This window comes from Streptomyces sp. NPDC014006, from assembly GCF_043088925.1.
In the GTDB taxonomy this organism is placed as follows: Bacteria; Actinomycetota; Actinomycetes; order Streptomycetales; family Streptomycetaceae; genus Streptomyces.
Map to the genome: position 1 here is coordinate 529,711 of NZ_JBICAJ010000005.1, position 46,100 is coordinate 575,810.

Here is a 46,100-nt window from a genome sequence, read left to right on the forward strand (position 1 = left end):
CTGCGCTCCGCGGAGACGGGCCGGCCGATGGTGCACGCCACGCTCACCGGCGTGTCGGCGGTGTACGGCCCGGGCGGCCGGCGCGTGGGCTCCTGGCTGGGTACGAGCGCGAGCGGGGCCGCGGTGTACGAGGTGCCGCTCGCCGACGGGGTCACGCCGTACGTCCGCTACGGCGACTGGCCGGTGGAGGTGGCGGTGCTGGTGCTGGCGGCACTGGGTCTGACGGAGGGCGTGCGCGCGGTCAGGCTGCGCCGGAGCGCTCCCGCACCGCACGTACCACCCGCTCGCACAGTTCGTGAGTCTCCAGTGCGTCACGGGCGTTGAGCGGCCGACCCGCGCGCACGGCGTCGAGGAAGGCGAGCACGGCCTGTTCGATGCCGCGCTGCCGCGCCACCGGTACCCAGTCGCCGCGCCGGCGCACGGTGGGCTGGCCCTTGTGGTCGATGGTCTCGGCGAGGTTGACGACCTGGCGCTTGGTGTCCTGCCCGGACACCTCCAGGATCTCCTCGTTGGACCCGCTGAGCCGGTTCATCACACCGAGCGCGGTGAAGCCGTCGCCGGCGAGCTGGAGCACGACGTGGTGCAGCAGCCCGTCCTCGACGCGGGCCCGCACGGTGACGTCGTCGACCTGCCCGGGCGCCAGGAAGCGCAGGGTGTCCACGACGTGGATGAAGTCGTCCAGGACCATGCTGCGCGGCTCCTCCGGCAACCCGATCCGGTTCTTCTGCATCAGGATCAGCTCGCGCGGGTGCTCCAGGCACTGCGCGTACCCGGGTGCGAAACGCCGGTTGAAGCCGACGGTGAGCGACACGCCGCGCCGCTCGGCCAGCTCCACCAGCCGCGTGGAGTCGGCGAGTTCGTAGGCGAGCGGCTTGTCGACGTACGTGGGGACGCCCGCCTGGAGCAGCCGGGTGACGATCTCGGGGTGCGCGGAGGTGGGTGCGTGCACGAACGCGGCGGCCAGGTCTTGGGCGAGCAGGGCGTCCAGGTCGCGGTGGCGCTGCGCCGCGGGCAGGTGCAGGCTGTCGGCGACCCGGTCCAGCGTCGCCGGGGTGCGGGTCTGCAGGTGCAGCTCCACACCGGGCTGGAAGGCGAGCACGGGCAGGTACGCCTTCTGCGCGATGTCGCCGAGTCCGATGACGCCGACCTTCACTTAGGGCTCCCTCACCTCGCGTCCGCTGCTGACTTCACGGCAGCATACGGGTCCTGCGGCGGCCGCCAGTCGGCGATCCCGTCGAAACTCCGCAGGAGCAGCGCGGGTCCCACCTTCGAAAGGGAGGCGATCACCGTGTTCCGTACGGCGATCAGGGCCCTGCCGGTGGTGAGGTTGAGGCGCGCGACCTTCACCGCCTGCCGGGCGATCGCCGTCGTACGCGGCAGCCGGGCGGCCGTGTAGGCGGCGAGGTCGTCACAGTGGTGGGCGAGCACGATGGCGTCCTCGACAGCCTGGTTGCCGCCCTGGCCCAGGGTGGGCGGCATGGCGTGCGCGGCGTCGCCGAGGAGGGCGACGCGGCCGTGGTGGTAGGCCGGGAGGGGTTCGGCGATGTGGTGGACGTCGTGGCGCAGCACGTCCTCGGGGCGGACGGCGGCGAGGACGGCGGGGATCGGGTCGTGCCAGTCGCCGAAGCGGCGCAGGAGTTCGGCCCGCTCGCCGTCGGGGGCGCGTCCGCCGGCCGGGGTCGTGGCGGCGGCGTAGGCGTAGACGCGGCCGTCCTTGAGCGGGTGGGTGCCCCAGATACGGCCCCGGCCCCAGGTCTCGTGCGAGGCGAAGGCGACGCCGGGCAGCGGGATGACGACCCGCCAGGTGGTGAACCCGGAGTACACGGTTCCGGGGTGGTCGGGGAAGAGCGTGCGGCGTACGGCGGAGTGGATGCCGTCTGCGGCCACCACCAGGTCGGCCTCCAGGTCGCCGGCGGCGGTGCGCACGACGGCCGGGCGGTGCGCGTCGCCGGGGTCGGTGACGGCGGCCTCGGCGGCGGTGCGCACGGTGCCGGGCGGGAGCAGCGCGGCAAGACGGTCGACGAGGGTGGCGCGGTGCAGCAGCACCAGAGGGCCGCCGAAGCGCGTGGCGGTGGCGTCCGCGTCGGAGCGTGACAGCCAGCGGCCGCTCGGCGTGCGCAGCCCGCCGTCTCCCTGCCAGGCGGCGAGGTCACGGATCTCGTCGCCGAGGCCGATGACGTCCAGCGCGCGCAGGGAGTTGGGTGCCAGCGAGATGGCCGCACCGACCGGTTCCAGGGAGCGGGCCCGTTCCAGGACGGTGACGCGGACGCCCCGCTGGTGCAGGGCGACGGCCGCGGTCAGCCCGCCGATGCCGCCGCCGACGACGACTGCGCGTGGTGCGTGGTTCATGACTCCTCCTGACGCAACTACATCTGTAGTGTGCGTCGACTGTACTACAGCCGTAGTGGCCCGGGTAGCGTGATCTACATGTCCGTAAGCACCTCCGGCGCCTCCCGCGCCGACCTTGTCGCCGACACCGCCCTGGCCCTGCTCGCCGAGCGGGGGATGCGCGGGCTGACCCACCGGGCGGTCGACGAGAGGGCCGGCCTGCCGCAGGGCTCGACGTCCAACGTGGCGCGGACCCGGCAGGCACTGCTGGAGCTGGCGGTGCGCCGTCTCGCCGAGCGCGAGGCCCGGGTGCTGGCGCTGCACGAGATGCCCGAGGCGAGCGGGGGCACCGACCCGGTCGTGGACGCCCTTGCCCTGGCCCTGCACCGCGCCCTGACCCGCAACCGCGACCTGACGCTCGCCCGCTACGAACTGGCCCTGGAGGCCACCCGCCGCCCCGAGCTGCGCACGTCCTACGACACCACCGGCGCCCGCTTCCGCGACCAGCTGACCGCCCTGGTCACCGCCCTGGGCTCGTCGGACCCGGACCGTCATGCGCTCTCGCTGGTGGCCTGGGCGGACGGGCTGATGTTCTCCTGCGTGGCCGGCGCCTACGAGACCCCACCCCTCGCGGCCGTACGGCAAAGCCTGCGGGAGCTGCTGGCGGGCATGCTCGGCAGCTGAAAATCCGCTGGTCCGCCCCCGCCCGCCTGCACGAGGATGCGGGCATGACAACGCAGCGCAACATCCCCGCAGCCGACGCCGACGAACGCACCATGCTGGAGGGCTGGCTGGAGTACCACCGCCGCACGCTCGCAGTGAAGTGTGAGGACCTGACGGACGCCCAGCTCAGGACCGCGGCCGTGGAGCCGTCCGAGCTCTCCCTCATGGGGCTGGTGCGGCACATGGCGGAGGTCGAGCGGATCTGGTTCCGCAAGGTGCTCGCCGACGACGGCTCCGGACCGATCTGGTTCAGCGACGAGGACCCGGACGGCGAGTTCCATCTGACCGAGGCCGACACCTGGCAGGAGGCGTACGCCACCTGGCAGTCGGAGATCGAGGCCGCCCGGCGCCACGCAGCGGGATTCGCCCTGGACGACCTGTCGAAGGGCACCACCAAACACGGCGGCGGGGGGTCCGTCAGCCTGCGCTGGATCTACACCCACATGATCGAGGAGTACGCCCGCCACAACGGCCACGCCGACCTGATCCGGGAACGGATCGACGGCGCCACGGGTCACTGACGTCAGCCGCGACACGGGCGCAACCCCCGTACGGGGCGGGAGATCACCCGTGCGGGGCATCCTGCCCTTGTCCGCCGCCCTTCCGCGGCGCGAAGCCAGCAGAGTGACGCGGGTGCATCGAACGACGGCCACCGCAGCGCTCCTGGTCACCGTGGCCGCCTCGGCCCTCTCCGGCTGTGTGACGGTCCAGCGTCCACCGGCGTCGGGGCCGCCGGTCTCCTCGACTCGCTCCCCGTCGCCGTCCGTCCCACGGCCGGACGGCGACGGGGAGCAGCGGATCGTGCAGGCGCCGGCCCGCGAGGCGCTGGAGAGCGTCGGCCCTTCCCGCCGCCCGGTGCACGCCGAACCCCCGGCACCGCGGCCCCGACACCGCCACCAGCAGACGCCGCGCCACGCCTCCCCGCCCGGACACCGGCGGCCGCAGGCCCGTCGCGCGAAGATCCCCGACGTCCCCGACGTCGCACGCCGGAACGCCGACGTGTGCGCCCTGGGCGAGCAGTACGGCGGCTGGCGCCCGGACAGCCCGGAGGCACGGATCTGCAAGCAGACGTACGGCCGCTGAGCCCTGGCCCCGCCTCCAGGAGACCGCCGGCGCCCGCCTCACTCCCCCAGCCGCAGCTCCATCCGCCGGATCGCTGCCCGCACCCCGTCGCCGTAGCCGTCGTCGGCGAGGGCGTCGGAGGCGAGACGGGCACGGGCGAGGTGGCTGCGGGCGTCGTCGGGCCGGCCGAGGCGGACGTAGTCGGCCGCGAGGTTCAGATGGAGCGAGGGATACAGCGCCCGGGCCGCGGGCGCCCCCTCGAGCCGGTCGAGCCGGTCGCTGGTCAGTTCCTCGGCGGCCGTCAACGCCCTGAGGTCCCAGGCGAGTTCGTCGAAGGGGTCGTCCTGGGTGTCGGCCAGGTAGTGGGCGAGGGTGCAGCGGTGCAGCGGGTCACCGTCCTCCCCGAGCTCCGCCCACAGGCCGAGGAAACGGTGCCGTGCCTCCTCGCGGTCTCCGCCGTGGAGCAGCATCACCACCTGCCCGATCCGCGTCAGCACGGCGTCCGACGCCGTCTGCTCCTGTCGCTCCGCCACCGCGTCGCCCTCCGTCGGCCCGTCCTGCTGCTATGCCCCGACGCTAACGGCAGACACTGACAATCCCGCTCAGGCGGCACCGGGACGAGCACGCTCCGGCGGCACCTGGACGAGAGCACGCTCCGGCGGCCCCCGGACGATCACTGCCAGGCGGTACCGGAACGATCACACTCGCGCGGCACCCGGGCCCTCCAGCCCCCCGGGGCGCCGGGCCGGCCGGCCCTCCTGGAACCGGCCCGGCGGGTGACTCAGCCCAGGTTCGGCACGGTCCAGTCCAACGGCGCGTGGCCCTGGCTGGCCACCGCCTCATTGATCTGGGTGAACGGGCGGGAGCCGAAGAACTTCTTCGCCGACAGCGGGGAGGGGTGCGCGCCCTTGACCACCGCGTGCCGGCTCTCGTCGATCAGCGGGAGCTTCTTCTGCGCGTAGTTGCCCCACAGGACGAACACCGCCGGGTCGGGACGATCGGCCACCGCGCGGATCACCGCGTCGGTGAACTTCTCCCAGCCGCGTCCCTTGTGGGAGTTGGCCTCGCCGCCGCGCACCGTCAGCACCGCGTTGAGCAGCAGCACACCCTGCTGGGCCCACGGCATCAGATAGCCGTTGTCCGGGACGGGCGTGCCCAGTTCGGCGTTCATCTCCTTGTAGATGTTGCGCAGGGAGGGCGGGATCTTCACCCCCGGCCGCACCGAGAAGCACAGGCCGTGCCCCTGGCCCTCGCCGTGGTAGGGGTCCTGACCCAGGATCAGGACCTTCACCTGGTCGTACGGTGTGGCCTCCAGCGCGGCGAAGACCTGCTCGCGCGGCGGGTACACGGGACCGTTCGCCCGCTCCTCCTCGACGAACTCCATCAGCTCCTTGAAGTAGGGCTGCTGCAGTTCCTCACCCAGAACCCCGCGCCAGGACTCGGGCAGCATGGCGGTGTCGGTCACGTCAACGTCCTCAAGATTCGTGCGGTCGCTTCCTGACTTCAGAACCTACCGGCACCCACTGACAACACCGCCCGCGCGGTCCCTACCAGCTGGTCTTGCGGGACAGCTCCCACATCATCATGATCGTCGACGGGTCCAGCGCCCGCTCCGGGCCGGCGATGTCCTCGCTGGCGGCCAGGTACTGCTTGCCCTGCCACAGCGGCAGCAGCCGGGCGTCCTCGACCATGATCCGCTGGGCCTCCTCGAAGTCCTTGACCACGTTGGCCCGGTCGCTCTCGCGGCGGGAGCGGGGCAGCAGGATGCCGGTGATCTCGGGCTGCGGGTAAGGCGTACCGAGGGCGTTCTGGTCGCCGACGAACGGGGCGATGAAGTTCTCCGGGTCCGGGAAGTCCGGGAACCAGCCGCGCCCGAAGACCGGGTACTCGCCCTTCTGGTACCCCTCGACGTAGGTCTTCCAGGGCCGGCTCTTCAGCGTGATGGTGAACAGGCCGGACTCGTCGAGCTGCCGCTTGAGCTCCTGGAACTCCAGGGCGGTCTCGGAGCCGTAGCGGTCGGTGGTGTACCAGAGGGTGAGCGGGACGGGCGCGGAGATGTTCGCCTCGGAGAGGATCTTGCGGGCCTTGGCGGTGTCGGGCTCGCCGAAGTCGTCGAAGAAACCGGTGGTGTGACCGGTGAGGCCCTTGGGGACCATGGAGTAGAGCGGGTCGACCGTGTCCTTGTAGATCTTGTGCGCGATGGCCCCGCGGTCGACGACCTGGGCGACGGCCCGGCGCACGGCCGCCTTGCCGGCCCACTTGTCCTTGGGGTTGAACACCAGGTAGTTGATGTCCGCGCCGGTGCTCTCGACCAGCTGCAGGCCCGGCGCGCTCTCCTTGCGCTGCAGGGCGACGATGTCGTCGGCGGCGAGACCACGGTAGGTGACGTCGATCTGCTTGTCGCGCAGCGCCTTGACCATGACGGCGGAGTCCTGGAAGTAACGGATCGTCACCGCGTTGTTCTTGCGCTGGGCGTACCCCTGGTAGTTCTCGTTGCGCTCGAGCCGGGCCTCCTTGTCCTCCTCGTAGGAGGCGAGGGTGTAGGGGCCGGAACCGAAGACCTTGCCGTCCTCGCGCAGCTTGTCGGCCGGGTAGTCGTCCGGGTCGACGATCGACATCGCCGGGGTGGCCAGCACGAACGGGAAGGTGGCGTCGGACTTGTTGAGGTGGAAGACCACCTCGTCCGCGCCGGTGGCCTCGACGCTCTGCAGACTGCCGAGGAGTCCCGCGGGTCCGCCGGGGACGTTGATCCGGCGGATGCGCTCGATGGAGTAGGCGACCGCCTTGGCGTCCAGGGTGTCGCCGTCGGCGAACTTCATCCCGGACCGCAGCCGGCACCGGTAGGTGCGGTTGGAGCTGTCGGTGAACGAGCACTCCTCGGCGGCGTCCGGCTGGGGCGTGGTCGCGCCGTTCGGGTAGGCGAGCAGCGTCTGGTAGATGTTCCGGAACAGCTCCCACGAGCCGTCCCAGGACGCGGCCGGGTCGAGGGTGCTGGGGGCGCTCGTGGTGCCTACGACGATGGGTCCCGCGTCCTTGGAATCGTCCCCGGACAGCAGGCCGCAGCCGGACATCAGGGACGTTATGGAAGCGATCGCCGCCACTTGCCGCAGGCATCGGTTCCGGTTGAACACGCGCACGCTCCTCGATCTGCCATGCCAAGGGTCGGCAGACCATACCGCAGTGCGACGGGTGTTGAACCTGGTTCGTTCGCCATGTGAACACACTGTTGATGACAGCGTTGTCAAAGGCCCTAGAACACGCCCCTTTGGGTACACGGGCGCCGTTTCCGTCAAGAGTGCGGCGGTAACGGCGCCCGAATCGTCATACGGGCGTGCCGGGCGTCAGGCGACGCCGGCGTTCAGGAACAGGCCGCCGTCGACCACGAGGGTCTGGCCGGTGATCCAGTCGGACTGCGCGGAGGTGAGGAACTCGGCCGCCCCACCGATGTCGGAGGGCACGCCCAGCCGCTTGAGCGGGTAGGCGGCCGCGGCCTCCTCCTCGCGGCCCTCGTACAGGGCCTGGGCGAACTTGGTCTTCACCACGGCCGGGGCGATCGCGTTGACCCGTACCTTCGGCGCGAACTCGTGCGCGAGCTGGATGGTCAGGTTGACCATCGCGGCCTTGCTGATGCCGTACGCGCCGATGAACGGCGAGGGGGCGAGGCCCGCGACGGAGGCGATGTTGACGATCGCGCCGCCGTTGTCCTTCTGCCAGGCGTGCCAGGTGCGCTGGGCGAAGCCGAGCGCCGAGACCACGTTGGTCTCGAAGACCTTGCGGGCCACGTTCAGGTCGAGGTCGGCGATCGGGCCGAAGACCGGGTTGGTGCCGGCGTTGTTGATCAGGTGGTCGACGCGGCCGAAGGCCTCCATCGTGCGCTCGACGGCCTCGGCCTGGTGGGCCTCGTCGTGGGCCTTGCCGGCGACGCCGATGGCCCGGTCGGCGCCGAGCCGCTCGACGGCCTCCTTCAGGGCCTCCTCGTTGCGGCCGGTGATGCAGACCCGGTCACCGCGGGCGACGAGCGCCTCGGCGATGCCGTAGCCGATGCCGCGGCTGGCGCCGGTGACGAGGGCGACCTTGCCCGAGGGCTCGGGGAGTTCCACGGAAGTCATGTGCACTGCCCCTTAGTTGAGCGGTCCGCCAGCGACGTACAGAACCTGGCCGGAGACGAAGCCGGCCGCTTCGCCCGTGAAGAAGGCGACGGCGTTGGCGATGTCCTCGGGCTCACCGACGCGCGCCACCGGGATCTGGGTGGCGGCGGCTGCCTTGAAGTCCTCGAAGCCCATGCCGACGCGGTCGGCGGTGGCCTTGGTCATCTCGGTGGCGATGAATCCGGGGGCGACGGCGTTGGCGGTGATGCCGAACTTGCCGAGCTCCTTGGCGAGGGTCTTGGTGAAGCCCTGCAGGCCGGCCTTGGCGGCGGAGTAGTTGACCTGGCCGCGGTTGCCGAGGGCGGAGGACGACGACAGGTTCACGATCCGGCCGAAGCCGGCGTCGACCATGTGCTTCTGCACCGCGCGGGACATCAGGAAGGAACCGCGCAGGTGCACGTTCATGACGGTGTCCCAGTCGGCGACGCTCATCTTGAACAGCAGGTTGTCGCGCAGCACGCCCGCGTTGTTGACCAGGATCGTCGGCGCGCCGAGCTCCTCGACGACGCGCGCGATCGCCGCCTCGACCTGCGCCTCGTCCGAGACGTCCGCGCCGACGGCGATGGCCTTGCCGCCCGCCGCGGTGATCTTCTCGACGGTGTCCTTGCAGGCGGCCTCGTCGAGGTCGATCACCGCGACGGCACGGCCTTCCGCGGCCAGTCGTACGGCGGTGGCGGCGCCGATGCCGCGCGCGGCACCGGTGACTACGGCGACCCGCTGCTCAGTGGTGGACATTGCTGTTCTCCTCGCCCTCGAGAAAACCTGAACGCCTGCAGGCTCAGTGTTGCTCCTACGGTACGCCCGTCAGGTGAGCGACCGCTTAGTACCTTGTCAGGGCCTGACGCTAGAAGTGTTGGCACCCGGTGTCAACGGCACACCGGCGGTGTGTGATCCATTACCTGATCCGCTGCCTGTGCCGGCGTGCCGGAACACCCGATCGGCCGACGGCCGCGCGCCGTCGGCGCGCGGCGCCCCTAGCGTCGAAGCGCGAGCCAACCGTGCCCGGAAAGGAGGCGCTTCATGCGCCGCAGCACCGGAGCCGTCGGTACCCTGATCGCGATAGCCGCGCTCGTACCGCTGGCCGACCCCGCTCATGCGCAGGACCTGGACTGCCGCGACTTCAGCTTCCAGGAGGATGCCCAGGCCGTCTTAGACGCCGACCGCAGCGATCCGAACCGGCTCGACGAGGACCAGGGCCCGGACGACGGCATCGCCTGCGAGGCGCTGCCGCGGCGGTCCGGTGGCTTCACGTCCTCCACCTCGCGGCCGGTCACACCCGTGCCGGTCACACCTGCTCCCCTCGTCCCGACGCGGGGCGTGCAGGGCGGCGTGGGCGGTGGCTCCACCGCCGGGCCCACGGACTGGGACATCGCGATCGGCCTGGCCTTCGTCACCGGCGCGGTCCTGGCCACCGGCTACGTGGTGAAGCGGCGCCGCGGCTGAGGCGGCGCGCAGGACCCGGTGGCGTGGGCGGGCGCGCGGTCGTCCGAGCCGGTACGGCCAGGGCGGCGCTCAGGTCACCGGCGGTAGCGCGCGACTGCCTCGTACCAGGCGGGCCGAGCCCGGCCCGCCGGCCCGGGGACACCCCGCCGGGTCAGCGCACCAGCAGGTCCAGCAGTCGGTCCGTCTCCGCCGCCGGGTCCATGGTGAGGCCGGTGTGCACCGGGCCCGGCTGGACCACCGTGGAGCGCGGCGCGATCAGCCAGCGGAAGCGGCGCCCGGCGTCGTCACCGGCGGCCTGGCCCGCGCCGGTTCCGCCGACGCAGACCTCCTCCACGGCCCGCAGCGCCGCCCGCACGCCGGTCACGTCCGCCTCGGGGTCCAGGGCGAGCAGCCGAGCCTCGTCGAGGTGGGTGCGGGCACCGACATAGCCCCGGGCGCGGCAGTAGACCAGGACGCCGGCGTTGATGCACTCCCCGCGCTCGACCCGCGGCACGACCCGCAGCAGGGCGTACTCGTAGACGTCCCGCCCGCCGCCCTGCCCGGCCCGGGTGATGTGGCGCTCGGCGAGCCCGCCGGCCACCTGGATGTGCTGCTCGCTCACTTGTCCCCCTCGATCCCTGTGATGCGCTCGTGGATGACGGCGGCCCGGTCCAGCAGCGGGCGGACGTAGGCCCGGCGCAGGTCGTCGGGGTGGTCGAAGCCGGGTTCGCCGGTCAGCCAGGCGTCGGGCACCTCGGCGGTGACCTCGGTGAGCAGGTCCTCGGTGATGAGCGGTGCCAGCTCGGCGGCGGCGCCCGCGAGGTCGGGGGCGAAGCTGCGCAGGGCGTGGTCGCCGGCGTCGTAGGAGCGCGCGACGGAGATCTCGGCGCCGGGCCAGTTGTGGTGCCAGATCATGGTGGCGCCGTGGTCGATGAGCCACAGTTCGCCCCGCCGCACGAGCAGGTTGGGGTTGCGCCAGGACCGGTCGACGTTGTTGATCAGCGCGTCGAACCAGACGATCCGCCCCGCCTCCTCGGGCGTGACCGCGAAGGCGAGGGGGTCGAAGCCGAGCGCGCCGGAGAGGAAGTCCATGCCGAGGTTGGTGCCGCCGCTGGAGCGCAGCAACCCCTGGACCTCGGCGTCCGGTTCGCCGAGGCCCAGCACCGGATCGAGGTGGAGGGCGACCAGGCGCGGCACGCGGAAGCCCAGCCGGCGGGCGAGTTCCCCGCACACGACCTCGGCGACGAGCGTCTTGCGCCCTTGCCCGGCCCCGGTGAACTTCAGGACGTACGTCCCGAAGTCGTCGGCCTCGACGAGTCCCGGCAGCGAGCCGCCCTCCCGCAGAGGCGTGATGTAGCGGGTCGCGGTGACTTCCTTGAGCATCGCCCCAGGTTACTTGGGGCCCCGCGGTGAACCGCCGGTCCCCCGGCGCCGTACTGGGTGGCAGATCTTCAGGCTTTCGGTGAAGGGATGTCGGCATGACCAGCGAATCGCTCCAGGCCCCCTCGGGCCCCACCCGCCGTACCGTCGTCGCCGCGGTGGGCGTGACCGGGGCCTCGGTCGCGCTGAGCGCGTGCGGCTCGGGCGACGGCGGCACCAAGGCCGCCGCGTCGGGGACCGTGCTGGCGAAGACCTCGGACATTCCCGAGGGCGGCGGGAAGATCCTTCCCGAGCACCAGGTGGTGGTGACCCAGCCGACGGCGGGGTCGTTCAAGGCGTTCTCGTCGAAGTGCACGCACCAGGGCTGCGCGGTGAGCGGTGTGCGGGACGGCGTCATCAGCTGCCCCTGCCACCACAGCGAGTTCTCCATCGCCGACGGCAGTGTGAAGAAGTCCCCGGCGACCCGGCCGCTGCCTGAGGTGCGGATCGCCGTCAGCGGCACCGACATCACCCTCGCGTGACGCTCGGCCTCGGTGGAGGGAGCCGTTGCGCGGGGCGGGAGGACGACCCATGATTCCGGACGTCACGTCGGACAGCGGAGGGGGCCGGATGACCGCCGCACAGCGCCGGGGCCGGAAGATCATGATGACGCCCGGCGAGCTGGACGCGTTCCTCGCCGGGCAGCGCACCTGCCGGGTCGCCACGGTCTCGGCCGGTGGCGCCCCGCATGTGAGCGCCCTGTGGTTCCTGTGGGACGGCACGGCACTGTGGCTGTACTCGGTGGTGCGCAGCAGGCGCTGGGCCGACCTGCGCCGCGATCCGCGCGTGGCGGTCGCGGTCGACACCGGAGAGGAGTACGGCGAGCTGCGCGGCGTCGAGCTGTCCGGCGCCGTGGAGACGGTGGGCGAGGTGCCGCGCACCGGGGAACTGTGCGCCGAACTCGACGCCGTGGAGACACGGTTCGCACGCAAGTACTTCGACCTGGACACGCTGCCGCACGACGGCCGCCACGCCTGGCTCAGGCTCCTCCCGGAGAAGGTCGTCTCCTGGGATTTCCGCAAGCTCGGCCCGCAGTAGCCGCCCCCGCCTCTCAGCCGCCCGTCGCCGCGCCCTCCATGTGCTCGGCCGCCGCACGCAGGGCCGCGACGGCCGCGCGGATCGAGGGGCGGCGGTCGGCGTCCGCGCGCCAGACGACGTACACATGGCGGCGGACGCGTTGCTTGAGCGGCACCGTCACGACGCCCTCGGGCACGGGGTGCCGTCCGAGCAGCGGCGCGATGCACACGCCGAGGCCGGCGGCTACCAGGCCGAGCTGGGTGTGCGTCTCGCCGGCGCGGTGGCCGACGATCGGCTCGACGCCGCGCGAGCGCAGCGTGTACATCAGCCACTCGTGGCAGAACTCGCCCTCGGCCCAGGTGATCCACTCGTCCTCGGCGAACTCCGCGAGGTCGACCTCGGCGCGGTCGGCCAGCGGATGCCCGGCGGGCATGGCCACGTCGGCGGGGTCGTCCAGGATGGACGCCTTGACCAGCCCGTCGGGCAGCGGCATCGGCTTGTTGTACCAGTCGAGGACGACGGCGAGATCGAGGTCGCCGCGCACCACGGCCCGGATGCCGGCCTCGGGTTCCAGCTCGCAGGAGCGGATCCGCAGCGCGGGATGCTCGGCGCGCAGCGCGGCGAGGGCGGCGGGGAACAGACCACGCGCGGCCGTCGGGAACGCCGACAGCCGCAGCTCGCCGGCGACCTGGCCGCGCTGCGCCTCCAGGTCGGACTGGGCGAGCTGCACCTGGGAGAGGATGCGCGCGGCGTGCTCCGCGAGCAGCCGTCCGGCGTCGGTGAGCCGGACGCCGCGCCCGTGCTTGGCGAGCAGTTTCTGGCCGACCTCGCGCTCCAGCTTGGCCAGCTGCTGGGACACGGCCGAGGTGGTGATGTGCAGGCCCTCGGCGGCGCCGCTGACCGAGCCGTGCCGGGCGACGGCGTCGAGGGTGCGCAGGCGCTCGAGGTTCAGCAAGACGGGGCTCCTTCGGCGACGGACAACGGCTTAGCAATGCTACGAGGTACCGGGTGACAATTCTCGATTGTGCTACGAGATTGCCGTGCCGCATGGTTACCTGCATGAGCACCGCCTCCGTCACCCGCCCCCGGTCGCGCACCGGCACCCCCGAGCCCCGCTCCCCCCGCCTCGGCTGGCGGCTGCGCTTCGCCGCGCTGTCGCTGATCTGGGGCTTCAGCTTTCTGCTCATCAAGGTCGGCACGCAGGGCTACGCCCCCTTCCAGGTCACCCTGGGCCGGCTGGTGTTCGGTACGGCGGTGCTGGCCGTTGCGATGGCGGTGAGGCGGGAGCGCCTCCCGCGCGGGCCGCGCACCTGGGCGCATCTGACGGTCGCCGCGTTCCTGCTGAACGCGCTGCCCTTCTCCCTCTTCGCCTACGCGGAGCTGACGATCCCGTCCACACTGGCCGGCATCTGCAACGCCACGTCACCGCTGTGGGGCATGGCGCTGTCGCTGGTCGCGCTGTCCGAGGACCGCCCGACGCGGCTGCGGGTGGCGGGTCTCGGCATCGGCTTCCTCGGCGTGCTGACCGTCCTCGGCGCCTGGCAGGGCTTCAGCGGCCTGGACGCCAAGGGGACGGCGCTGGCCCTGCTGGCGTCCTTCAGCTACCCGGTCGGCTGGATCTACGTCCGCCGCACCCTGGCCGGCAGCAGTCACTCCAACCTCTCCCTGACCGGCGCCCAGTTGCTGCTGGCCACGGTGCAACTGGCCGTCGTCACCCCGCTGTTCACCACCCTGCCGACCCACGTCGTCGCGCTCCCCCTGCTCGCGGTCGCGGCCCTGGGAGCCCTCGGTACGGGCTTGGCGGTCCTGATCCAGTACGGCCTGGTCGCCGAGGTCGGCCCGACGACCGCCCAGATGGTCACGTACTTCATCCCGGTCATCGCCACGGCGGCGGGCGTCGCCCTGCTGGACGAGTCCCTGCGCTGGTCCACCCCGGTGGGTGCCGCGATCGTGCTGGCGGGAGCGGCGCTGACGCAGGCACGCTCCAAGCGTTGAAGCGGAATCACAGCGCCCTGACAGTTCCCGTCCGCCCTACACCGGCCGCCCCACTCCGCCCGCCCCCAGAGCCGTGGCGATCGCCGTCGCCAGTGCGGCGGCCTCCCCTTCGGGCAGCGTGGAGACCGTGACGCGGATGCCCGGCGCCGCGCCCATCCGGAACCGCGCGCCGGGTGCGACGGCCCAGCCGTCCTGAAGGAGCCGGGCGACGGCGCCGGTCTCGTCGGGGACGGGGATCCACACGTTCAGCCCGCTGCGCCCGTGCGCGCGCACGCCCCGCTCGGCGAGCGCGCCGATCAGCGCGTCCCGGCGGCGGCCGTACGCGCCCGCCACGGCCGGCACGTCCACCGCGCCCTCGGCCCACAGCCGGGCCACCGCCCGTTGCGTGATCCGGCTGACCCAGCCGGGTCCCAGCCGCTGCCGCCCGCGCACCCGGTCGAGGGTGATGTCGTCGCCGGTGAGCACGGCGAGTCGCAGGTCGGGGCCGTAGGCCTTGGCGGCCGAGCGGACGAAGGCCCAGTGCCGGGTGATCCCGGCGAGCGGATGCAGGGGCAGGTCGACGATCGCGTGCCCGTGGTCGTCCTCGATGAGCAGCGTCTGCGGATGTTCGCGCAGCACCGCCCGCAGGGCACGCGCGCGTGCGGCGCTCACCGCGGCGCCCGTGGGGTTCTGCGCGCGGTCGGTGACGATCACCGCGCGGGCGCCGGCCGCCAGGGCACCGCGCACGTCGTCGGGCAGCGGCCCCTCGTCGTCGACGCGGACCGGCGCGGTGCGCAGTCCCAGCGCGGGGACGAGGTCGAGGAGGCTGCCCCACCCGGGGTCCTCGACGGCGACGGTGTCCCCCGGCTTGAGATGGGCCGCGAGGACCCGCTCGACGGCGTCCAGCGAGCCGGAGCAGACGGCCAGCGGCCCGTCCGGGACCCCGTCGGCGCGCAGCGCGTCCCGCGCCGGCGACTCCAGCTCCGGCTCGACGGGCGCGGCGCCGTAGAGCACCGGCTCCCGGTCGCCCTGGGCGGCGGCCGCGGCGAAGGCGGGGCCGAGCGGAGGCAGCAGCGCCGGATCCGGGTTGCCGTTGGTCAGGTCCCGCACCCCCTCGGGGATGTCCACGCCGATGTACTCGCGCCCCGTCGTGGCCGGCCGGGGCCGCACCCGGCTGCCGCGCCGACCGGCGGTCTCGATGACTCCGCGCTCACGCAGGGTGCGGTAGGCGGCCGCGACCGTGTTCGGGTTCACGCCGAGCCGCACCGCCAACTCCCGCATAGGAGGCAGGAGTTCGCCCGGCGTCAGCGCCCCGGCGGCCACCGCGCGTTCGACATCGGCGGCGATCTCTGCTGCACGCCGCCCTCTGATCGGATATTCTCCTAGCACAAACCTAATTATGCACTAGTGCAATACGAATCGCCAGTACGACGACGCCACCTCAGGGAGAGCGCCATGCAGGGGACCCCCACCACACCGGCCACCGCCTACACCCCGACCGACCGCACCGTCCCCACCCGCTCCGCCGAACGCGCCCGCTACGACGCGGAACTGGTGCACGCGATACTCGACGAGGGCTACGTCTGCCACCTCGGCTTCGTCCGCGACGGCGCGCCCGTGGTCCTGCCGACGCTCTACGGCCGGGTCGGCGACCGGCTCTATGTGCACGGCTCGACCGGCTCGCGCCCGCTGCGGATGGCCGGCCAGGCCGACCCGGGGCTCGCGGTGTGCCTGACCGTCACCCACGTCGACGGGCTGGTGCTGGCCCGCTCCGCCTTCCACCACTCGATCAACTACCGCTCCGTCGTGGTGCACGGCGTCGCCCACGACGTCACCGACCCGGAGGAGAAGCGGCTCGCCCTCGACGCGCTGGTCGACCATGTCGTGCCGGGCCGCGCCGCCGACTCCCGGCCGGCCAACAAGAAGGAACTGGCCGCCACCGCCGTGATCCGCCTCGACCTGAACGAGGTCTCCGCCAAGCTGCGCACCGGCGGCGTCAGCGACGAGCCGGAGGACCTGTCCCTCCCGCACTGGGCCGGCGTGGTCCCGGTGCGCAAGGTCTACGACACCCCGGTCGCCGACCCGCAGCTCGCCCCCGGTACCGGACTGCCGGACTACCTGGCGGTGCTGTGATGCTGATCCACCCCTGGGACGCACCGCACGACGACGCGGAGTGGCAGACCTGGCTCGCCGCCCACGACTTCGGCCAGCTCGCCGTCAACGGCCCGCCCGGCGAACCCCCGTTCGTACAGCCGCTGCACTTCGCGTACGACGCCGACCGCGGCGAGGCGATCACGCACCTGGCCCGCCCCAACCCGCTGTGGGCGGCCCTGGAGGCCGACCCGGAAGTGGTGCTGAGCGACGTGGACGACTACGTGTTCGTCCCCGGCCCCTGGCAGGCGCCGGCCGACACCCCGCCCGAGCACTCCACGCCGACCAGCTTCTACGCGGCCGTCCAGCTGCGCTGCCGCGCCCACGTCGTGGACGACCCGGCCGCGAAGGCGGAGCTGCTCAACCGGCAGGTCGGCCACTTCCAGCCGGAGGGCGGCTCGGCGCGGGCGGCGGTCGGCGAGGCGCCGTACGGGCGGCTGCTGTCCGGGATCCGCGGCATCCGGCTGGAGGTGACGGGCGTACGCGCGAAGTTCAAGTACGCCGGTCACCGCCCGGCCGCGACGCAGGAGCGGATCGCAGCCGGGCTCGCCGACCGCGGCGGTCCGCGGGACGCGGCGGCGCGGGAGCACCTGCTGCGCAGGCGGAGCGCCTGAGCAGCCCGCCCTACGCCGGCGCCGGCGTCCGTGCCTCCGTCAGCGCCAGCCCGGTGACCGAGGCCAGCATCAGGACCGTACCAGCGCACGTCGCCGCCGTGAGCCGTTCGCCGAGGAGGGCCACGGCGAGCACCGCCGCGCTCACCGGCTCCAGCAGCATGATCACGGACACCGTCGCCGACCGGACCACCGCGGCGCCCGCGAAGTACAGGGCGTACGCCAGTGCGGTCGGCACAGCGGCGATGTACGCCAGCAGCCACACCGTCCGCACGGGGTCGGCGGAGTGCGGGATCAGGCCGTCCGCCGCAGCGAACGGCAGCAGGCACAGGCTGGTCACCGTGAACGCCCCGACGGACGTACTGGCCGCGTCGGCACCCCCGTCACGCCCCCACCGGCGGGTCAGCACCGTCATCACGCTGTAGCCCGCGGCGGACAGCAGCGCCAGGCCGACACCGTACGGCCGTACCGTCGCCGCTCCCCCGCCGAGGACCAGGACGCCGAGCCCGGCGAGCGCGCCCGCCACCGCGGCCAGTCCGCCACCCCCGAGCCGCTCGCCCAGGGTCAGCCGGGCGCCGAGCGCGATGAGGACGGGGCCGGCGCCGAGCGTGACGACGGTCGCCACGGCGAGGCCGGTGGCGGAGACGGCGGCGAAGTACGCCGTCTGGAACACCGCGAGCCCGACGCCCGTGGCCCCGGCCCGCAGCAGCCGACGGCGCAGCGGTCCGGGGGTCGCTTCGGCCGCCGGGCGGGGGCCGAAGCGGCGGGCGGCGAGCAGCAGGACGAGTCCGGCGGCGCAGCGCCAGAAGGACAGGGTGACGGCGCTCATGTCGCTGGTCCGGTAGACCAGCGAGGCGGCCGCGCCGGCGGTGCCCCAGGCGGCACCGGCGACGATCAGGCAGAGCAGGCCTCGCCCGACGGGCAGGCCGGAAGCAGGAGTGGACACGTGTTCTCTCCGCAGAAGGCAGAAGGTCGTGGAAGGACCCCGTCCGTGCGGGGTCCGCTGACGTCTTCTGCGGGCAGCACCGTTCGGCCCGGCGACGCGCGCCGGGCGTACTTCACCGGATGGCCCGCCTCAGGCGGCCGGGGGCGGAAGAACGAGTGCGTCCGAAGGCATGACCGGCACCCTATGCAGCCGTTCCGCGGGCCGACAACTCCCTTTCCGCGCCGTCGGCCGCCACCGGCTCCCCCGGGCCCTTCGCGGGCGTCGAGGACTGGGCGATGAACGCGCCGACCAGGACCACCGCGCCGCCGACGATCTGCGGGGCGGACAGGTGCTCGCCGAGCAGCACCCAGGCCAGTACGGTCGCGATGACCGCCTCCAGGCAGGCCACCACTCCGGCCACCTGCGGGGAGAGCCGGCGCACGGAGAGGACGCCGGTGACGTAGGCGACGACCGTGGCGAGCAGGACGATCCACGCGAGCAGCAGCCAGGCCGCGACAGGTGTGCCGTCCATCCGGGCGGTGTGCGCGAGCACGGACCAGTCCATGCCCCACGGGCGGGCCACGACGGTGAGCATGGCGGCGCCGACGAGCAGGCCGTAGGCGATGACGCCGAGCGGGTCGGGGGTGTCGGCGCCGGAGTCGCTGCCCTGGTCGGACAGGACGAAGTAGCCGACCTGGCAGCAGGCGGCGCCGAGCGCGAGCAGCAGGCCGAGGGCGTCGAAACTCAGCCCCGACCACACCTCGACGACGCAGGCGAGACCGCCGACGGCCAGGACCACGCCGAGCGCCGCCGCCCGCGTCACCGGCCGCCGCTGGACGAACCGCACCCAGCCCAGCACCAGAGCCGGGGCGAGGTACTCGATGAGCAGCGCCACGCCGACCGGGATCCGGGACAGCGCGGCGAAGTAGAACGCCTGGACGCCGGCGACGGCGAGCAGTCCGAAACCGGCGAGCAGCACCGGGCGGCGGCGCAGCAGCGCACGGTGCCGGACGGCGAGCGGCAGCATCACCAGGGCCGCGCCGGTCACCCGCAGCCACACCACGTGCAGCGGGTCGAGACCCGCCTCGATCAGCGGTTTGGCCGCGACTCCGGACCCGCCGAAGGCGAGGGCCGACACGAGCGCGAGTGACAGCCCGGCACCCTTGCCGCGGCCGCCCTGAATGCTTCCGGACGTATGCACCGGCACATGATGACAGGGCGCGACAGGAGCGTCACCCCCTATGGCACCTGTCTCACCGGCTGGACGATCCGACGTCGTTGGACGACTCCCGGGCGGGGTCCGAAACAAGGCGCGGCTCAGAGGAAAGCGGCGGCTCAGGGGCAAGCAGCGACTCGGAGGCAAGCGGCGGCTCAGAGGAAAGACGCGCGGACAGCTCCCGCGCGTCGATCCCCGCGTGGTCGAGCACCTGGACGGCGCGCGCCTCGGGGTCCGCGACGAGAGCGGCGAGCAGGTCGACGCCCCGGGCCGGGCGCCCCTGCCGCGCGGCGCGCTCCTCGGTCCGCCTCACGGCGAGTGCCGCCAGTGGGGAGTAGCCCTCGGCCGGGCCCGCCGCGGGCAGCGCACCGGAGTCCTCCACGGCGGTCTGCCAGCGCAGGCCGTAGCCGATGCTGCGCTGGACGAGATAGCCGAGCAACCGGGCGACCTGTGCCGCCTCGAACTCGGCGCGCACGTCGGGGTCGGACTCGAGCAGGGAGTGCAGGAGGTGAGCGGTGTCGACGTGCCGGTCCCCGTCCCGTAGCGCCCGGCGCCGGGCACCGGCGACCACCGCGGCCTGCTCGGCGCCCAGCGGGACATCGTTGTCGGCGCGTCGGACGCCCTGGTCACGGATGGCTTGCTGCGGCATACGGGGGTGCACTCCCCCACCCCATCAGTCCCGAGGGGCGCCCGCATCCACGGCGCGAAGCATTTCCGCGTCCCACGAGGAGTGGACCGACGCGGCCGGCATCTCCTCCTTACGGATGAGATCACGCGAAGGCGCCCCGCGCAGGACCGCGCGGGGCGCCTTCACCGCCGTATCGCTCAGTCCTCGTCGGCGAGGATGAGATACAGCTTCTTGCGGGCGTCGTTGAGGACGGCCAGCGCCTTGTCGCGCTGCTCCTTCGTGCCGGTCTTCCAGACCTGGCCGAAGGCCTCCATCAGGCCGACACCCGCCTGGCGGATCTCGCCGAGCGCCTCGAAGTCGATCCCCCGGGATGCCTCCTCCCAAGGGGCGTCCGGGCCCTCTTCGGCCGCCGTACGGCCCTCCTCGGTGAGCGAGAAGAGCTTCTTGCCGCCCTCGGACTCGCTGCTGATCAGCCCCTCGTCCTCCAGCAACTGGAGGGTGGGGTACACCGAGCCGGGGCTCGGCTTCCAGGCGCCGCCGCTGCGTGCGGCGATCTCCTGGATCATCTCGTAGCCGTGCATCGGCCGGTCCTTCAGCAGGGCCAGGATCGAGGCCCGTACGTCACCGCGCCGCGCCCGTCCGCGCGGTCCGCCGCGCCCTCGCCCGCCCCAGGGGCCGTGCCCGCCGAAGCCGGGACCACCGGGACCGAAGCCGGGCCCACCCGGCCCGAAGGGACCGAAGGCCGCACGCCGCCCCTCGTCACCGAAGCCGCCGAAGCCGCGCCCGGGGCCGCCGTGCCGATGTCCGTGCTCGAAACCGTGGGTACGCATCGCGATCACTCTCCATTCCGTCGTTATACAATCGTCGATCTTTCACGATGCTTCAACGATATATCGGAACCGCTCGCAAGACAAGACCCTGGGCACGCCTACGCCCCGGCCCCTGCACGGACTCCTCACCCCGACCGGTCCAGCACCGCCGAATTGGCCTTGGTCTGCGGCTTCCTGGCGCCACTACCGTCGGGCCATGCGCATTCGAATCGTCGACGCCTTCACCGACCGCCCCTTCGCCGGCAATCCGGCGGGGGTGCTCCTGCTCGACTCGTTCCCGGCCGACGACTGGCTGCAGAACGTGGCCCTGGAGGTCAACCACGCCGAGACCGCTTTCGCCCACCGCCTGCCCGCGGGTGGCGAGGCCGACTGGGCGCTGCGCTGGTTCACCCCGGCCACCGAGGTCGCGATGTGCGGCCACGCCACCCTCGCCACCGCCCACGTCCTGCACACCACCGGCGCCCACGAGGGCCCGGTACGGTTCGCCACCCGCAGCGGCGTACTGATCGCCACGCCCCGCGAGGACGGCTCGATCACGCTGGACTTCCCCACCGCACCGCTCACCCCCGTCGAGGTCCCGGCCGGGGTAGCCGGAGCCCTCGGCGCCGAGCCGCGCGCCGCCTTCGACACCGGCCCGAACATCGGCGACCTGTTGCTGGAGCTGGCCGACGAGAAGACCGTGCACGGCCTGGCTCCGGACCACAAGGCGCTGGCCGCCTTCTCGGAGCGGGGCATCATCGCCACCGCCCGCGCCGAGGACCCGGCACGCGGCTACGACTTCGTCTCGCGCTGCTTCTTCCCCAACGTCGGCATCGACGAGGACCCGGTCACGGGCAGCGCCCACACCGCCCTGGCTCCGTTCTGGGCCGAGCGCCTCGGCCGCCCGGACCTCACGGGGCTGCAGGCCTCACCGCGCTCGGGCCGCGTGCGCACCGAGGTGCGTGGTGAGCGGACGCTGCTGAGCGGCCGGGCGGTCACCGTGATCGAGGGCGACCTGCTCACCCAGCCGTGACGGTGCGCTGCCGGCGGTTCAGGCCGTCGGCAGCCAGCCCACCTTGCCGGCCAGCAGCGCGTAGCCCACGAACGCCCCGATGTCGAGCAGGGAGTGCGCCACCACCAGGGGACCGACCCGTCCCCAGCGGCGGTAGAGCCACACGAAGACGACGCCCATCGCCATGTTCCCGAGGAAACCGCCGATGCCCTGGTAGAGGTGGTAGGAGCCGCGCAGTACGGAGCTGGCGACCAGCGCGGTGCCCGGCGTCCAGCCCAGCTGGCGCAGCCGGCGCAGCAGATAGCCGACGACGATGACCTCTTCCAGGACCGCGTTCTGCACTGCCGACAGGATCAGCACGGGGTACTTCCACCACACGGCGGGCAGCGCCTCGGGCACCACGGTCAGGTTGAAGCCGAGGCCACGGGCGGCCAGGTAGAAGGCGATACCGGTGCTGCCGATCAGCGCGGCGATCGCGGCGCCCCGGCCGAGGTCGGGCCACGGGCGGGTGCGGTCGAAGCCGAGGGTGCGCAGGCTCCCGCCCTCCCGCAGCAGCAGGTGTGCGACGAGCGCGACCGGCACCAGCGCGGTGGCGATGCCGAACAGCTGCCAGGCGAGGTCGAGCCAGGGCCGGCCCGGCGCGGCGGAGGCGTTGAGCGTGGCCGCCTGGTCCTTGAGGCCGCCCGGCTTGGTCACCGAGCCGACGAAGCTGATCAGCGCGGACACTCCGCTCGCACCGAGCGAGAGCCCCAGGACGAGCAGCGTCTCGTCACGGAAGATCCGTCCTGAGAGCCGCTGTTCGGGAAAAGTCTCGGTCACCTGGCCCGCCTCCGCCTGCACACCGTGGGAGGTCACAGCATGCCCGATCAGCGCAGGGCGGAGTCCGTCGGCCCCCGTTGCAGGGCGCGTCCCGGGCGAGGCACCCCGCGAAGCGCCACTCGCCCCGCAGGGGCGCCGCTCACCCCAGCGGCGCCGGCTCCGGCAGCCCCACCGGCCAGCTGTGGACCGGGTCGCCCTTGCGCATCAGCTCGCAGTAGCGCCGGGTCGTCGCGGCCAGGGCCGCCTCGCGGGACAGGCCTTTCTCCTGCGCGCGATGGAAGGTGGCCGCCTGCCAGGTCGCCCCGTTCGCGCGCCGCCGGCACCGCTCGTCGATCACGCCGAGGTACAGGTCGCGGTCGGCGGGCTCGATGCCCCACGCGTCCAGCCCCGCCTCCGCCAGCGGCAGCAGCTCGTCCCGGACGAGGCTGACCGCGTCGACGGTGGTCGTGCCGCCGAGCCGGCCGCGCCGCGGCCACTCCAGGCGGGCGTCGATGCCGTAGCGGCAGGCGGTGTCGAAGTTGGCGGCGGCGGCCTCGAACGGCAGCCGGTTCCACACCGGCCGCGTGTCCTCGGCGAGGGCGCGGACGACGCCGTAGTAGAAGGCCGCGTTCGCGACCACGTCCGTGACGGTCGGGCCGGCCGGCAGCACGCGGTTCTCCACGCGCAGGTGCGGGACGCCGTCGGCGACGTCGTAGACGGGCCGGTTCCAGCGGTAGACCGTGCCGTTGTGCAGGACCAGCTCGGCGAGCCTGGGGGTGCCGCCGGCGTCGAGCACCGCGAGCGGGTCCTCCTCGTCGCAGATCGGCAGCAGCGCCGGGAAGTAGCGCAGGTTCTCCTCGAACAGGTCGTACGCCGAGGTGATCCACCGCTCGCCGAACCAGGTGCGCGGCCGCACACCCTGGGCCTTGAGCTCGGGCGGTCGGGTGTCGGTGGACTGCTGGAACAGCGGCGGCCGCGACTCGCGCCACAGCTCGCGGCCGAACAGGAACGGCGAGTTGGCACCGAGGGCCACCTGCACGGCGGCGACGGCCTGAGCGGCGTTCCACACGTCGGCGAAGCGGCCCGGGGTGACCTGGAGGTGCAGCTGCACGGAGGTGCAGGCCGCCTCCGGGGTGATCGACCTGGACGTGCAGCGCAGATGTTCCACGCCCTCGATGTCGAGCGTGAAGTCCTCACCGCGGGCGGCGACGATCTGGTCGTTGAGCAGGGTGTAGCGGTCCACGTCGGAAAGATTGGACGAGACCAGGTCGTCCCGGTCCAGCGTGGGCAGAATCCCGATCATCGCGATTCCGGAGTCGACCTCGGCCGCCTTGCGGTCCGCGTAGGCGAGCGCGATGCGGAGTTCCTCGGCGAGCCGGTCGAATACCCGGTCTCCGAGCCGGTGGGGGGCTATGTTCACTTCCAGGTTGAACATGGCGAGTTCGGTCTGGAAGTCCCGGCTCGCGATCCGTTCCAGCACTTCGGCGTTCAGCATTTTCGGCAGGCCGTCGGCGCCCACCAGATTCAGCTCGATCTCCAGCCCCATCAGGTTCTTCGGACGATCGAACCGCTGCTGTGCCAGAAGCCGCTCCAGTCCCGTCAGGCACTGTTGCAGCTTGTCGCGGTAGCGCTGGCGATCGGACAGGTCGAACGAGCCTGCCACGACCTTCTCGCCCATCGAAGCATCCCTTCCTCAGGTGGGGCGGGTGCCCGGTCATCGGGCCTCCGGTGTCCGGTGCACGGGGGATGATGCCCAGCCGAAGCGATCCATAACGCATGCGCGCACGAGCGTGAGCGGCTAGGCTTGCCGGGTTGTCCGGCGGGTTGTCCAGTGGCACATTCGCAAGGCATACGGCTCCGGGCATTTTCCCCGGGAATGGATCTCGTAAAAAACGCCGACGAGAATTGGCCGACCGCTGGAACTGCACTTCCCGAGGTCACCGCCGTTCAGCCCCTGTGGAATCGGGATGATTCCCGCGAATCGCCGACCGAATAGTCTCTTGTCGTGTGCTCCGGAAGCGGCTAGATGAAACACAGGCTGAACATGTGTCGTATAAACTCGCCCGACAGGGCAGCAGGTTGGCGCCCGCGGTCGAAGGCTTGTCGTCGAAGGTGACGGACGACGGGCCGCTGCGCACCTCTTTCACACTCCGACCCAGGACCCCGCCTTGCCGACCCCTGATCTCGAGAGCTGACAGCGTCGTCCGCCCACGCCCCGCCCTCACGCCACCGTGCCTGCCGAATGAGAGGCGACCCACCATGCCGCTGCATGTACCCCCGGCTCCCGCGCCCGCACTTCGCTCCGTCCTCACGGCACTCGGTTCCCCGACCGCGGTCCGCCAAGCACCCACTCCCTCCCTCCGCAACGCCGAGGGGCCCGCGACGCCCGATCTGCCGCTGCCCGTGCACGTGCTGGACGCGATCACCCCCGAGGGGGTGCGGGCCACGCGGCTGGCCGGCTGGCGCTTCCTGATCCGCTGCGGCGACCGCGCGGTGGCGGCGGCCGAGACCCGGCTGACACCCGACGGCTGGGCCTTCTCGCACTTCTTCGAAGGGCCCTACGTCGCCTCCACCGAGCGGGCGTTGCGCCAGGCCGAGTCGGTGGCGCAGCCGTATCAGGCGCGGCTGCTGTCCGTGCCCGGGCTGTACATGCTCACCCTGTGGCTGCACGGGGACTGCGCGGCGGACGGGGCAGCGGGACATCCGCAGGCCACGGACCTGCTGGTGCCGCTGGCGCCCGCGCCGCCGGGGATCGCCGCCCACCGCCCGCACCCGGTCTCCGACCTGCTGCCCGTCCTCACCCTGCGGGCCACCCCGGCCCCGCTGCTCGGCCAGCCCGCCTGACCTCCGCCACACCGGGCCCCGCCTCCGCATTGGAAGCGGGGCCCGCGCACGTGGTAACTCCGCTGTCAATTCGCTCGTACGAGCAATTCTTCGCTCGGACGAGTTCGAATGTCGCCCCACCCGTCCGGACTAGTCACCCACGGCCATCGGAAACCACCTGAATGTGCACGTCAGTCGGCTGAACCGGCCGCGCAGGTGATGCGTCATCATTCTGTGAAGAAGCGGTGCTGCGAAATCCCTGCGGATTGACGCCCGTGGGGCAACACTGGGTTCCGACCGACTTTCCAACGGGGGCGGACATGACCACAACAGAGCGAGAGATCCCACCCACCATGTGCCAGCACCAGCCGCCGTGCCCTTCAGCCGACTCAGCCGACCGGGAGTCCGCCCGTCTCGTGGCGCACCACCCGGAGCAGGGCTGGAGTCTGCTGTGCAACGGCGTACTCCTCTTCGAGGACACCGGCGAGCTCCTGCCGAACGGCAAGATCATCGCGCCGCACCGCCCGCTGGACACCGGCCGGGTGATGACGGCCGCCTGATCCACCACCTCCCCGGGGCCGGCCCGCAGCCACCGCTGCGCACCGGCCCCGCACACTGCGCGCCCCCGCCGGCTCACGCGCCCCGGGAAGGATCAGCGCCGCTCGGGCCTGACGGGCCGGCCGACGGCCGAGTGCCCTGTCGCCCCTCTCGCGTCCTGCGTCGACGCTTCCCTGAGCCACCCGACCCGCCGTTGAGGGCGTTCGCACGTCCGACGGCGGCGGCCGAGCCCCCGTCCACGTCAGGACCCCGTAAGAGAACCTTCCCGGGGGGTTGTCCACGCCCCCGCCGCCCGCTTCGATGAGCGGCGGGCACAGCGCCCGGCACCTCGACCGACCGACGTCGCGGTCCGGCCCGGCCGTGGCGCTCGCGGGTACGCCGGCCTCCCCGCCGACGCGCGTTCCGTGCCCGAGGGGGCGCCGCGGACCCGTCCCGGCGCCCCTCCCGGACCTGCCCGGGAGTCTGCCGGCCCCTCGGGCCGGCCACCGCGCACTCTCCGTCGGCGCAATAGCCGTCCCCCCGCCCCGAGCCCACCGCCACCGGCACTCGAACCACACCGGCACCGGCACTCTTAACGCAAGATTGACGCCCCCCGGCCCGTGATCCGAAGGCCCGCACGTCACGCTCCGCATACGCTGGTGCCGCCGACCAGCGTGATGGCCGAATCCACACGCCGAGCCGCACTTCAGGAGCACCCCGATGGCCACCACCGAGCACCCCCCTCCCAGTCGCCTGCGCACCTGGATGCTGGAAGGGCTGTCCGACATGGGCAAGGACGGCGGCCACACCGGGCCGCACGCCGTGCCGGAGTCCCCGCACAAGGGACAGCGCTGGTACCGGGTGATGTGCCTGACCGGTGTCGACTACTTCTCCACCCTCGGCTACCAGCCCGGCATCGCCGCGCTCGCGGCCGGCCTGCTCTCCCCCGTGGCGACCCTCGTGCTGGTGATCGTCACCTTGGCGGGCGCACTGCCCGTCTACCGCCGCGTGGCGAAGGAGAGCCCGCACGGCGAGGGGTCGATCGCGATGCTGGAGCGGCTGCTGTCGTTCTGGCAGGGCAAGCTGTTCGTGCTCACCCTGCTCGGCTTCGCCGCCACCGACTTCCTGATCACCATCACCCTTTCGGCGGCCGATGCCTCGACGCACCTGGTGGAGAACCCGCATCTGACCGGTGTCCTGCACGACAAGCAGATGCTGATCACGCTGCTGCTGGTGGCCCTGCTCGGTGCGGTGTTCCTCAAGGGCTTCCTGGAGGCGGTCGGCGTCGCCGTCGTCCTGGTCGGCGTCTACCTGCTGCTGAACGTGGTCGTCGTGATCGTCGGTTTCTACCACGTGGTCACCGCCGGGCATCTCGTCACCGACTGGTCCAGCGCTCTGACCGCAGAGCACGGAAACGTTTTTGCAATGGTCGGTGTGGCCCTGCTCGTCTTCCCCAAGCTGGCGCTCGGGCTCTCCGGCTTCGAGACCGGCGTCGCGGTGATGCCGCACGTGAAGGGCGATCCGGGTGACACGGAGGCCGATCCGGCGGGCCGTATCCGGGACACCAAGAAGCTGCTGACCACCGCCGCCCTGATCATGAGCTGCTTCCTGATCGCGACCAGCTTCATCACCACGCTGCTGATCCCGGAGCGGGAGTTCGAGCCGGGCGGCGCCGCCAACGGCCGCGCGCTGGCCTACCTCGCCCACCACTACCTCGGCGGCGCCTTCGGCACGGTCTACGACATCTCCACCATCGCCATCCTCTGGTTCGCCGGAGCCTCCGCGATGGCCGGGCTGCTCAATCTGATGCCCCGGTACCTGCCCCGCTACGGCATGGCCCCGCACTGGGCCCGCGCGGTGCGCCCGATGGTCCTCGTCTTCATCCTGGTCGCGTTCCTGGTCACCTGGATCTTCGACGCCAACGTCGACAAGCAGGGCGGCGCCTACGCCACCGGCGTGCTGGTGCTCATCAGCTCCGCCGCGATCGCGGTGACCATCGCCGCCCGCAAGGCCGGCCAGCGCGGCTGGACCATCGGCTTCGCGGTGATCTCGGCGGTGTTCCTCTACACCACGGTCGTCAACGTCATCGAGCGCCCGGACGGCGTGAAGATCGGTGCCTGCTTCATCGCCGGCATCATCCTCATCTCCCTGCTGTCGCGCCTGCTGCGCGCCTTCGAGCTGCGGGTGACCAGCGTGACGCTCGACCCGATGGCCGAGCGGTTCATACGGGACATGGCCAGCCGGAAGATGCGCTTCATCGCCAACGAGCCCGACCGGCGCGACAAGGCGGAGTACCGCGACAAGATCGAGCAGATCCGCGAGGACAACGACATGCCGGAGCGGGACGACTTCGTCTTCGCCGAGGTGACCGTCACCGACCCCTCCGAGTTCGAGGGAGGCCTCACCGTGCGCGGCGAGGTCCTGCACGGCCGCTACCGGGTCCTCACCCTGGAGTCCCCCTCCGTGCCCAACGCCCTGGCGGCGCTGCTGCTGCACGTCCGGGACACCACGGCCTGCACCCCGCACATCTATTTCGAGTGGACCGAGGGCAATCCGTTCACCAACTTCCTGCGCTTCTTCCTGTTCGGCTCGGGCGAGGTCGCCCCGGTGACGCGCGAGGTGCTGCGGGAGGCCGAACCGGACCGTGAGCGGCGCCCCCGCGTCCACACGGGCTGACACACCGGCCGCCCCGCATCGGGTGCGCGCCGCCGGCGCCCTTATCGTGACCGGCATGCAGTCCTACACAATCGGCCAGGCAGCACGGCTCCTCGGCGTGAGCCCCGACACCGCGCGCCGCTGGGCGGACGCCGGCCGCGTGACCACCCACCGCGACGAGAGCGGACGGCGGCTGATCGAGGGACGGGACCTGGCGGCGTTCTCCGTGGAACTCGCCAAGGCGGGCACCGACGGGGAGGAGACGCCGTACACCTCCGCGCGCAACGCCTTCCCCGGCATCGTCACCGCCATCAAGCTCGGTGACGTGGCCGCCCAAGTGGAGATCCAGGCCGGGCCGCACCGGCTGGTCTCCCTGCTGACCCGGGAGGCCGTGGAGGAGCTGGGTCTGGAGGTCGGCATGGAGGCCACCGCCCGCGTGAAGTCGACAAACGTACACATCGACCGCGCCTGAGCCGGCACCGCAGCGGAACGGACCACCGGCACCGTACGAACGCACATGCCACCCGTGGCCTCATCGACCTTGGCTCATGCGATGCGACAGCAGACTTCTCCCTGGCAGATGCGCCAGTATGATCGGGCATGGGAGGGGGTCCACCGGGCTGCCTCCACCGTGAGCACTGAGGGAGTCGCCCCGTGATGACCCGCCCCGCCCGCCGGACCCTGTCGATCGCCGGCGCGTCGGCCGCCGCGCTGCTGGTGCTGAGCGCCTGCTCCTCGTCCTCCGACTCGTCCGGTCCGGCCGGCACCTCCGACGGCTCGGGCAGGTCGAGCGCCTCGTCGCCGAAGGTGTCCGGCACGGTCACCGTCTTCGCGGCCGCCTCCCTCAAGGAGAGCTTCACGGCCCTCGGCCAGGCATTCGAGAAGCAGCACCCGGGCACCGAGGTCAGCTTCAACTTCGGCGGCAGCGACTCCCTGGCGGCGAGCATCACCGGGGGCGCCCCCGCCGACGTGTTCGCCGCCGCCAGCCCGAAGACCATGAAGATCGTCTCGGACGCCCAGGACACGGCCGCGGCGCCGACCACCTTCGTGCGCAACCAGCTGGAGATCGCCACCCTGCCGGGCAGCCCCGGCAAGGTCGCCTCCCTGAAGGACCTCACCAAGTCCGGCCTGAAGGTCGTGCTGTGCGACAAGACGGTGCCGTGCGGCGCCGCCGCCCAGAAGGCCCTCGATGCGAGCGGTCTGACGCTCACCCCGGTCTCCTACGAGCAGGACGTCAAGAGCGCCCTGACGAAGGTCGAGCTGAAGGAGGCCGACGCCGCCGTGGTGTACAAGACGGATGTGAAGGCGGCCGGTGACAAGGTGCAGGGCGTGGAGTTCCCCGAGTCGGCCAAGGCCGTCAACGACTACCCGATCGCCCTGCTGAAGGACGCCCCCAACGCCACCGCGGCCCGGGCCTTCATCGACCTGGTCAAGTCCGCCGAGGGCCAGAAGGTGCTGACCGAGGCCGGGTTCCTGAAGCCATGACGTCCCTGGGCGAGACCGGCGCCGCGGACACCGTTCAGGGCGGTCCGCGGCGCCGCCGCGCCCGCTCGGGCGTCCCCCTGCCCCTGCTGCTGCCGGCGCTGCTGGGGCTGGCGTTCCTGGTGCTGCCCCTGGTCGCCCTGCTGATCCGGGCCCCCTGGCGCAGCCTGCCGGACCAGCTGACCAGCACCGAGGTGTGGCAGGCGCTCCAGCTGTCCCTGGTCTGCGCCACCGCGGCCACCGCGCTGAGCATTCTCGTCGGCGTCCCGCTGGCGTGGCTGCTGGCCCGCACCGAGTTCCCCGGCCGCGGTCTCGTGCGCGCCCTGGTGACCCTGCCGCTCGTCCTGCCGCCCGTGGTCGGCGGTGTCGCCCTGCTGCTCGCCCTCGGCCGCAACGGCGTGATCGGGCAGTGGCTGGACTCCTGGTTCGGCGTCACCCTGCCGTTCACCACGACCGGCGTCGTCCTCGCGGAGACGTTCGTGGCGATGCCCTTCCTCGTCATCAGCGTCGAGGGCACCCTTCGCGCTGCCGACCGCCGCTACGAGGAGGCAGCGCAGACCCTGGGCGCCTCCCGCTTCACCGCCTTCCGCCGGGTCACCCTGCCGCTGATCGCGCCGGGTGTCGCGGCGGGCGCGGTGCTCGCCTGGGCGCGGGCACTCGGCGAGTTCGGCGCCACGATCACGTTCGCCGGCAACTTCCCCGGCCGTACCCGGACCATGCCCCTCGCGGTCTACCTCGCGCTGCAGAACGACCCGGCGGCGGCCATCGCGCTCAGCCTGGTGCTGCTCGCGGTGTCCGTGGCCGTGCTGGCGGGGCTGCGGGACCGATGGATGACCACCTCATGACCGACACCGAGAAGCCGACGACCACCGCCCCCGCCCGAGGCGCCGAGGGCCTGGACGCCCATCTCGTCGTCGACCGCGGAACCTTCCGGCTCGACGTGACCCTGGCCGCCGCGCCCGGCGACGTCGTCGCCCTGCTCGGTCCGAACGGCGCCGGCAAGACCACCGCCCTGCGCGCCCTGGCCGGGCTCACCCCGCTGAGTGGTGGCCGGCTGTGCCTCGACGGCACCAGCCTGGACCGTACGCCGCCGGAATCGCGCCCGGTCGGTGTCGTCTTCCAGGACTATCTCCTCTTCCCGCATCTGACGGCCCTGGACAACGTGGCGTTCGGGCCGCGCTGCCGGGGCGCGAGCAAGGCCGAGGCCCGCACCGAGGCCGCCGCGTGGCTGAAGCGCATGGGCCTCGCCGAGTACGCCGGCGCCAAGCCGCGCCGCCTGTCCGGCGGCCAGGCCCAGCGCGTCGCCCTGGCCCGCGCGCTCGCCACCCGTCCCCGGCTGCTGCTCCTCGACGAGCCGCTGGCCGCCCTGGACGCCCGCACCCGGCTCGAGGTGCGCGCCCAGTTGCGCCGTCATCTCGCCGAGTTCGAGGCCGTGGCCGTCCTGGTCACCCACGACCCGCTGGACGCCATGGTGCTCGCCGACCGCCTGGTGGTGATCGAGCACGGCCGGGTGGTCCAGGAGGGCACCCCCGCCGACATCGCCCGCCACCCGCGCACCGACTACATCGCCCAGCTGGTCGGCCTGAACCTCTACCGCGGCCGGGCCGACGGCCACACCGTGACGCTGGAGGCGGGCCCCGGGATCACCACGACCGAGCACCTCACCGGCGCGGTCTTCGTCGCGTTCCCGCCGGGCGCGGTCACCCTGCACCGGGATCGCCCCACCGGTTCCAGCGCCCGCAACCTGTGGCGCTGCGAGGTGGCCGGCCTGGAGACCCACGGCGACCAGATCCGCGCCGACCTCACCGGGGAACTGCCGCTGGCCGCCGACCTCACCACGGTCGCCGCGGCGGAACTCGACCTGCACCCGGGCGCGCCGGTCTGGGCGACGGTCAAGGCGGCGCAGACTCACGCGTACCCGGCCTGACCCGCGGCTTCTCCGTCCGGGCCCTGATCAACAGAACCGACCGCTGCCATCGACAAGAGGTTGTCCCGGCGACGGCCTGAAACGGACGAGGGCCCCCAGCCGGGGGCCCTCGACTCATCTCAGCGTGTCTCAGTCCTCGTACGCGTCCAGCGGCGGGCACGAGCAGACCAGGTTCCGGTCACCGAAGGCCTGGTCGATACGGCGCACCGGCGGCCAGTACTTGTCCGCGGCCGACACACCGGCCGGGAAGACGGCCTCCTCGCGGCTGTAGGCGTGCTCCCACTTCCCGCCGAGCGCATTGGCCGTGTGCGGGGCGTTCCGCAGCGGGTTGTCCTCCGCGGGCCACTCGCCGGAGCCGACCTTCTCGATCTCCGCACGGATGGCGATCATCGCGTCGCAGAACCGGTCCAGCTCGGCCAGGTCCTCGGACTCGGTCGGCTCGATCATCAGCGTGCCGGCCACCGGGAAGGACATCGTCGGCGCGTGGAAGCCGTAGTCGATGAGCCGCTTGGCCACATCGTCCACGCTCACGCCGGTCGCCTTGGTGATCGGGCGCAGGTCGATGATGCACTCGTGCGCGACCAGGCCGCCGGGGCCGGTGTAGAGCACCGGGTAGTGCGGCTCGAGGCGCTTGGCGATGTAGTTCGCCGACAGCACGGCGACCTGCGTCGCCCGCTTCAGGCCCTCACCGCCCATGAGCCGGACGTACGCCCAGGAGATGGGCAGGATGCCCGCGGAGCCCCACGGCGCGGCCGAGACCGGGCCGACGCCCGTCTCCGGACCCGCGGTGGGCTGCAGCGGGTGGTTCGGCAGATACGGCGCGAGGTGCTCGCGCACCGCGACCGGGCCGACGCCGGGACCGCCGCCGCCGTGCGGGATGCAGAACGTCTTGTGCAGGTTCAGGTGGGAGACGTCACCGCCGAAGTGGCCCGGCTTGGCGAGGCCGACCAGCGCGTTCAGGTTGGCGCCGTCGACGTACACCTGACCGCCGGCCTCGTGCACCTGGGCGCAGATGTCGGCGACGTGTTCCTCGAACACGCCGTGCGTCGACGGGTAGGTGATCATGAGTACCGCCAGCTGGTCGCGGTACTGCTCGATCTTCGCCCGCAGGTCCTCGACGTCGATCTCGCCGTCCTCGGCGGTCTTGACGACGACGACCTTCATGCCGGCCATCACGGCGCTGGCGGCGTTGGTGCCGTGCGCGGAGGACGGGATGAGGCAGACGGTGCGCTGCTCGTCGCCGTTGGCGCGGTGGTAGCCGCGCACGGCCAGCAGACCGGCCAGCTCGCCCTGCGAACCGGCGTTCGGCTGCAGCGAGACCTTGTCGTAGCCGGTGACCTCGGCGAGACGGTCCTCCAGCTCATGGATGAGCGTGAGGTAACCCTCGGCCTGCTCGGCGGGCGCGAAGGGGTGCAGCTGACCGAACTCCGGCCAGGTCACCGGCTCCATCTCGGTGGTCGCGTTGAGCTTCATGGTGCAGGAGCCCAGCGGGATCATGCCGCGGTCCAGCGCGTAGTCGCGGTCGGACAGCTTGCGCAGGTAGCGCAGCATGGCGGTCTCGGAACGGTGCTGGTGGAAGACCGGGTGGGTCAGGTAGGCGTCGCTGCGCAGCAGGTCCTGCGGCAGCGCGTCACCGGCGGCGGCGTCCAGCGCCTCGATGTCGCCCTCGATGCCGAAGGCACCGAACACGCTCGCCAGCTGGTCGCGGGTCGTGGTCTCGTCACAGGCGAGGGAGACGTGGTCGGCGTCGACCGGGTACAGGTTGACCCCGTTGTCCCGCGCGGCGGCGACGACCTCGGCGGCCCGGCCCGGCACCCGCACGGTGACGGTGTCGAAGAAGGCGCCGTGCACGACCTCAACACCGCCGGCCTTCAGCCCCTCGGCGAGGATCGTCGCGTACCGGTGCGTGCGCTGCGCGATGCCCTTGAGGCCGTCAGGCCCGTGGTAGACGGCGTACATTCCGGCCATCACGGCCAGCAGCACCTGCGCGGTGCAGATGTTGCTGGTCGCCTTCTCCCGGCGGATGTGCTGCTCACGCGTCTGCAGCGCCAGCCGGTAGGCCTTGTTCCCGTCCGCGTCCACGGACACGCCCACGAGCCGCCCCGGCAGGCTGCGCGCGAACTTCTCGCGGACGGCCATGTAACCGGCGTGCGGGCCGCCGAAGCCCATCGGCACGCCGAACCGCTGGGTGGTGCCGACCGCGATGTCCGCGCCCAGCTCACCCGGCGACTTCAGCAGCGTCAGCGCCAGCAGGTCGGCGGCGACGGTGACGAGCGCGCCCAGCTCGTGCGCCTGGTCGATGACCGGCTTGATGTCGCGTACGGCACCGGAGGCGCCCGGGTACTGGATCAGCACGCCGTTGATCTCACGGGCGGCGATGTCGGCCGGGATGCCGTCGCCGAGGTCGGCGACGACGACCTCGACGCCGGTCGGCTCGGCACGGGTCTCGATGACGGCGATGGTCTGCGGCAGTGCGTCCGCGTCGACCAGGAAGAGACCCTTCTTGTTCTTGCCCATGCGCAGGGACAGCGCCATCGCCTCGGCGGCGGCCGTGCCCTCGTCCAGGAGGGAGGCGCCGGAGGTGGGCAGACCGGTCAGGTCGGCGACCATGGTCTGGAAGTTCAGCAGCGCCTCGAGACGGCCCTGCGAGATCTCCGGCTGGTAGGGCGTGTACGCCGTGTACCAGGCCGGGTTCTCCATGACGTTCCGCAGGATGACCGGCGGCGTGAAGGTGCCGTGGTAACCGAGGCCGATCATCGAACCGAGGACCTGGTTGCGGTCGGCGAGGGAGCGCAGCTCGGCGAGCACCTCGGCCTCGCTGCGGGCACCCGGCAGGTCGAGGGCGTCGGCGTTCTTGATCACATCCGGCACCGCGGCGGCGGTGAGCTCGTCCAGAGAGCCGTACCCGACCTGGGCGAGCATCTTGGCCCGAGCCTCGTGGTCGGGCCCGATGTGGCGCTGTTCGAAGGGAATCCCCTTCTCGAGCTCGGAGAGCGGAATGCGATGGGCGGTCATTGCGGAGGCCTCCTGGTCTGACGCGACCTTCGAGGGGCACCACGGCACGGGTACCCGAACGGCCTCCCCCTCTGTCATCTCGACCTGAGAGCTTCACCGGAGCGCCCGAGAGCACCCGGCTTTCACCGTCGGTGAGAGCGGAAGCCGTCGACACCCGCTCTGCTTTCCAGAGTGACCTCGTCCGTGCGGTACGTGAGCCTGAGAGATTCCGGGGAGGATTTGCTCCTTCGGCGCCTCCGATGAAGTCTGGAGGACTCTCCCGCACGGGGTCAGCAGCCGTTGTCAGCCTACCAGCGAGGTCAACGCCGGGGCCTTCGAGTGGCCACCGTCACGATTGTGCTCTTTCGTAGTGCTTACAACAGTCTTGCGACCAAGTGGAGGGCCCGTGCAGACCGAGATCGATCCGCGCAACCTGATCGGCCGCAAGGCGTTCGACCGCAGCGGCGTCAAGATCGGCACCGTCGACGAGGTCTACCTCGACGACGCCACGGGCGTGCCGGAGTGGGCCGCCATACGAACGGGCCTGTTCAGCCGGGACGCCTTCGTCCCGCTGGAGCCGAGCGAACTGATCGAGGGCGCACTGCACGTCCCCTTCGAGCGCGCCCTGATCAAGGACGCCCCCGACTTCGGCGTGGGCCGCCACCTCTCCCCGGAGCAGGAACTCCAGCTCTACCACCACTACGGCCTCGACATCGCCGCCCCTGCCCCGCTCCAGGACCACGACTTCGGCAAACTGGCCGGAACGGAGGAGTCCTGACGGGTCCGGCGGATCTGTCGGAGGGGGCGGAGCCGCCGACGCCCCCTCCACCGCCGGCGCCTCCGCGCTAAGCACCACGCTCCGCCACTCGCCCGTCGGCTCCGGCCCCCAGGCCGACGACCCCCGAAGCCGAGCCGTCGGGACTTGTCAGCGAGTCGTCCTGGGCTGTCCCCGAGGCGTCCTGGCGTGTCACCGAGGCGTCCTGGCCTGCCGTCGCAGCGTCCGGTCTTCGCCGCACCAGCGGCAGCGGTTCCGCCGGCTCCAGCGCAGGGTCGTCCGTCCGGAACGTCCTGACCCGGCCCGGCTCCGAGTCCGGTGTCTCGAAGCGGACCGTGACCCGGCCCAGGCCGCTGCCCTGGACCCACCCGTGCCCGTACTCGGTGTGCCGTACGTCGTGCCCCGGCAGCCAGTGCCGCTCCACCTGCTCAGGTTCCTCGGGAAGGGGCTGCGGCGCGTGATCGGCGTCGTCCTCCTGAGGCCCTTCCGCCCGCGCCCGCTCCCCCGCCGCCTGCGCGAACAGATCCTCCTGCGTGTAGTCGGCGAGTCCGGTGACGCCGACGCCCAGCAGGCGCACCCCGCCCGTCGTGTCCACCGCGTCCAGCAGCCGCAGCGCCGCCTCCCGGACCACCGCGAGGTCGTCCGTGGGCCCGCGCAGCGTCTCCGACCGGGTCAGCGTCGAGAAGTCGTACCGCCGTACCTTCAGCACGATGGTCCGCCCGGACAGCCCGGCGGAGCGCAGCCGCCGCACGCACCGGTCGGCCAGCCGCTGGACCTCGAGCCCGATCCGCAGCCGGTCGTGGATGTCCACGTCGTAGGTGTCCTCGACCGAGACGGACTTGGCCTCGCGCTCCGCCACCACCGGCCGCTCGTCGTGCGCCAGCGCCATGCTGTACAGACCGTGCCCGTGGGCCTTGCCCAGCAACCGGACCAGCTCGTCCTCCCCGGCCTCCACGATCTCGTCGACCGTGGTGATCCCCGCTCGCCGCAGATGGTCGCCGGTCGCCGGTCCGACCCCGGGCAGGGTCCGCACCGACAGCGGCCCGAGCAGCGCCCGCTCGGTGCCCGGCTCGATCAGCACCAGCCCGTCCGGCTTGGCCCGCTCCGAGGCGATCTTGGCGAGCATCTTGGACGCGGCGAGCCCCACCGACCCGGTCAGCCCGGTGACGGCCCGGATGTCCGCGCGCAGTTTCAGCCCCGCCCGCTGCGCCGACTCGCGGTCCCAGGCGACTCCCCCGGCCTCCAGGTCCACGAACGCCTCGTCCAGGCTGAGCGGCTCCACCAGTGGCGACAGCGCCCGCAGCAGCCCCATCACCTGCTCGCTGATCGCCCGGTAGAAGGTGAAGCGAGGCGTGAGATACGCGGCGTTCGGTGCCAGCCGGCGCGCCTGGGCCGTCGGCATCGCCGAATGCACCCCGAACACCCGCGCCTCGTACGACGCGGTGGCCACCACCCCGCGTGGCCCGAGCCCGCCCACGACTACGGCCTTCCCGCGCAGGCTGGGCTTGGACGCCTGCTCCGCCGACGCGAAGAAGGCATCCATGTCCAGATGCAGAATCGTGGGCGCGGTCCTCACATGTCCGATCCTGCACCACACCACTGACAACGCCGCCCCGACGCCGCGGCGGCACCTCCCCGCGGCAGCGGAGCTGACACCGTTCCGCTGCGGCAGAGCCGGCGCCGCGTCGCGTGGCCGCGGCCGAGCCCCGGCCTAGACGGCCCGGTTGCGCCTGCGCGCCAGCTCGTCCCCGGGGTTGTGCCCGACGAGGGTCTCACCCGTGTCGACACGCTCCCCGTGCAGCTGGGACAGCGCGTGCTCCACGTCCCGCCAGACCACGCCGACGGCGATGCCGAAGATGCCCTGTCCGCCCTGCAGCAGGGCGTGCACCTCGTCGGGCGAGGTGCACTCGTAGACGGTCGCGCCGTCGCTGAGCAGCGTCATCCGCTCCAGGTCGCTGAAGCCCCGCTCACGCAGGTGCTGGACGGCGGTGCGGATGTTCTGCAGCGACACCCCGGTGTCGAGGAACCGCTTGACGATCTTCAGGACGACGACGTCGCGGAAGCTGTACAGGCGCTGCGTACCCGACCCGTAGGCGGGCCGCACGCTGGGCTCGACGAGTCCGGTGCGGGCCCAGTAGTCGAGTTGCCGGTAGGTGATCCCGGCGGCCGCACAGGCCGTCGGACCGCGGTAGCCGATCTCCTCGGACGCCATGGACGTCGCCTCTCCGCCGCTCGGCACGGCCGTCGGTCGCTGCGGAGCGTGATCGGCCGCGCTGCCGGGATGGGGACACCCGCTGCTCGAGCGCAGCCGAGAGCCAGGGGAAGGAAAGGGACCGCTCCCGCCGAAACCGCGTTCGGGGGCACCACCAGCCCTACCGCCGCCGCTGCTTCCCACGCCGACCTCCGTCCTCGACCTGCCTTCTCGAAGGTAGGCAGCCACCAGGGGTGCGTCAACGACCGCCACACTCGGCACGCCGAGTGATAATCACCCTAAGAGTGGTTTCCCGTACCCCACCGCGGGGAAAGGCTAGCCGAATGCGCTCGAGGCAGGGCGTAGGACGCTCTCACGCGCCATCGGCACATGCCGACATTGTCGACCGCCGGGACCGTGTCCCGCGACCTGCGCGAGCCGGGTCTCCCGGCCCGCACCGGCCGCGTCTCGCACGGCTACTGGCTGCTGGAGCCGAAGTCCTCCGGCGAGATCTGGTCGAGGAACTCGCGGAACTTCTCCACCTCGTCCTCCTGCTCGTCCGGAATGGCGATGCCAGCGTCGTCGAGCACCGCGTCACTGCCGTAGATCGGCGTGCCGGTGCGCAACGCCAGCGCTATGGCATCGGACGGACGGGCGCTCACCTCGACCCCGCTGGCGAAGACCAGCTCGGCGTAGAAGACGCCTTCACGCAGGTCCGTGATGCGTACTTCGGTGAGTTCCTGACCGACGGCCTCCAGCACGTCCTTGAACAGGTCGTGGGTCAGCGGCCGCGCGGGGGCCATGCCCTGCTGGGCGAAAGCGATCGCCGTCGCCTCCCCCGGCCCGATCCAGATGGGGAGGTAACGGTCGCCTCCCACTTCGCGCAGGAGCACGATCGGTTGGTTGGAGGGCATTTCGACCCGGACACCTACGACATCGAGCTCGTTCACACAGCAACCCTAGGCCGTGCCCGGGATGTTTGGGTAGTCGAGCCGGGAACGCATGGATGATCATCACATCCGGCGCCCGCCCGGCTCAGGGCAGCCGCACCCCGAGAGCGGTCTGCACCAGGGCCGCGTGCAGCTTCACGGCGAGGTCCGCCAGCTCCTTGGTCCGCTCCTCGGCATGGACCCTGGTCTGCGGATTGCGGTGACGCTTGAGCGGGGCCACCACCTGCTCCACCAGCCCCGCCTCGCGGTCGGCGGCGGCCTTCATCACGCGCAGATGGCGCGGCTCGATCCCGAACCGGCCCAGCTGGGCGATCAGCGTGGCCACGGTGACCGTCTCCGCGTCGTACACCCCTTCATCCAGCGGAGCGATCAGGCCGTACGACTCCCACTCCTCAAGTTCCCGCTCCCCGATCTCCGCGGCGGCCAGCAGCTGGGAGCGGCCGATTCGGGCCACGGTGGGCTGCTCGGGCACCTGCTCGCCGTCCCGCTGCCGGCCGAGCGTCGGAACGCGGACGTTCTCACCGCGCTCCAGGGCGTCCAGGTGCTCGCGGATCACCTTCAGCGGCAGATAGTGATCCCGCTGCATCCGCAGGACCCGGCCGAGGCGCTCGACGTCCTGCGCGCTGAACTTGCGATACCCCGAAGGGGTCCGCCGCGGCTCGATCAGCCCCTCCGACTCCAGGAAACGGATCTTGGAGATGGTGACCTCGGGGAACTCCTCGCGCAGCACGTTCAGCACCGTGCCGATGCTCATCAGACCACTGTCCGCCGCGGCGGTGCCGTGGCCGGCACCGCCGCCCGGTGTTCGAAGCATGGACCTTCCCTGGGGGGTGCCCCCGGACTCAGTCCGAGGGAGGGTCAGTAGGCCCGCTGGCTCGCGTAGAAGACCAGCCGGTACTTGCCGATCTGCACCTCGTCGCCGTTGTGCAGGGCGACCTGGTCGATGCGCTCGCGGTTGACGTAGGTGCCGTTGAGGCTGCCCACGTCGGCGACCGTGAACGTGCCGTCCGGGCTGCGCCGGAACTCCACGTGGCGGCGCGAGACCGTGACGTCGTCCAGGAAGATGTCGCTCTGCGGGTGGCGGCCGGCCGTGGTCAGCTCACCGTCCAGCAGGAAGCGGCTGCCCTGGTTCGGCCCGCGGCGCACGACCAGCAGCGCGGACCCCAGCGGCAGCGCGTCCACGGCGGCCTGCGCCTCCGGGGACAGCGCCGGGAGCTGCGTCTGACCAGTGACCTCGGAGTCGTAGGCCTCGATGCCGGAGATGGAGATCGTGGAGGTCGTCTCCGAGGCGCGCTCCGGCACCGCCCCGGCGCGCAGCGGCGAGCCGCAGTTGTTGCAGAAGCGGCTGTTCTCCGCGTTGCGGTGACCGCACCTCGTGCAGACCAGGGCCGACATGGACGGATCCTCCTGCCGCGGCTGCCCCGCCGGGGCATGGGACGCGTACGGGTCGGACGTGAACCCTCCACCCGTACCTGAGGTTGACGGTTGGCCGAAACCTATGCCGCCGGCCTGGGCAGGGTCAACAGACGGCGCGCCCTGACCTCCGGAAATGCCACCGCCCGGACCAGCCACCTGGTCCCGGAACAGCGGACGCTGTGCCTCTTCGTCCGGCTGGGCGCGATGGCGAGCGGTCGCGTTGCTCTCGCTGCCCTCTCGCGCGCTCTTGCCGAACAACCTCGCAAACAACTTCACGGGCGATTCCCCTTGACCGAAACAGACCCGCCCGTGGGGCAGGACGAACCCTGACTGAACACACCGGTCGACCCGGACATCCTCACAACGTCCGTATCCACCAAACAGTTTCCACCACGCACCACCTCTTCGGTGCGCCGACCCCCCGCAACCTCATGCCCTCGTGCGACGCCCCCCATGCAACCACGGTTCACTGGGAGGACGACCGAGCGTAGTCAGGCTGCTTCGCCGCTCGCAAGGCGTCCACGACGATCTTGTTCGATCGCTCGACGGTCACGGTGGCCTGCTCCTTCTCCAGGGTCTGCACCACGCCTCCAGGGATGTTGAGCGCCGGTTCCAGGTCCTGCGGCTTGCCGATGACCTGGAAACGATAAGGCGCGGTGATCTTGTTCCCGTCGACACTCACGGTCTTGTCCGAGTCGGTGAGATAGGTACCGGCGACCACCCGGACATCGTTGACCTGGATCGCCTCCGCGCCCGCCGCGCGAAGCTCCTGGATCGCGTCGAGCAGCATGTCCGCCTGGACCGTCCCCTTCGTGTCGTCGATGGTCATCGTGATGCCGGGACCCTGCGCCGCCACCGTGCCCGCCAGAATGCCGAGTTGCCGTTCCTTCTCCACGGTCTGCTTGCGGGCCTCCTCGGCCTGGTCGGAGCTGTTCTCCAGCTCCTGGCGCTGCTTGTCGAGGCCCTGCTTCTCGTCCTCAAGACGCTGCGTGCGGTCGTCGAGTTCATCGAGGATCCGGACAAGATCCTCCTGCCGGGCACCGCGCAGCGCACTGTCATTGTCGCTGTTGGAGGCGACCTGGACGGCGAGCCCGAAGCCCAGACCGAAGAGCAGCACAGCCACGATCAGTTGGGCCCGTGTGACACGCGGCGGCCACAGCCCCTTCACCAGCCGCTGCCGACCGGTCACACCACCCTGCGGCGCGGCCACGGGACCGGCCGCGGCCTCGGGCGCCTGCGCCGGCCGCTCCTCGGGCAGCTCCCGGCGCAGCCTGTGCTCGGTGGTCTCGCGCTGCTCGCTCTTGTTCTCGGGCGTCTCGTCCTCGCTGCTCATCGCGCTCACGCCCGGAACACGTGCCGTCGGATCGCCGCGGCGTTGGAGAAGATCCGGATGCCGAGCACGACCACGACACCCGTGGACAGCTGCGCGCCCACGCCCAGCTTGTCCCCGAGGAACACGATCAGCGCGGCCACCACCACGTTCGACAGGAACGAGACCACGAAGACCTTGTCGTCGAAGATGCCGTCGAGCATGGCCCGCAGACCACCGAAGACGGCGTCCAGCGCCGCCACGACGGCGATCGGCAGATACGGCTCGACGACCGCCGGAACCTCCGGCCGGACCAACAGGCCGGCCACGACTCCCACGACGAGGCCCAGTACGGCGATCACGATGTGCCCTTCTCAGTCTTTCCCGTGTTCGGCTGTGCTGTACGTACGATCACGCTCGGTGCGGCCGGCAGCCGGAGGTCGCTCTGCACGGAGATGTTGGTGCGGATGCCGTAGTTCTCCTGCAGGGCGTTCAGATACAGCCCGTCCGCGCTGTCCTGGAACCGCGTGCTCAGCCGCTCGCCGTCCCCCACCGCCAGCACCGTGTACGGCGGCACCAGAGGTTTGTTGTCGACCAGTATCGCGTCCCCCGCGGCGCGGATCGCGGACAGTGCCGTCAGCCGCTGCCCGTTGATCGCCACGGCCTCGGCGCCGGACGCCCACAGGCCGTTGACCACCCGCTGCATGTCCCGGTCGCGCACCCGGCCCGTGTCCGAGAATCCGGTGGTCTCCCGGGGGTTGGCGCCGCCACCGGAACTGGCTTCCTTGGCGTCGTCGACGACCAGCTTCACGCCCGGCCCGTGCACCGCGGTCGCCCCGGACAGGATGCCCACCAGCTCCGCCTGCTCGCCACCGCCGCTCTTCTTCAGCGCCTCGCGCTGCCGCGCGCCGACGTCGTCGCGCAGCTGGTCGACGGCGCCCTCGAGGTCGTCGGCCGTCTTCGTCTCCCGGTCGATCCGGTCGAGCAGCTCCTGGCGCTCCTTGGCGACGACCGGCGCCGCCACACGCGCCTGTGCGGCACCGACGGTGACCACGAGCGCCGCGAGCACGAGACCGGCGGCGAGGCCCAGCTTCGCCCGCAGCGTCCTCGGCAGGCCCCCCGAGCCGGCCGCCTTCTTACGGGCGGCAGCCTCCGCATAGCCGTCGTCGAGGCTGTGGTCCATGACGTTGGTGAGCAGCGACATGGACGCGTCCGGCCGCGACGGTGGCGTACGAGTGCTCCGAACGGGGGGCTGCTGCGGCATGCCGCACATCGTCGCACGTCGCGACGGATTCCTCCGAATGGCCCCACCGGCGTGCCGGACAGACCCCCGTTAGGGCGCCTTGTCCGGCACGCAGGTGTGCAGTTGTTTTCAGCGTCCCGCGCTGTCCACGACGGCCGACCACTCGTCCAGCAGGGCCTGAGCGGAGGCGTCGTCAGGGCCCTCCGCCCACAGGTGGGTGACCGCCTCGGCCGGGTCGGGCAGCACCATCACCCAGCGCCCGTCGGGCTCCACCACACGCACGCCGTCCGTGGTGTCCACATGGCGGTCTCCCGCCACCTCGACGACCCGGCGCATCACGAGCCCCTTGACGGCCCACGGGGTCGCCAGATCGCGCTTGAGCACGTGCGCCCGCGGAATCCGCGCGTCGATCTGGCTGAGCGTGAGCTGCGTCCGCGCCACCAGACCGATCAGCCGCACGAAGGCGGCCGTACCGTCGTAGACGCTGCTGAACTCGGGGACGATGAAGCCGCCCTTGCCGTCACCGCCGAAGATGGTGCCCTCCTCGCCGCCGACCCTCGTCAGGTCGTCGGGCGAGGTGGTCGTCCACTCCACCTGGGTGCCGTGGTACGCGGCCACCTGCTCCGCGATCCGCGTCGTCGTCACCGGCAGCGCCACCCGGCCGCTGCGCCGCTCCGCGGCGATCAGGTCGAGCATCACCAGCAGGGCCCGGTCGTCCTCGATGATCCGGCCCTTCTCGTCCACCAGCGACAGCCGCTCGCCGACGGGGTCGAACCGCACACCGAACGCGGCACCCGAAGACGCCACGATCTCACCGAGCCGCACCAGCCCCGCACGGCGCATCTCCGTCGTCTCGGTCGGCCGGGACTCGTCGAGACCGGGATTGATCGTCAGCGAGTCCACACCGAGCTTGCCCAGCAGGCTCGGCAGCACCAGGCCGGAACTGCCGTTGGAGGCGTCGACGACGACCTTCAGCCCCGACTCGGCGATGCCGGTCGTGTCCACGTTCCGCAGCAGCGACCCCGTGTAGGAGTCGAAGACGCTGGCCGGGAAGTGCAGGTCACCGATCTCGCCGGGGAACGCACGCCGGTACTCCTGCCGGGCGAACACGCGGTCGAGCTTGCGCTGCCCTCCCGCCGAGAGGTCGGCGCCCTGGGAGTCGAAGAACATGATGTCGACCGAGTCCGGCACCCCGGGCGTCGTCCTGATCATGATGCCGCCGGCGCTTCCCCGAGCGGTCTGCTGCCGCGCCACCGGCAACGGCACGTTCTCCAGATCTCGTACGTCCATGGCGCTGGCCTGCAGCGCGGAGATCACCGCCCGCTTCAGCGCCCGGGCACCACGGGAGTGGTCGCGGGCCGTGGTGACCGTGGAGCCCTTCTTGAGGGTCGTGGCGTATGCGCCGGCCAGCCGCACGGCCAGCTCCGGCGTGATCTCCACGTTGAGGATGCCGGACACACCTCGGGCGCCGAAGAGATGGGCCTGTCCGCGGGACTCCCAGATGACCGATTGGTTGACGAAGGCGCCGGCCTCGATCGTCTTGAACGGGTAGACCCGCACATTGCCCTGCACGATCGATTCTTCGCCGATCAGGCACTCGTCACCGATGACGGCCCCGTCCTCGATGCGAGCCGCCCGCATGATGTCGGTGTTCTTGCCGACGACGCATCCGCGCAGATTGCTGTGCTGCCCGACATAGACGTTGTCGTGCACCACGGCCTTGTGCAGGAAGGCACCGCTCTTCACGACGACGTTGGAGCCCACCACCGTGTGCTCGCGAATCTCGGCGCCGGCTTCCACCTTGGCGTAGTCACCGATGTACAGCGGCCCGCGCAGAACGGCGTCCGGATGCACTTCCGCGCCCTCCGCGACCCATACGCCCGGCGAGATCTCGAAGCCGTCGATGTCGACGTCGACCTTGCCCTCCAGGACGTCGGCCTGCGCCTTCACATAGCTCTCGTGCGTGCCGACGTCCTCCCAGTAGCCCTCGGCGACAAAGCCGTAGATCGGCTTGCCCTCCTTCATGAGCTGCGGGAAGACGTCACCGGACCAGTCCACGGGCACGTCGGCCTCGACGTAGTTGAACACCTCGGGCTCCATGACGTAGATGCCCGTGTTCACGGTGTCCGAGAAGACCTGGCCCCAGGTCGGCTTCTCCAGGAAGCGTTCGACCTTGCCTTCCTCGTCGACGATGGTGATGCCGAATTCCAGCGGATTGGGCACACGGGTCAGGCAGACCGTGACCATCGCGCCCTTTTCCTTGTGGAAATTGATCAGCTCGGTGAGGTCGAAGTCGGTCAGGGCGTCACCGGAGATGACGAGGAAGGCATCGTCCTTCAATGCCTCTTCGGCGTTCTTGACGCTTCCGGCGGTACCGAGTGGCTTCTCCTCGTTGGCATAGGTGAGCTCCATGCCGAGCTCTTCACCGTCACCGAAGTAGTTCTTGACCAGTGACGCCAGGAACTGCACTGTTACGACGGTCTCGTTGAGCCCATGCCTTTTGAGCAGCCGCAGCACATGCTCCATGATCGGTCGGTTGGCGACCGGCAGAAGCGGCTTGGGCATGCTCGAGGTCATGGGGCGAAGGCGAGTGCCTTCGCCTCCGGCCATCACGACGGCCTTCATGTCGGAAGCGTCCTCCTCTAAAGACGACGGTCTAGCCGACTACTCCCGTGCAGATTCTCCCGTACTTTCCCAGAGCGGGCCATCGGGGACCGCCGTCACCGTCGACGGGCGAGGGAGTCAGTCGGCCGTGGCATCCGCTCGGACCAGGCGGCGGACCTGTACCACGTAGAGGACTCCTGCCCACCAGTACAGCGTTGTACCCCATCCGGCGAACGCCCATCCGAAAATAGCAGCGAGTGACGGCAGCCAGCCAGATCCGTCACTGAGCAACAGCAGTGGGAAGGCGTACATGAGGTTGAAGGTGGCGGCCTTGCCGAGGAAGTTCACCTGCGGCGGCGGATAGCCGTGCCGGCGGAGGATGCCCACCATCACCAGCAGGACCAGTTCGCGCGCAAGCAGTACAGCGGTCAACCAGAGGGGCAGAATCTCGCGCCAGGTGAGGCCGACGAGAGTGGAGAGGATGTAGAGCCGGTCGGCCGCCGGATCGAGCAGCCGGCCGAGGCTGCTGATCTGGTTCCAGCGCCGCGCGAGCTTCCCGTCCAGATAGTCACTGACACCGCTCAGGGCCAGCACGAGAAGTGCCCAGCCGTCGCTCTTCGGGCCGCCGAACTCGGGCCGCAGGATGAGCCACAGGAACAGGGGCACGCCGACGAGCCGCGCCATGCTGAGGATGTTGGGGATGGTGAGGACCCGGTCCGTCTGAACACGAGTCTCCTGGACCTCCACCCGGGGGCCTCCAGTAGAAAATGAGCCAACGATGCCCCCTGACCCTACCTCAACGCAAAAAAGCTCTGGCTCTTGGGCTGTCTGCCCAAGAGCCAGAGCTCTAAAAGGAGTTCGGCGGCGTCCTACTCTCCCACAGGGTCCCCCCTGCAGTACCATCGGCGCTGTAAGGCTTAGCTTCCGGGTTCGAAATGTAACCGGGCGTTT

Annotated in this window: 47 protein-coding genes, 1 rRNA gene and 1 riboswitch (1 of these 49 running past the window's edge); of the genes, 19 read left to right on the forward strand and 29 right to left on the reverse strand. The window is 71.5% G+C overall.

Going from position 1 to position 46,100, the window contains the following annotated elements:
* Positions 1-324: the final stretch of an apolipoprotein N-acyltransferase gene (gene lnt, locus ACF1GV_RS20670; RefSeq protein ID WP_391682813.1), read on the forward strand. The gene continues 1,251 nt to the left of window position 1, outside the view; 324 of the gene's 1,575 nt are visible here — the last part of the coding sequence; its start codon lies beyond the left edge, outside the window; the stop codon is at positions 322-324.
* On the opposite strand, the gene ACF1GV_RS20675 is transcribed toward lnt, so the two are convergent.
* Entirely contained in the window at positions 242-1,153 is a 912-nt protein-coding gene (locus ACF1GV_RS20675) for a Gfo/Idh/MocA family protein (protein ID WP_391682816.1), read from the reverse strand. The genes lnt and ACF1GV_RS20675 overlap by 83 nt on opposite strands.
* Before the next feature lie 11 nt (positions 1,154-1,164).
* Positions 1,165-2,349, reverse strand: coding sequence for an FAD-dependent monooxygenase (locus ACF1GV_RS20680; protein WP_391682818.1), 1,185 nt, complete (start codon positions 2,347-2,349; stop codon positions 1,165-1,167).
* A 78-nt stretch (positions 2,350-2,427) separates the two neighbouring features.
* Between ACF1GV_RS20680 and ACF1GV_RS20685 the strand changes: the two genes are divergently transcribed.
* The 3 genes from ACF1GV_RS20685 (at position 2,428) to ACF1GV_RS20695 (ending at position 4,134) form a co-directional block, all read left to right on the forward strand.
* Positions 2,428-3,012, forward strand: coding sequence for a TetR/AcrR family transcriptional regulator (locus ACF1GV_RS20685; RefSeq protein WP_391682821.1), 585 nt, complete (start codon positions 2,428-2,430; stop codon positions 3,010-3,012).
* A 44-nt stretch (positions 3,013-3,056) separates the two neighbouring features.
* Positions 3,057-3,572 carry a DinB family protein gene (locus tag ACF1GV_RS20690; RefSeq protein ID WP_391682823.1) on the forward strand — a complete coding sequence of 172 codons (516 nt, stop codon included), beginning with the start codon at positions 3,057-3,059 and terminating at the stop codon, positions 3,570-3,572.
* A gap of 112 nt (positions 3,573-3,684) precedes the next feature.
* Complete coding sequence (locus ACF1GV_RS20695) at positions 3,685-4,134, forward strand: hypothetical protein (RefSeq protein WP_391682826.1); 450 nt, start codon at positions 3,685-3,687, stop codon at positions 4,132-4,134.
* A 38-nt stretch (positions 4,135-4,172) separates the two neighbouring features.
* Here the strand turns inward: ACF1GV_RS20695 and ACF1GV_RS20700 are convergent, their stop codons facing one another.
* The 5 genes from ACF1GV_RS20700 to fabG all read right to left on the reverse strand — a co-directional run bounded on the left by ACF1GV_RS20700 (position 4,173) and on the right by fabG (position 8,996).
* Positions 4,173-4,646, reverse strand: a complete 474-nt coding sequence (locus tag ACF1GV_RS20700; protein WP_363265660.1) for a hypothetical protein — start codon at positions 4,644-4,646, stop codon at positions 4,173-4,175.
* Between the two features lie 248 nt (positions 4,647-4,894).
* The gene (ung, locus tag ACF1GV_RS20705) at positions 4,895-5,578 is read right to left on the reverse strand and encodes a uracil-DNA glycosylase (protein WP_391682828.1); all 684 of its coding nucleotides are present in this window, start codon (positions 5,576-5,578) and stop codon (positions 4,895-4,897) included.
* A gap of 82 nt (positions 5,579-5,660) precedes the next feature.
* A complete protein-coding gene (locus ACF1GV_RS20710; protein WP_391682831.1) occupies positions 5,661-7,244 on the reverse strand; it encodes an ABC transporter substrate-binding protein in 1,584 nt (527 codons plus the stop codon).
* 210 nt (positions 7,245-7,454) lie between these two features.
* Positions 7,455-8,222 (reverse strand): SDR family oxidoreductase, encoded by a 768-nt coding sequence (locus ACF1GV_RS20715; protein ID WP_391682833.1) that lies wholly within the window; start codon positions 8,220-8,222, stop codon positions 7,455-7,457.
* 12 nt (positions 8,223-8,234) lie between these two features.
* Complete coding sequence (gene fabG / locus ACF1GV_RS20720; RefSeq protein ID WP_391682835.1) at positions 8,235-8,996, reverse strand: 3-oxoacyl-ACP reductase FabG; 762 nt, start codon at positions 8,994-8,996, stop codon at positions 8,235-8,237.
* 285 nt (positions 8,997-9,281) lie between these two features.
* Between fabG and ACF1GV_RS20725 the strand changes: the two genes are divergently transcribed.
* Positions 9,282-9,704, forward strand: a complete 423-nt coding sequence (locus ACF1GV_RS20725) for an excalibur calcium-binding protein (RefSeq protein WP_391682838.1) — start codon at positions 9,282-9,284, stop codon at positions 9,702-9,704.
* Positions 9,705-9,855: 151 nt separating this feature from the next.
* On the opposite strand, the gene ACF1GV_RS20730 is transcribed toward ACF1GV_RS20725, so the two are convergent.
* Together ACF1GV_RS20730 and ACF1GV_RS20735 are read right to left on the reverse strand one after the other, a co-directional pair.
* Positions 9,856-10,305, reverse strand: a complete 450-nt coding sequence (locus ACF1GV_RS20730) for a DUF3037 domain-containing protein (protein ID WP_391682841.1) — start codon at positions 10,303-10,305, stop codon at positions 9,856-9,858.
* On the reverse strand, positions 10,302-11,066 hold the full coding sequence (locus tag ACF1GV_RS20735) for a HipA family kinase (RefSeq protein ID WP_391682843.1): 765 nt from the start codon (positions 11,064-11,066) through the stop codon (positions 10,302-10,304). Before ACF1GV_RS20735 ends, ACF1GV_RS20730 begins: the two co-directional genes overlap by 4 nt.
* A 95-nt stretch (positions 11,067-11,161) precedes the next feature.
* Between ACF1GV_RS20735 and ACF1GV_RS20740 the strand changes: the two genes are divergently transcribed.
* Complete coding sequence (locus ACF1GV_RS20740; protein WP_363265671.1) at positions 11,162-11,584, forward strand: Rieske (2Fe-2S) protein; 423 nt, start codon at positions 11,162-11,164, stop codon at positions 11,582-11,584.
* 88 nt (positions 11,585-11,672) lie between these two features.
* Positions 11,673-12,140 carry a pyridoxamine 5'-phosphate oxidase family protein gene (locus ACF1GV_RS20745; protein WP_391682846.1) on the forward strand — a complete coding sequence of 156 codons (468 nt, stop codon included), beginning with the start codon at positions 11,673-11,675 and terminating at the stop codon, positions 12,138-12,140.
* Positions 12,141-12,153: 13 nt separating this feature from the next.
* Here the strand turns inward: ACF1GV_RS20745 and ACF1GV_RS20750 are convergent, their stop codons facing one another.
* Positions 12,154-13,074, reverse strand: coding sequence for a LysR family transcriptional regulator (locus tag ACF1GV_RS20750; RefSeq protein ID WP_391682849.1), 921 nt, complete (start codon positions 13,072-13,074; stop codon positions 12,154-12,156).
* A 104-nt stretch (positions 13,075-13,178) separates the two neighbouring features.
* Between ACF1GV_RS20750 and ACF1GV_RS20755 the strand changes: the two genes are divergently transcribed.
* On the forward strand, positions 13,179-14,114 hold the full coding sequence (locus ACF1GV_RS20755) for a DMT family transporter (RefSeq protein WP_391682851.1): 936 nt from the start codon (positions 13,179-13,181) through the stop codon (positions 14,112-14,114).
* A 36-nt stretch (positions 14,115-14,150) separates the two neighbouring features.
* On the opposite strand, the gene ACF1GV_RS20760 is transcribed toward ACF1GV_RS20755, so the two are convergent.
* The gene (locus tag ACF1GV_RS20760; protein ID WP_391682854.1) at positions 14,151-15,482 is read right to left on the reverse strand and encodes an aminotransferase class I/II-fold pyridoxal phosphate-dependent enzyme; all 1,332 of its coding nucleotides are present in this window, start codon (positions 15,480-15,482) and stop codon (positions 14,151-14,153) included.
* A 66-nt stretch (positions 15,483-15,548) separates the two neighbouring features.
* Between ACF1GV_RS20760 and ACF1GV_RS20765 the strand changes: the two genes are divergently transcribed.
* Together ACF1GV_RS20765 and ACF1GV_RS20770 are read left to right on the forward strand one after the other, a co-directional pair.
* On the forward strand, positions 15,549-16,226 hold the full coding sequence (locus ACF1GV_RS20765; protein WP_391682856.1) for a pyridoxamine 5'-phosphate oxidase family protein: 678 nt from the start codon (positions 15,549-15,551) through the stop codon (positions 16,224-16,226).
* The gene (locus tag ACF1GV_RS20770) at positions 16,226-16,858 is read left to right on the forward strand and encodes an FMN-binding negative transcriptional regulator (RefSeq protein WP_391682859.1); all 633 of its coding nucleotides are present in this window, start codon (positions 16,226-16,228) and stop codon (positions 16,856-16,858) included. Before ACF1GV_RS20765 ends, ACF1GV_RS20770 begins: the two co-directional genes overlap by 1 nt.
* A gap of 10 nt (positions 16,859-16,868) precedes the next feature.
* Here ACF1GV_RS20770 and ACF1GV_RS20775 read toward each other — a convergent pair whose 3' ends face one another.
* The 4 genes from ACF1GV_RS20775 to ACF1GV_RS20790 form a co-directional block, all read right to left on the reverse strand.
* Positions 16,869-17,801, reverse strand: a complete 933-nt coding sequence (locus ACF1GV_RS20775; protein WP_391682862.1) for a DMT family transporter — start codon at positions 17,799-17,801, stop codon at positions 16,869-16,871.
* 181 nt (positions 17,802-17,982) lie between these two features.
* Complete coding sequence (locus tag ACF1GV_RS20780; RefSeq protein WP_391682865.1) at positions 17,983-18,987, reverse strand: DMT family transporter; 1,005 nt, start codon at positions 18,985-18,987, stop codon at positions 17,983-17,985.
* Between the two features lie 46 nt (positions 18,988-19,033).
* Positions 19,034-19,645: a Clp protease N-terminal domain-containing protein gene (locus ACF1GV_RS20785; protein WP_391682868.1), complete on the reverse strand. Its 612-nt coding sequence runs from the start codon at positions 19,643-19,645 to the stop codon at positions 19,034-19,036.
* A gap of 176 nt (positions 19,646-19,821) precedes the next feature.
* Complete coding sequence (locus ACF1GV_RS20790) at positions 19,822-20,454, reverse strand: PadR family transcriptional regulator (RefSeq protein WP_391682870.1); 633 nt, start codon at positions 20,452-20,454, stop codon at positions 19,822-19,824.
* 196 nt (positions 20,455-20,650) lie between these two features.
* Here ACF1GV_RS20790 and ACF1GV_RS20795 point away from each other — a divergent pair, with 196 nt between their 5' ends.
* On the forward strand, positions 20,651-21,466 hold the full coding sequence (locus ACF1GV_RS20795) for a PhzF family phenazine biosynthesis protein (protein ID WP_391682873.1): 816 nt from the start codon (positions 20,651-20,653) through the stop codon (positions 21,464-21,466).
* 18 nt (positions 21,467-21,484) lie between these two features.
* On the opposite strand, the gene ACF1GV_RS20800 is transcribed toward ACF1GV_RS20795, so the two are convergent.
* Positions 21,485-22,285, reverse strand: coding sequence for a CPBP family intramembrane glutamic endopeptidase (locus ACF1GV_RS20800; RefSeq protein ID WP_391682966.1), 801 nt, complete (start codon positions 22,283-22,285; stop codon positions 21,485-21,487).
* 118 nt (positions 22,286-22,403) lie between these two features.
* On the reverse strand, positions 22,404-23,921 hold the full coding sequence (locus tag ACF1GV_RS20805) for a glutamate-cysteine ligase family protein (RefSeq protein ID WP_391682876.1): 1,518 nt from the start codon (positions 23,919-23,921) through the stop codon (positions 22,404-22,406).
* A gap of 581 nt (positions 23,922-24,502) precedes the next feature.
* On the opposite strand from ACF1GV_RS20805, the gene ACF1GV_RS20810 reads away from it, so the two are divergent.
* From ACF1GV_RS20810 to ACF1GV_RS20840, 7 genes are all read left to right on the forward strand, one after another.
* Positions 24,503-25,087 carry a hypothetical protein gene (locus ACF1GV_RS20810; RefSeq protein WP_391682879.1) on the forward strand — a complete coding sequence of 195 codons (585 nt, stop codon included), beginning with the start codon at positions 24,503-24,505 and terminating at the stop codon, positions 25,085-25,087.
* A 332-nt stretch (positions 25,088-25,419) separates the two neighbouring features.
* Complete coding sequence (locus ACF1GV_RS20815; protein WP_363265711.1) at positions 25,420-25,626, forward strand: DUF5999 family protein; 207 nt, start codon at positions 25,420-25,422, stop codon at positions 25,624-25,626.
* A 697-nt stretch (positions 25,627-26,323) separates the two neighbouring features.
* Positions 26,324-28,279, forward strand: coding sequence for an amino acid transporter (locus tag ACF1GV_RS20820; RefSeq protein ID WP_391682881.1), 1,956 nt, complete (start codon positions 26,324-26,326; stop codon positions 28,277-28,279).
* 55 nt (positions 28,280-28,334) lie between these two features.
* On the forward strand, positions 28,335-28,730 hold the full coding sequence (locus tag ACF1GV_RS20825; RefSeq protein WP_363265686.1) for a helix-turn-helix transcriptional regulator: 396 nt from the start codon (positions 28,335-28,337) through the stop codon (positions 28,728-28,730).
* A 185-nt stretch (positions 28,731-28,915) separates the two neighbouring features.
* Positions 28,916-29,743 (forward strand): molybdate ABC transporter substrate-binding protein, encoded by an 828-nt coding sequence (gene modA, locus ACF1GV_RS20830; RefSeq protein WP_391682884.1) that lies wholly within the window; start codon positions 28,916-28,918, stop codon positions 29,741-29,743.
* Positions 29,740-30,585, forward strand: a complete 846-nt coding sequence (locus tag ACF1GV_RS20835; protein ID WP_391682887.1) for an ABC transporter permease — start codon at positions 29,740-29,742, stop codon at positions 30,583-30,585. The genes modA and ACF1GV_RS20835 overlap by 4 nt, the downstream gene beginning before the upstream one ends.
* Positions 30,582-31,667 carry an ABC transporter ATP-binding protein gene (locus ACF1GV_RS20840; RefSeq protein ID WP_391682890.1) on the forward strand — a complete coding sequence of 362 codons (1,086 nt, stop codon included), beginning with the start codon at positions 30,582-30,584 and terminating at the stop codon, positions 31,665-31,667. Before ACF1GV_RS20835 ends, ACF1GV_RS20840 begins: the two co-directional genes overlap by 4 nt.
* A gap of 129 nt (positions 31,668-31,796) precedes the next feature.
* Here the strand turns inward: ACF1GV_RS20840 and gcvP are convergent, their stop codons facing one another.
* A complete protein-coding gene (gcvP, locus tag ACF1GV_RS20845) occupies positions 31,797-34,682 on the reverse strand; it encodes an aminomethyl-transferring glycine dehydrogenase (protein ID WP_391682893.1) in 2,886 nt (961 codons plus the stop codon).
* A 176-nt stretch (positions 34,683-34,858) separates the two neighbouring features.
* A riboswitch (glycine riboswitch) is annotated at positions 34,859-34,954 on the reverse strand.
* A gap of 113 nt (positions 34,955-35,067) precedes the next feature.
* Here gcvP and ACF1GV_RS20850 point away from each other — a divergent pair.
* Entirely contained in the window at positions 35,068-35,439 is a 372-nt protein-coding gene (locus ACF1GV_RS20850; RefSeq protein WP_391682897.1) for a PRC-barrel domain-containing protein, read from the forward strand.
* Positions 35,440-35,506: 67 nt separating this feature from the next.
* On the opposite strand, the gene ACF1GV_RS20855 is transcribed toward ACF1GV_RS20850, so the two are convergent.
* The 11 genes from ACF1GV_RS20855 to rrf all read right to left on the reverse strand — a co-directional run.
* Positions 35,507-37,012 (reverse strand): DNA polymerase IV, encoded by a 1,506-nt coding sequence (locus ACF1GV_RS20855; protein ID WP_391682899.1) that lies wholly within the window; start codon positions 37,010-37,012, stop codon positions 35,507-35,509.
* A gap of 135 nt (positions 37,013-37,147) precedes the next feature.
* On the reverse strand, positions 37,148-37,831 hold the full coding sequence (locus tag ACF1GV_RS20860) for a MerR family transcriptional regulator (RefSeq protein ID WP_391682902.1): 684 nt from the start codon (positions 37,829-37,831) through the stop codon (positions 37,148-37,150).
* Positions 37,832-38,103: 272 nt separating this feature from the next.
* Positions 38,104-38,577, reverse strand: a complete 474-nt coding sequence (locus tag ACF1GV_RS20865) for a bifunctional nuclease family protein (RefSeq protein WP_363265694.1) — start codon at positions 38,575-38,577, stop codon at positions 38,104-38,106.
* A gap of 85 nt (positions 38,578-38,662) precedes the next feature.
* The gene (locus ACF1GV_RS20870; RefSeq protein ID WP_391682905.1) at positions 38,663-39,391 is read right to left on the reverse strand and encodes a MerR family transcriptional regulator; all 729 of its coding nucleotides are present in this window, start codon (positions 39,389-39,391) and stop codon (positions 38,663-38,665) included.
* A gap of 44 nt (positions 39,392-39,435) precedes the next feature.
* Positions 39,436-40,269: an FHA domain-containing protein gene (locus ACF1GV_RS20875; RefSeq protein WP_363265696.1), complete on the reverse strand. Its 834-nt coding sequence runs from the start codon at positions 40,267-40,269 to the stop codon at positions 39,436-39,438.
* A gap of 190 nt (positions 40,270-40,459) precedes the next feature.
* The gene (locus ACF1GV_RS20880) at positions 40,460-41,326 is read right to left on the reverse strand and encodes a DUF881 domain-containing protein (RefSeq protein ID WP_391682908.1); all 867 of its coding nucleotides are present in this window, start codon (positions 41,324-41,326) and stop codon (positions 40,460-40,462) included.
* A 5-nt stretch (positions 41,327-41,331) separates the two neighbouring features.
* Positions 41,332-41,664, reverse strand: a complete 333-nt coding sequence (locus ACF1GV_RS20885; protein WP_003988855.1) for a small basic family protein — start codon at positions 41,662-41,664, stop codon at positions 41,332-41,334.
* Positions 41,661-42,566 carry a DUF881 domain-containing protein gene (locus ACF1GV_RS20890; RefSeq protein ID WP_391682910.1) on the reverse strand — a complete coding sequence of 302 codons (906 nt, stop codon included), beginning with the start codon at positions 42,564-42,566 and terminating at the stop codon, positions 41,661-41,663. The genes ACF1GV_RS20885 and ACF1GV_RS20890 overlap by 4 nt, the downstream gene beginning before the upstream one ends.
* Before the next feature lie 108 nt (positions 42,567-42,674).
* Positions 42,675-45,170 (reverse strand): sugar phosphate nucleotidyltransferase, encoded by a 2,496-nt coding sequence (locus ACF1GV_RS20895; protein ID WP_391682913.1) that lies wholly within the window; start codon positions 45,168-45,170, stop codon positions 42,675-42,677.
* Between the two features lie 117 nt (positions 45,171-45,287).
* Positions 45,288-45,896 carry a CDP-alcohol phosphatidyltransferase family protein gene (locus tag ACF1GV_RS20900; protein WP_361626716.1) on the reverse strand — a complete coding sequence of 203 codons (609 nt, stop codon included), beginning with the start codon at positions 45,894-45,896 and terminating at the stop codon, positions 45,288-45,290.
* A 109-nt stretch (positions 45,897-46,005) separates the two neighbouring features.
* A 5S ribosomal RNA gene (gene rrf / locus ACF1GV_RS20905) occupies positions 46,006-46,100 on the reverse strand; the annotation flags it as partial.

Excerpts from the sequence above, each read along its gene's own strand:
- modA (WP_391682884.1), top strand. The coding sequence starts at position 28,916 with ATGACCCGCCCCGCCCGCCGGACCCTGTCGATCGCCGGCGCGTCGGCC.
- ACF1GV_RS20825 (WP_363265686.1), top strand. The coding sequence starts at position 28,335 with ATGCAGTCCTACACAATCGGCCAGGCAGCACGGCTCCTCGGCGTGAGC.
- ACF1GV_RS20740 (WP_363265671.1), top strand. The coding sequence starts at position 11,162 with ATGACCAGCGAATCGCTCCAGGCCCCCTCGGGCCCCACCCGCCGTACC.
- ACF1GV_RS20735 (WP_391682843.1), bottom strand. The coding sequence starts at position 11,066 with ATGCTCAAGGAAGTCACCGCGACCCGCTACATCACGCCTCTGCGGGAG.
- ACF1GV_RS20895 (WP_391682913.1), bottom strand. The coding sequence starts at position 45,170 with ATGAAGGCCGTCGTGATGGCCGGAGGCGAAGGCACTCGCCTTCGCCCC.
- ACF1GV_RS20840 (WP_391682890.1), top strand. The coding sequence starts at position 30,582 with ATGACCGACACCGAGAAGCCGACGACCACCGCCCCCGCCCGAGGCGCC.
- fabG (WP_391682835.1), bottom strand. The coding sequence starts at position 8,996 with ATGTCCACCACTGAGCAGCGGGTCGCCGTAGTCACCGGTGCCGCGCGC.
- ACF1GV_RS20725 (WP_391682838.1), top strand. The coding sequence starts at position 9,282 with ATGCGCCGCAGCACCGGAGCCGTCGGTACCCTGATCGCGATAGCCGCG.
- ACF1GV_RS20815 (WP_363265711.1), top strand. The coding sequence starts at position 25,420 with ATGTGCCAGCACCAGCCGCCGTGCCCTTCAGCCGACTCAGCCGACCGG.
- ACF1GV_RS20690 (WP_391682823.1), top strand. The coding sequence starts at position 3,057 with ATGACAACGCAGCGCAACATCCCCGCAGCCGACGCCGACGAACGCACC.
- ACF1GV_RS20805 (WP_391682876.1), bottom strand. The coding sequence starts at position 23,921 with ATGGGCGAGAAGGTCGTGGCAGGCTCGTTCGACCTGTCCGATCGCCAG.
- ACF1GV_RS20835 (WP_391682887.1), top strand. The coding sequence starts at position 29,740 with ATGACGTCCCTGGGCGAGACCGGCGCCGCGGACACCGTTCAGGGCGGT.
- ACF1GV_RS20785 (WP_391682868.1), bottom strand. The coding sequence starts at position 19,645 with ATGCCGCAGCAAGCCATCCGTGACCAGGGCGTCCGACGCGCCGACAAC.
- ACF1GV_RS20810 (WP_391682879.1), top strand. The coding sequence starts at position 24,503 with ATGCCGCTGCATGTACCCCCGGCTCCCGCGCCCGCACTTCGCTCCGTC.
- ACF1GV_RS20790 (WP_391682870.1), bottom strand. The coding sequence starts at position 20,454 with ATGCGTACCCACGGTTTCGAGCACGGACATCGGCACGGCGGCCCCGGG.
- gcvP (WP_391682893.1), bottom strand. The coding sequence starts at position 34,682 with ATGACCGCCCATCGCATTCCGCTCTCCGAGCTCGAGAAGGGGATTCCC.
- ACF1GV_RS20765 (WP_391682856.1), top strand. The coding sequence starts at position 15,549 with ATGCAGGGGACCCCCACCACACCGGCCACCGCCTACACCCCGACCGAC.
- ACF1GV_RS20795 (WP_391682873.1), top strand. The coding sequence starts at position 20,651 with ATGCGCATTCGAATCGTCGACGCCTTCACCGACCGCCCCTTCGCCGGC.
- ACF1GV_RS20680 (WP_391682818.1), bottom strand. The coding sequence starts at position 2,349 with ATGAACCACGCACCACGCGCAGTCGTCGTCGGCGGCGGCATCGGCGGG.
- ACF1GV_RS20890 (WP_391682910.1), bottom strand. The coding sequence starts at position 42,566 with ATGCCGCAGCAGCCCCCCGTTCGGAGCACTCGTACGCCACCGTCGCGG.
- ACF1GV_RS20820 (WP_391682881.1), top strand. The coding sequence starts at position 26,324 with ATGGCCACCACCGAGCACCCCCCTCCCAGTCGCCTGCGCACCTGGATG.
- ACF1GV_RS20880 (WP_391682908.1), bottom strand. The coding sequence starts at position 41,326 with ATGAGCAGCGAGGACGAGACGCCCGAGAACAAGAGCGAGCAGCGCGAG.
- ACF1GV_RS20715 (WP_391682833.1), bottom strand. The coding sequence starts at position 8,222 with ATGACTTCCGTGGAACTCCCCGAGCCCTCGGGCAAGGTCGCCCTCGTC.
- ACF1GV_RS20870 (WP_391682905.1), bottom strand. The coding sequence starts at position 39,391 with ATGCTTCGAACACCGGGCGGCGGTGCCGGCCACGGCACCGCCGCGGCG.
- ACF1GV_RS20685 (WP_391682821.1), top strand. The coding sequence starts at position 2,428 with ATGTCCGTAAGCACCTCCGGCGCCTCCCGCGCCGACCTTGTCGCCGAC.
- ACF1GV_RS20770 (WP_391682859.1), top strand. The coding sequence starts at position 16,226 with ATGCTGATCCACCCCTGGGACGCACCGCACGACGACGCGGAGTGGCAG.
- ACF1GV_RS20745 (WP_391682846.1), top strand. The coding sequence starts at position 11,673 with ATGACCGCCGCACAGCGCCGGGGCCGGAAGATCATGATGACGCCCGGC.
- ACF1GV_RS20755 (WP_391682851.1), top strand. The coding sequence starts at position 13,179 with ATGAGCACCGCCTCCGTCACCCGCCCCCGGTCGCGCACCGGCACCCCC.